Source organism: Streptomyces sp. NBC_00005 (assembly GCF_045160215.1).
In the GTDB taxonomy this organism is placed as follows: Bacteria; Actinomycetota; Actinomycetes; order Streptomycetales; family Streptomycetaceae; genus Streptomyces.
Window position 1 is genome coordinate 1,868,741 of sequence record NZ_CP108316.1, and the last position, 57,671, is coordinate 1,926,411.

Consider the following 57,671-nt stretch of genomic DNA (forward strand, 5'->3'; position numbering starts at 1 on the left):
CCGATGTGGCTGGTCGCGCCCACGCGGCGGCAGCCGCATATCGAATACAGCCCCGCGCCCCTGAAAAGCCGCGTCGGCTGCGCAGCCCGGTCCTGACAAGCTCCGGCCCCCGGGATCTGGTTCGCATCCCCCGGGGGCCGGTTTCTGTGCTCCGCTACGCCACCGTCAGCGTGAGCGCTCCCGTGTATGTGCTGCTTGCCTTGATCTCAGTTTCCGTGCCGTCGACCGTCAGGGTCACCGTCTTGCCCGAGGCGGCGGTCACGGACGCGTCCGATGACAGGGTCAGGGCGCTCAGGTACGACGTTCCGGTGACCGTCCAGGTGGAGCCGCTGCCCAAGGTGACGATGACGCCGTTGTTGACCACCGCGCTCGGGGTGTTGGTGACCTCGCTGATCTCGCGGTACTCCGCGGAGGTGATGGTGGAGACGTTGTGCTTGGCCGTGCCGGCGGAGATGACGCCCTCGACCGTGGAGCCGGTGAAGCCGAGGACCAGGTTCTGGCCCTGGAGGCTCGCGTTGCCGCCGCCCCGGACCGAGTTGTAGAAGTCGCCCTTCAGGTCGATGTCGGTGAAGGTGGCCTGCGCGTCGGTGGACTGGGCGCTGGTGGTGACCCAGGACGAGGACTTGGTCGGGGAGCCGGTGGGCTCGGTGTAGGTACCGGTGGTCTCCGTCTTCCAGGGCTTGCCCGACACCGTGACGCTGCTGGGCCGGTCGGTGTCCATGAGCTGGAAGATGATGCCGTTGCCGGGGTTGACGGAGGCGCCGTCGGAGCCGTCGACCGTGACCTTGCCGGCGACCGCCTTGCACATGAAGGCGGTCTCGCCCGTGTTGACCTCGGTGCCGCCGTCGATCGTCACCGACCCGGCCGCGTACCACATGACCATGAATCGACCGGCGTTCACGGTCGTCGACTTCTCCTTGAGCTTTTCCAACTCCGCGCTGGTGAGCCCGAGTTCGAGCGAGTCGTTGAGGTCCGCGACCGCGTCCGCCGTGCTGTCGCCGTAGTGCGCCGACGCACCCCAGTGGATGAGGGCGTAGTCGCCGACGTCGAAGGTGCAGCCCAGGAAGTGCTCGGTCACGTTGCCGATGGCGTACGAGCCGTAGCCCTCGCCGCCGGTGTTGGCGATGGTGCTGTTGATTGCCGTGAGGGTGCAGTTGCTGCCGCCGTCGACGGAGAGGGCGCCCCAGGTCTCGGAGGAGATGGAGGAGTTGATGTACGACGCCTTGGTGCTCGCGCCGAGCAGGTTGGTGGCGCGGACGTTGCCGGACAGGCCCAGCATCCAGGGGACGGTGATCATGTAGCGGGTGTCGCCCGTGCCGCTGGCCGGATACTCGTCGGGCACGGTGCCGTTGGCGCAGTGGATGGTGGAGTTCTTGACGATGACGTTCGCGGTGGCGTCGGCGATCACCGCGGTCCGTACGACGCCCTCGTTGCGGATGGTCGCGCCGTCCAGGACGAGGGTGGTGCCCTCGCCGGTGCCGACGACTGCGGCGCCGTAGCCGATGAAGTCGCAGCGGCCGTTACCGGTGTAGGCGATGCGCGGCTTGGTGAGGGTGTAGATGCCGCCGCCGGTGACGTAGACGCCGTTGAAGGCCTCGCCGTCGGACAGCAGTCTGACGGACTTCGCCGCGGTGTCGGTGACGGTGCCGCCGAGGACCGCGGACGGGACGGACTTCGACTCGTCGACGCCGTCCGCGTCCACGTAGAGGGCCTGGCGAAAAGGGAAGGTCAGGTCGTCGTAGGCGAGGTCGGTGGCCTCGGCGACGTTGAGGATGACGGTGCCCTTGTAGGTGCCGGCGGCTATGGCGGTGGCCGCTCCGCCGTAGCCGTCGGTGAGTTCGGCCAGTTCGCTGCCGGTCTCCACGCCGTTCACGGTGAGGCTGAGGCTGTATCCGTCGAGGACGGTGATGACGCCGCCCTCTTCGATGGTGAGGACGCTCGCCGTGGTGGTCTCGGTCAGTTCGAGGGTGTCACCGGAGGCCACGGTGATGGTCCTGCCGGCCTTGCGGGTTGCCGCGTGGGCGACGGCCGGTGCGGTGAGGGTGGGTGCCATGGCTGCGGCGACGGCCACGAGGAGGGCGCGGGGGCGGGCCCGATAGGTGATGTCCTGCACTGTCAACTCCCTTGTTTTCCAGTGTGTTTGGGCATGGCTGACCGCCGGGGGAGGTCGGTCAGAGGTGAAGGGGGCCGAGCTGGGACCGTCAGCCGACGCGGTCGATCAGCTCGATGAGATTGCCGTACGGGTCGGACACGAAGGCCATCCGCGCGCCCGGGCGCGGTGCGGGGCGCGGGCTCATCCGGATGCCCGCGCCCGCGGCGACCAGTCGCGCGAACTCGGCGTCGACTTCGCCCGGTGTGTCCACGGCCAGGCAGAGGTGGCCGTAGCCGAGCGTGCCCGCCGCCTCCAGCGGTCCGTCGGCGACCGGGCCGGGTGCGGCGCTGGGGCGGTGGAGCAACTCGACGCGATGGCCGCTGTGGTGACAGAGCATCACCCCTCGGAGGTCGGTGCCCGGGACGGAGAAGGCTCGCTCCTCGGTGAGGTGCAGCGCCTGGCGGTACCAGCGGACGGCGGCTTCCAGGTCGGGTACGGAGATGCCGACGTGGTCGAACCTGGAGGTCACCGGCGTGCCGCCTCCTGGTCGGCAGGCAGCCTTTCGCCGCGGATCAACGCCAGTACCCGCGTGCGCAGTTCGGCGAACCGGGGATCGGCCCGGGTCGACAGCTGGTCGCGCTCGGCGCCGAGGGGGATGGCGAGGGTGTCCAGGACGGCGGTCGGCTTTCCGCCCAGGACGATGACACGGTCACCGAGGTAGACGGCCTCGTCGATGTCGTGGGTGACCACGACCACGGTGATGCCCAGCTGCCGGCGCAGCCGCAGGGTCAGGTCCTCCAGGTCGAAGCGGGACTGGGCGTCGACCGAGCCGAACGGCTCGTCCATGAGCAGCACCGGGGCGTCGTACGCCAGCCCGCGGGCGATGGCCACCCGCTGCTGCATACCGCCGGAGAGCTGCCAGGGGTACTTGTCGCCGACGTCCGGGAGGCCGACCGCCTCCAGGCACTCCAGCGCGCGCTGCTTGCGGACGGTCTTCTTCACGCCCCGGCCCTGGAGCGGGAAGGCGACGTTGTCCCACACGCGCAGCCAGGGCAGCAGGGAGCCGCGGTAGTCCTGGGAGACCACGGCGATGTCGCCGTGCGGCTCGGTCAACGGCTGTTCGCCGTACCGGACTTGGCCGGAGGTCGGGCGGGCCAGTCCGGCCAGGCAGCGCAGCAGCGTCGTCTTGCCCGCGCCGGACGGGCCGACCACGCACACCGCCTCCCCCGGGTCCACGCACAGGGTCAGACCGTCGAGGACGCGATGCTCCTGCGGTCCCTGCCCGAAGCTCATGCCGAGGTCCTCGACGTACAGGCTCGATCCGCGTGTCATACGGCGACTCCGTTGCTCTTGATGCTCTCGGTGCTGTCGGCGCTCCGGGCCTGGACCGGGCGCGGGGAGCGCACCCGGGGCGCGCGCTGGTGGTACCAGCCCAGGAGGCGGTGCTCGACGAGCAGGAGCAGCACGCTCAGGCCGTAGCCGAGGATGCCGATCAGGATGGTGCCGGCCCAGGTCTCGGCGACGTGGAAGCTGGATCCGCTCTGCAGGATGAAGTTGCCGAGGCCGACGGGAGAGCCGTAGATCTCACTGACGACCATGAGGACCACGGCTACGGACAGGGCGATCCGGATGCCCGCGAGGATCTGTGGCAGGGCGCCGGGCAGGACGACCCGGCGCAGGCGCAGCGGCCAGGGAATGCGGTAGCCGCGGGAGGTTTCGTGGACGGCCGGGCTGATCGCCTCGACACCGCTGACCGTGTTGAGCAGGATCGGCCAGACCGAGCCCAGGAAGATCAGGAAGATCTTCGGTCCGGAGCCGATGCCCAGGGTGAGGATGATGACAGGCACGAAGCCGACCGTGGGGGTCGCGCGGGCGAAGTCGAGCAGGGGGCCGGTGGCCAGGCGCAGGGTGCGGATCTCACCGATGACGAGTCCGGCGCCCACTCCCACGACGGTGGCGAGGGCCAGGCCGCAGAGGATGTTGCGCAGGCTGAACAGCAGGTCGCCGAAGAGGCCGCCGTGCAGCAGTTCGCGCCACAGGGACGCGAGGACCTCGGTCAGCGGGGGAAAGTAGAAGCTCGTGCTGCCTGCCGTCGAAAGCAGCAGGACGACGAACACCAGGGCGGGCAGCCAGAGCCCGCGCAGGATCGGTTTCCAGGGCACGCGGCTACTCCTTTCCCGCCTGCGCGGGCGGGCGCCAGCGCAGCAGCCGGTGCTCGGCGAACTGCGCGAGCAGCGTGATCGTGTACCCGATGGCCCCGGCGGTCAGGATGTAGGCGTAGGCCCGGGCGGAGGCGCCCGCCTGCTGCGACTCCATGATCATGTGGCCGATGCCGGGGAGCGTGGTGAGCACCTCGACACCGATGGCCACCAGGACGGATGTCGTCGCCGCCAGCCGCAGCCCCGTCATGATCGACGGGGCTGCGGCCGGCAGGACCACCCGGCGCAGCCGCAGCAACCGCGGGATGCGGTAGCCGTGCACGGTCTCGTGCACGGCCTGACTCACGCTGCCGGCTCCGTACTGAGCCTGAAGCAGCACCGGGAAGACACAGGCGATGAAGACGACCGTCGCCTTCATGCCGGGGGTCGAGCCGAGGACCAGCAGGAACACCGGCAGCAGGGCGATCACCGGGAAGGAGCGGAGGATCTCCAGGAGCAGCCGGGAGGACTCCTCGGCCGCGGCATAGACGCCGGTGACCAGGCCGACCGGGATGCCGACCACGATCGCCGCGAGCAGGCCGGTGACCGCACCTCGCAGGGTCTGTCCCAGCGCCTGCCAGAAGACGTCGCTGCCGAGGAGGTCACCGAGGGCGGCCGTCACGGCACGCGGCCCCGGCAGCGCGGTCGAACTGACCACGCCCGCCGCGGCGATCACTGCCCACAGCGCCAACACGGCGACCAGCGCGCCGAGTTGCAGCAGTCGGACCTTCAGCATCGCTACTCCCCGGCCGAGATCGGGGCCTGGTCCCAGTACACGGCGTCGTCCTTCGGCTCCTTGTCGAGCAGCTTGAACTCGTGCATCTTCGTGATCACCGTGCGCATCACGGTCGTGTTGAGATCGGTGTCGTAGTAGGCGGTGTCCTGCTTGTCGATGAAGTCGGCGGACAGCTGGGTGTACTTCTTGTCGATCGCCCGTACGGCGTTGGGGTGGGCGTTGGCGTAGGTGATCGCCTTGGCGACGGCCTCGATGAACTTCTTCGCCGTGTCGCCGTTGGAGGCGAGGTACTTCTGGCCGGCGAACAGCAATCCCTGGACCATGCCCGGGAGTTCGTTCATGCCCTTGCCGATGACGCGGAGCTTGGCGTTGGTCTTGGCGGCGGCGAAGAACGCGCCGAAGGAGTAGACGGCGTCCGTCTTGCCGGAGGCCACGGCGTCGGTGAGCGAGGTGGTGGGCAGGGCGACGAACTTGACCTTGGTGGGGTCGCCGCCGTCCTTCTGCACCAGGTACTCGACGATGAACTGGATGGTGCCGCCCAGCGCGGACAGCCCGACCGTCTTGCCCTCCAGGTCGGAGAAGGAGGTGATGCCGCTGCTCTTCTTGACCAGCAGACCGTCGGTGGGGTCGGTCTTCGTCGTCGCCGACTGCAGACCGCTCACGATCCGGATCGGCAGGTCCTGGGCCGCGCCCTTGAGGAAGCCGGAGCTGTCCGTCATGGCGAACTGGGCCTCGCCGTTGAGGACGGACGGCGCGTTCTGCGAGGTGTCCTGCGCGCCGGCCTTGATGGTGACGTCCAGGCCCGCGTCCTTGAAGTAGCCCTGCTGCTGGGCGATGTAGAGCGGCTCGAATATGGCTCCGTTGGAGCGCAGCACGGTGACCTTGGTCTTGCCGTCGGAGGTCGTGGCGGTGGCGGCATCGCCGCCGCACGCGGTGACGGTGAGGGAACCGGTGACGGCCAGGGCGGTCAGGACGATGAGGGTACGACGCCGCGGGTTTCTCGAAGTCTCCATAGAAACGGCTCTCCTTGAGCTTCTCTGCGTACGAGCCGGTACGAACTCGTACGTCCTCGTACGAACTAGTGCGTCCGCGCGTGTCCCGCGGCGGCGTAGGCGGTCGTGGATTCCTGGGGGGTCATGTAGGTGCGGAAGAGGCCCTCGGGGTCGTAGACGGCCCGGATCTCTTCCAGACGTGCGGAGTTGGCCGGGCTGAGCCCGTGGTCGAAGCGGTCGGCGAGGTTGTTGTCGGAGAACTGCAGTCCCGTCGACAGGTGTTGAAGGGCGGCGAGCCGGCCGTGCGCCCAGTCCTCGTGGACCAGGTCCTCGGCGGGGTCGCTCCAGCCGGCGTTGGGTGAGAGGTAGAGCTTGGCCTGGCTGGACCAGCAGGCGTTAGCACGCTCCGGGTGGCCGCCCCACAACATCCACAGCACATGGCTGGTGGTGTCCGGGATGGAGTCGAACAGCGGCCCGGCGGCGGCCAGGACCTTGTCGACCGGTTCGTCGGTCCAGATCCCGTCGAGCGCCCAGCGCATGCCGGGCGGGGTCATGCGGTCCGCGTAGTCGTACAGCTCCTCCATGGTGGTCTCCTGCGCGACCACCGCGCGGATCGCTCGGTCGCGGAAGGGCGCGTCCTCCAGCGGGGCGAGCAGGTTCTCGTCCGTCGCGCAGAAGGCGGTGGCCGTGACGGAGACCGTCTGCCGGTCGAGCCACGGGGAGAAACCCACCTTCGCCGAGAACTCGACGGCGGGCGCGAGCAGTTCGAGGGTGTCGTACGTCCAGGCCAGCACCTCGTCGCGCAGGTCGAGCGGGTAGGTGTGCGCGGTCCGCAGGATGCGGCGCGGACGGTCGTGCAGGGCGAGGTGGAAGCGGGTGACGACGCCGAAGAAGCCGGGGCCGCTGCCGCGGGCCGCCCACAGCAGGTCGGGGTGGGTGGCGTCGGTGGCGTGCACCAGGGTGCCGTCGGCGAGGACGACGTCGACGGCCTCGATGCTCAGGCACGCGGGGCCGAGGCGGCGCGAGTCCCAGCCGTAGCCGCCGCCCAGGATGAACCCGCCGATGCCGACCGTGGGGGCGTGGCCGGTGGGGAAGAACAGGCCGTGCGGAGCGAGCCGTTCGAGCAGGGCCGGTCCCGTGACCGCGGGCTGGACCGCGGCCGTGCCCGCCAGCGGGTCGACGGCGATGTCCTGCAGCCGCGAGAGGTCAAGCAGCATGCCGCCGTCCCGCACTCCGTTGCCCACCCAGCTGTGGCCACCGGAGCGGATGCCGACGGACAGCCCCTCGCTGCGGGCGAGTTGTACGGCGGCCACCACGTCCCGCTCGCTGCGGGCGAGCACGATGACGTCGGGATACCGGTCGGGTTTGCGCTCGTTCCAGACGGCGTCGAGCCGAGCCTGCTCATAGGCTCCGTCGCCGCGCCTGAGCAGACTGCCCGGGGACAACTGGACCATGGCCTTTCTCCTCACACTGGTTCGAGTCGGGACACTACTGTCGACACTTGGCGCCATTCAAGGGATGCGACAAGGAAATACCTGCCATCTCTGCCGACACTAGTGAGTTGACGGGAAGTCGAAGAGCTCGGCCGGGTTGTCCACCATCAACCGCCGCAGATGTACGGGGTCGGGGGCGATGCGTTCGACGAGGTCGACGAGCAGGCCGTCGTCGGGTGCCTCGCCGGTGATGTTGACGTGCGGATAGTCGGTCCCCCACACGACGCGTTCCGGTGCGTGGGCCACCAGTGCGGCGGCCAGGGCGACCGCGTCGGCGTACGGCGGCCCCTGCCGGGAGACCCGGTCGACCCCGCTGACCTTCACCCACACGTCCCCGCTGTCGAGCAGCGCGCGCAGGCTGCGCAGGGCGGGGCCGCCCTGACCGTCAGCGAGGTCGACCCGTCCGATGTGATCGACGACCGCCTTGCCGGGCAAGGTTCGTACGAGATCCCCGAGGGCGCCGATCTCCTCACCGCGGACGTGGAGTTGGGCGGCCCAGCCGAGTCCGTCGACGCGTTCGAGCACCGAGTCGATCTCGGCACGGGTGGGCGGGGTGCGCAGATGGGGCAGGAAGTTGAGCCGGAAGGCCCGTACGCCCGCGCGGTGCAGCCCCTCGATCTCGGCCCTCGTCGTCGTCTCGTCGATCAGGGCCACGCCGCGCAGCCGCCCGTCACCGGATCTCAGCGCGTCCAGCAGGCCGGAGTGGTCGCGGCCGTGGCAGGAGGACTGCACGATCACGGCACGGGTGAGGCCCAAGTAGGCGTGCAGGGCGTGGAGTTGCTCCTTGGGCGCGTCGAGGGGCGTGAAGGTGCGGTCCGGGGCGTAGGGGAACAGGGCGGCGGGCCCGAGCACATGGCAGTGGGCGTCGCAGCTGTCCCGCGGGAGCACCAGGGACGGTGTGCGCGGGGCGGGGTGCGGAGGCGGGCAGCCCGGCGAGGGCGCCAACTGCCCTTCGTGAACGGCGGGTTCAGTCACAGCGCGCCGTCATTCCGCCGTCCACGACGATCTCCGTACCGGTGACGAAGCGGGCCTCGTCGGAGGCGAGGAAGAGCGCCGCGTACCCGGTGTCGCGGCCGTCGCCCATGAAGCCGAGCGGGATACGGGCCTGGCGCTCCGCCAGCAGCCGCTGCACGTCGCCGCCCGCGCGCTGGCCGGCGAGCCGGGCCTCGACCATCGGGGTGTGCAACTGGCCGGGCACGACGGTGTTCACGCGGATGCGGTCGGGGGCGTACTGGACGGCCGTGACCCGTGACAGCTGGATGACCGCGGCCTTGGCCGCCGCGTACCCCACCTGCGCGGCGCCCGTCCAGCGCAGCCCGGACGCCGAGGCCGTGTTGACGATCGCGCCACCGCCGCCGCGCCGCATGACCGGGACGGCGTGCTTGCAGGCCAGGAAGGCGCTGGTGAGGTTGGTGCGCAGCTGGCCCTCCCAGTCCTCGATGCTGAGGTCGACCGCGCCGCCGGGCCGCGAGCCGCCGACATTGTTGACCAGGACGTCGATGCGGCCCGCCAGGCGCTCGCACTCGGCGAAGTAGTCGCGCACGGCGGCGGGTTCGGTCACATCCAGCACGGCCGTGTGCGCGGTGCCGCCCTCCTCACGAACCTGTCGCGCGGTGACCTCCAGGGACTCCTTGTCCCGGTCGGCGAGGAAGACGGTGGCACCCTCCCGGGCGAAGATCACGGCGGTGGCGCGGCCGTTGCCCCAGCCGGGGCCGACGCTGCCGGCACCGCCGATCACGGCGATCCGGCCCGCCAGGCGGCCCAGCCGTTGGTCGGGCAGGTCTTGGGTCACAGGGAGCTCCCTCGGTCGGGTGGCGAAACTGTCGACAGTTCTAGCCATGTGTCGACAGAAAGTAAACCTCTAGGGCGCATCACGCCGCACTATTGCCATTACTGTCGACAGCAAGCTTGGATGGTGTGATGTGAAGGAACCTCGCCGCCGCACCGGAGGACGCCGATGGACAAGCCGCCCGTGTTCACACCCGAGGAGATCGCCCGCTTCCGCGCGGAGCTGGCGGCGCGCCGCGCACCCGGCGCGCACGAGCCCGGCCGCTGGTCGGTGAGCCCGCTCAACCGGCGTACGGATGTGGTGGGTTCACTGCCGGCGTCGGTGCGGCTGCGGGACGCGACGCTGCGCTCGGTGGAGACGCTGCCGGGAGTCGTCGCGACCGCCGAGGCGAAGGAGGAGTTCCTGCGCCGTCTCGTCGGCAGCAACGTGCCCGAGGTCGTCACGGCGGGTCTCGGCGGCCGGGACGACGCGGCGCTCAAGGCCGAAGTGGAGCTGGTCAAGGGCGAGAACCCGGACTGCCGGGTGGTCTGCCCGCTGCTGCGCTCGCCGGACGACATCGACCGCGCGGCCTCCGCCGGTTACGACGCCGTACAGGTGTGGGTACAGGGCTTCGGCGAGACCTCGCTGATCTACCAGGCGCCGGTGTACGGCCGGGCCTGGCGCGGCGAGGAGTGGCGCACCGACGACACACCGCGCGACCGGGCAGCAGTACTGGCCCGGGCGGCACGGCTGGTGTCGTACGCCCGTGAGCGCGGCCTCGACGTGATCGTGCCGCTGCTCATGGTCTCGTACGCCACCGAGGAGAGCCACGAGGAGTCGGTCACCGCGCTGGCCGGCGCCGGGGCGAGTGAGCTGACCCTCTTCGACGGGCCGGGTGCGATGAGCCCGGAGGCGTACGCCCATCTGGTACGCCTCACCCGCGCCCTGGCCCCGGACGTCGAGGTCGGTCTGCACCCGCACAACACCTTCGGCCTGGCGGTCGGTTGCGCGGTCGCCGCGGTGCGCGCCGGTGCCGCGGCCGTCGAGCTGTCGGTCAACGGCTACTGCGGCGGCCCCGGCAACGCCGACCTCGCGGCGACCGCGCTCGCCTTCGAGGCGCTGTACGGCGTGCGCACCGGCATCCGGACCGAACGCCTCACCGAACTCGCCGAAGCGGGACGGGACCTGACGGGCTATCACACGGCCTGGAACCATCCGGTCACCGGCAGCCATGCCTTCTGCTGGGGCGGCATGGACCTCATCACCCAGGAGACGGAGATCGATCCCCTCCTGCACAACTGCCTGGAGCCCGCCCTGGTGGGCAACGCGCGCACGGTTCCCTTCACCCCGGACAGCGGCCCCTACACCCTGGCCGACAAGCTGGCGGCCCTGGGCATCGAACTCGGCCATGCCCAGGTGGACGACGTACTCGTCCGGGCACGGGAGTTGATGGCACGCGAGGGCCGCCTGCTCACGGACGACGACCTGGCGGCGCTGGCTCAGGAGGTGCGGTGACCTCGCGTCGGGCTCAGGCCGCCAGTACGGCGGGCTCGGCGTCCTCCACCGGCGCGAGGTCGTGGGCGGAACCTCCGTCGTCCAGCAGATCCATCAGGGTCGCGCGGGCGCGGGCCACCCGCGAACGGACCGTTCCGACGGGGCAGTTGCTGACCTCGGCCGCCTCCGCGTAGGGAAGGCCGACCAGTTGCGTGAGGACGAACGCCTCCCGGCGCTCCTCGGGCAGTGAGGCCAGGAGGTCGAGCAGGGCGACGCCGTCGTCGAACCCGGGCAGGTCCTGCGGTTGGGCCCGCTCGACGGCCAGCTGCCAGTCCGGTATGTCGGACAGGCAGGGCCGGGCGGCGGCGTACCGGTAGCTGTCCATCACCGCGCGGCGGGCGATGGACAGCAGCCAGGACCGGGCCGAGGAGCGACCCTCGAACCGGTGCAGGCTGCCGAGTGCGCGCAGGAACGTGTCCTGCGCGAGGTCGTCGACGGCCTGGGGGTCGGCGCAGAGGTGGGCGACGTACCGCTGGACGTCGCGGTGCAGGGCACGTACGAAATGATCGACGGCGTCGGCGTCACCTCTTCGGGCTGCGAGCGCCCATGCGGTGGTCGACTCGTCGAGGGCAGAACTGATCACCTGGAGTCCTTCTCGGGTCATCCGTGTCCGGACCGGGGCACGGATGCGTGCGGACGGTCCGGTGAGTGGGGAGACGGCCCTACGGCGCTTGCGCGGGCGTACGGCCGAGGCCCGAGGCACGCCCTGGGCGGCCCCGGGAATCCAGCTGTCTTCAGACGACAGCGGTCCCCGGAGGCGGACCCCGAGAGGTGATCGCATGGACGAGAAGAAGGCGCGGCACCCGCTCCGAGCGGCGCCGGCGCACGGGGATGCGCGGGCGGTCCGGGGTGACGGGCAGGGCGAGCAGCAGGCGCAGCGGCGCGGCCAGCCACCCGGCCACGGCCCGCAGGATGCGGAACGCGGCCTGCTCGCCGTAGGCCAGCCACAGCCCGCACAGCAGCGCGGCCAGCAGGTGGGCGGCGAGCATGCCGAACGACGAGGAGCCGCCCGCGGACTGGCCGAGGTGGTCCATGTGGCCCACGTCCATGGTCCCTGCGGCCGTGGAGTCCGTGGCGGGCATGGACGCCCTGCGCATCGACCCCGTGTCCATGGATCCCATGTCCATGGAGTCGCTGCCGGTGGTCGCGGACTGGGCGAGTGAGAACGCCGAGTGCAGTGCCGTCTGGGCGGCGACCACGACGGTCACGATCAGCGGGAGCCCGCGTTCACGGCCCGCGAGACACCAGCCCGCGACGCCGGTCACGGCCGCACCCGCGGCCAGTGCCCACGCGGGCACGTCGCTCCCCGACATCATGACGTGGCCCAGGGCGGCGAGCAGCACACAGACGGCCGCGAACACCGCGGCCCGTAGCGTGCGAGAACACCACCCTGCTGTCATGGCGCCTCATCCTCGCATCCGGCCGTGGGTTGTCAGGCGGGGGTACGGAATCTGCCCCCGATCCGCGCTCAATTCACAGGATGTGATCCAGACCACGGACGCCTCAGCCCAGCCGGTCCTTGGCCTTGTAGTAGGCGCCGCCGAAGGGCAGGAACCAGGCGGTGCCGTTGTAGAAGGGAACGGGGACCTTGGGGAAGCCGAGGCCGCGCAGGGGGTTGGCCTCCGGGTGGCCGTCCATCATCTCCGCGACGGCCCGGCCCATGTAGGTGGCCATCTGGACGCCGTGGCCGCAGTAACCCATCGAGTAGTACAGGCCGTTCGCCTCGCCCGCGTGCGGAATGCGGTCCCAGGAGAAGCCGACGCTGCCGCCCCACACGTAGTCGATCCTGACGTCGGCCAGCTGCGGGAAGATCTCGGCCATCTCCCGCTTCAGGACGTCTCCGCTCTTGATGTCGGAGGCGGGGTTGGAGGGTGCGAAGCGGGCCCTGCCGCCGAAGGCGAGGCGGTGGTCCGGGGTGAGGCGGATGTAGTGGCCGATGTTCTTGGAGTCGACCACCAGGCGGGCGTTGGGGATCAGCTCACGCGCCCGCTCCTCCCCCAGCGGCTCGGTCACGACGATGAAGCTGCCGACGTTGATCAGCCGCTTGCGGAACCAGGGCAGCGCCTTGTCGGTGTAGGCGTCGGTGGCGGCCATGACCTGCTTGGCGCGGATGGTGCCGTGCAGGGTTTCCACCAGGAAGCCGCCGTCCGGGAGGCGGGTGAGGCCCGTGGCCGCGTTGCGTTCGTGGATCTCGGCTCCGGCGCGTTCGGCGGCCGCGGCGAGGCCGTGGACGTATTTGCCCACGTGGAGGCCCGCGCTGAGCGGATCGAGCAGGGCCCCGTGGTAGTAGTCCGAGCCGAGTTCGGTGCGCAGGTCGCTCGGGCTCAGCAAGGTGGTCTCGTGGTCGAAGTTCTCGGCCAGGTCGCGCTGGGTGGCCTTCATCGCCTCGAAGTGCTGTGGCTTGTACGCCACTCCCAGGCGCCCGGCGCGGTTGAAGTCGCAGTCGATCTGCTCCTTCTGCGTCAGCTCCTCGACGACGTCGACGGCCTCGCGGAAGGCGTCGTACAGCTCACGGGCGCGCTGCTGTCCGTAGCGCTTGCGGGCTTCGCCGACGCCGATGGTGATGCCCTGGGTGCACATGCTGCCGTTGCGGCCCGAGGCGCCGGAGCCGACCTTGTCCTTCTCGACGAGGACGACATGGGCGCCCTTGCGGGCGGCGTGGTAGGCGGTGGACAGGCCGGTCAGGCCGCCGCCGATCACGACCACGTCGGCCGACTCGGGAAGGTCCCGGCCCGTACGGTCGGGCAGGGGCGGGGCGGTGTCCAGCCAGTAGGGGATCTGCTTCATGGCGGGCTCCTGTTCAGCAGCCGAGGAGGGCGGGCAGGCCGGACAGGTCGGGGAGTTCGTCGTACGGCTGGTAGGCGGTGCTGCCGCGGCGGCCGTAGCGGTTGATCCAGACCCGGCGCTTCAGTCCGAGGTCCCGGGTCGGGATGAGGTCGTACTCCCAGCCCTGGGCGGTGTGGATCACCTGGGACGGGTCGACGCCGATGGTCTTGTACGCGTGCTCGAAGGTCTGGCGGTCCGGCTTGTACGCGCCCGCCTGCTGAGCCGTGATGACATGGTCGAACTCGACGCCGATGTTCGCGACGTTCTGCGCGATGAGGACGTCGTCGGTGTTGGAGATGATGGCGATCTCGTAGCGGGACTTCAACGCCCGCAGGGCGTCCGGGACTTCGGGGAAGGGCCCGAAGGTGGGGACGGCCTCGACGAGGGCGTCGCCGTCGGACTCGCGGTACTCCAGGCCGTGCAGGCGCATCGCCATCTCCAGGCTGGAGTGCAGGACCTCGTGGTACGGGCGGTAGGGCTCGAGCACCGCCTGGAAGCGGATGACGCGGAAGTCGTCGAGGAACTCGTCGACGTCCAGGCCGTCCAGGTCGAGCCGGTCGGCCAGTACCTTCAGGGTGGTCGGACCGAGCTGGAAGTCGACCAGGGTGCCGTAGGCGTCGAAGGTGACGATCTCTCGCATGAAGTTCAGCCTCGTTTCAGGGAGTTCAGACGATCTTTTCGCCGGGGGCGACCACGGCGTCGAGTGCCGCCAGGTCGGCGGCGTCGGGGGTCCAGTCGGCCGCCGCCGCGTTGGCGGTGACCTGCGCGGGAGTCATGGCCCCACAGATGACCGAGCCGACGGCGGGCAGGGCGGCGAGTGCGCCGACGGCCACCTGGAGCAGGGTCAGTCCGCGCGCGGCCCCGTACGCGGTGAGCGCCTCGACGCGGTCGAGGGCGCCGTCGGTGAGCCAGCCCTGCCGCCAGGACAGGCGGCTGCCGGGCGGGGGTTGCTCGCCGCGCCGGTACTTGCCGCTGAGCAGGCCGTTGGCGAGCGGGTAGTAGGGCAGGAGGCCCACGCCGGTGCGCAGGCAGGCGGGGACGAGGTCGGTCTCGGCGCCGCGGTCGAGGAGGTGGTAGCGGGCCTGGGTGCTGACGAAGGCGCCGGTGAGCTGCTCGGCGGGGAGGTTGGAGCAGCCCAGGTGACGGATCTTGCCTTCGGTGACGAGTTCGTGCAGGGCGGCGACGGTCTCGTCGAGGGGGGTGACGCCGTCCGGCTCGTGGTACTGGTACAGGTCGATGCGGTCGGTGCCGAGCCGGCGCAGGGAGGCTTCGACGGCGTACCGGATGTAGGGGCGGGAGCCGCGCGGCCCGTACCGGTCCGCCTCCCCTCCTTCCCCGTGGGGGGCCATCTCCATGCCGAACTTGGTGGCCAGTACGACGTCGTCGCGGTGGCCCTTGAGGGCGGCGCCGAGGAGCCGTTCCCCGTCCCCGCGTGCTCCCCCGCGGTCGCCGGACCCCCCGTACATGTCGGCCGTGTCGAACAGCGTGATCCCGGCGTCCAGCGCGGCGTGGACGACGGCCCTGGTTCCGTCCTCGTCGAGGCGGGAGCCGAAGTTGTTGCCGCCGAGGCCGACCGCCGAGACGGCCGGGCCGCGCTCGCCGAGCGTGCGGTACCTCATGGCCGGTCCCCGAATCCGATGCAGACGTTCTTGGTCTGCGTGTAGCTCGCCAGCGCCTCCAGGCCCTTCTCACGGCCCCAGCCGCTGTGTTTGTAGCCGCCGAAGGGGAGCTCGATGCCGGTGCCGACGCCGGTGGCGTTGACGTAGACCTGGCCGGCCCGGATGCCTTCGGCCATGCGCAGGGCCTTGTTGATGTCGCGGGTCCAGACGTACGAGGCCAGGCCGTACGGGCTGTCGTTGGCGATGTCGAGGGCTTCCTCGGCGTCGTCGAAGTCGATGACCGTGACGACCGGGCCGAAGATCTCCTCGCGGGCGCAACGGGCCTGGTTCGTCAGGCCGGTGAGGACGGTCGGCTCGATGTAGTAGCCGTCGGCGAGTTCGGGGTCGGCCGGGGCGCCGCCGCCCACCCGTACCTCGGCGCCCTCGTGCCGGGCCAGGTCCAAGTAGCCCTGGACGCGGTCGCGTTGGCGTGCCGCGACCAAGGGGCCGATGTCGGGGTCGTCGAGGCCGGGGCCCAGCCGCAGCGAGGCGGCGTGCGCGACCAGCTTGTCGAGGAACTCCTCGGCTCCGCGCTGGAGCAGGATCCGGGTGCCTGCCGAGCAGGTCTGGCCGGCGTTGCCGAAGGCGGAGCCCGCGACGGCGCCGAGGGCCAGGTCGAAGTCGGCGTCGGCGAAGACGACGACCGGTGACTTGCCGCCCAACTCGACGACCGAGGGCACCACGTTGGCCGCGGCCGCCTGCGCGACCTTGATGCCGGTCGGCACGGAGCCGGTGAAGGTGACCTGGTCGATGCCCGGGTGTCCGGCGAGGGCCGCGCCCGTCTCGCCGTCGCCGGGCAGGACGTTCAACACCCCTGGTGGCAGACCGCATTCGAGGGCGATGCGGCCGATCTCCAGCGGGGTGAGGGGCGCTTCGGGGGACGGCTTCAGGACGACGGTACAGCCCGCGGCCAGCGCGGGCGCCGAGCCCCTCGCGGTGTTCTGGAGCGGGTAGTTGAACGGGATGATCTGCCCGGAGACGCCGATCGGCTCGCGGACGGTGTAGTCGATCAGGCCGGGGCCGAGCGGGATGGTGGAGCCGCCGAGTTTGTCGGCGACGCCCGCGTAGAACTCGTAGTAGCGGGCGGCGGCCTCGACGTCGGCCCTGGCCTGGCTGAGCGGCTTGCCGACGTCGCGGCTCTCCAGGCGGGCGAGTCGCTCGCCGTCGGCGCGGATGGCCTGGGCGATGCGGTTCAGCAGTCGGCCGCGGTCGGCGGCGCGCATCCTCGCCCACTCGGGGGCCGTGAAGGCCGCCCGGGCGGCGGCCACCGCCTGGTCCACGTCTGCCGGGCCGGCCAGGGCGACGCGGGCGACGGGCGACGCGTTCGACGGGTCGAGGACGGTGAAGGCGCGGCCGTCGGCGGCGGGCAGCTGCTTGCCGTCGATCAGCAGCTCGGTCAGCGGGAGTTCACCGGTCACGGGCGGATCTCTCCTTCCACCGCGCCGAAGATGACGACCTCGTCGCCCGGGTGGACGGTGCGGATCCGGCGCACCCAGAGCACGATGCCGTCCTGCGGGGCGCGAACCTCCTCCAGGGTGTTGCCGTAGTGGTCGACGACGTGGGCGATCAGGTCGCCCTGCTTGCAGTTCTCCCCCGGCTCGGCGTGCCCGACGAAGAAGCCGCCGGACGCGGAGCGGGCGAAGGTTCCGGTGACTGCCGTGTAGGTGTCGCGCAGTTCCGGCTCGCCGTCGGTCATGCCGAGCTGCCGCATGATGTTGCGCACCGAGTCGATGTGCAGCTCGACGGTGGACTCGCGGTAGGTGCCGCCGCCGGCCTCGATGGTGATGGCGGGCTTGCCCGCGGCGAGGGTGGGGTGGCGGACGGTGCCGCCCCACTTGCCGCCCTTCCAGACGAGTTGGTGTCCGGCGGCGAGGCCGATACCCGTAGCGAGGTCCTCGTAGCCGCCCTGGACGATGACGAGCGGGGCGATCTCGCCGAAGGTGCCGCCGGTGTGCAGGTCCACCAGCGCGTCGATGGCGGGGACGACCTGCTCGACGAAGGTGGCGGCCAGGCGCAGCGAGTACGAGCCGTCCGGGTCGCCGGGGAAGATGCGGTTGAGGTTGAGGTGGTCGAGGCCGCTGGAGCGGGCGGCCGCCTCGAAGGCGGGCGTGTTCATGCAGGGGATGCCGACGAGCGTGCCGCGCAGCGTGGAGGGGTCGGTCTCGGCGAGGACGCGGCGGATGGCCTCCTGGCCGTCGTACTCGTCGCCGTGCACGCCCGCGTCCACGCACAGCACCGGGCCGGGCTCGGTGCCGTTGACGACGATCAGTGGTATGCCGAGTTCCACGCCGTAGGTGCTGGTGCCGACCGGGATGAGGCCCTGGGCGCGCTCGCCGGGGGCGACGGTCAACGGACCGATGGAGTACATGAGTTGCTGCCTTTCGGATGCGGGGGTCACATCGGATGCGGGGGTCACAGGCGGGCGGACGCCTCGTCGAGGGTGTCCGCGATGATGTCGGCGATACGGTCCAGGAGTGCGCGGTCGCTGATCAGCGGGGGCGCGATCTGGACCAGCGGGGCGGCGCGGTTGTAGACGCGGGCGAGGAGGCCGGCCTCGCGCAGGCGGCGCGGGATCAGGTCGGCGACGAGGGCGGCGCGGGCGGTGTCGCTGAAGCCGCCGCCCTCCAGGTCGCCGACGAGTTCGCAGGCGTAGAAGAAGCCGGCTCCGCGGATGTCGCCGACGATCGGCAGGGACGCGAGGGACGTCATGCGGGCGGCGATGTGGTGCTGGAGGGCGCGGACGTTGTCGAGGATGTGGTCGCGTTCCATGATGTCGAGGCTGCGCAGGGCGAGGGCCGCGCTGAGGGGGTGGCCGCCGAAGGTGTAGCCGTGGTTGAGGACCGCTCCGGGCCGGTTGAGGACCTCGGTGACCGCGGTGCTGACGAGGGTGGCGCCCATGGGGGCGTATCCGGCGGTGATGCCCTTGGCGACGGTGACGATGTCGGGGCGGGCGCCGTAGCGGTCGCCGCCGAACCATTCGCCGAGCCGCCCGAAGGCGGTGATCACCTCGTCGGCGACGAGCAGGAAGCCATGGCGGTCGGCCAGTGCCCGCAGCCCTTCCCAGTATCCCTCGGGCGGGGTGATGCAGCCGCCGCGGTTCTGCACCGGCTCGGCGATCAGCATGGCGATCGTCTCGGGGCCCTCGGCCAGGATCGCGGCCTCCAACTCGCCCAGCAGATGGGCCGTGAAGGCGGCGTCGTCCGCCAACTCCCCTGCCAGGCCGAGGCGGTTGGTGTTGGAGACGAACCGAGTGTCGATCGCGGGCGGTCCGTAGGGCTCCTTCAGGCCGGGGTCGTCGGTGAGTGACAGGGCGCCGATGGTCAGGCCGTGGTAGGCGCCGCGGCGGGCGATCGCCTTGGTGCGGCCCGGTTCGCCGCGCAGCGCGTGGTACTTGCGGGCGATCTTCCAGGCGGTCTCGACGGCTTCGGCGCCTCCGCCGGAGAAGAAGGTGTGCTCGATGTCGACGGGGGCGATCCGGGAGAGCCGCTCGGCGAGTTCGATGGCGGTCGGGTGGGCGGAGGCGGACCACAGCGGGCTGAAGCACAGTTCGCGCAGCTGGCGGTCGGCGGCCTCGGCGAACTCGGGGGCGTAGGAGTAGCCGAGCTGGCAGCAGTACAGGCCGGAGAGGCCGTCGATGTAGCGTCTGCCGTCCGCGTCGTCGACGTACGGGCCCTCGCCACGTTGTACGACGAAGAGGTTCTCGCCCTCGGTGCCGAGCGCGCCGTTGGGGGTCATGTTCAGCAGCAGGTGTCTGGCCGCGGAGGCGGACAGTTCGCCGGACGGGGTGCGGGTGCTCGTGGTCATGTGGTCTCGCTTCCGGCGGGCAGGCCCACGGTGGTCTCCGTCGGCAGGAGACCGTCCTGCCGGCCGGCGCCGCCGAGCCGGCGCACGACGCCGACCAGGGCGAGGGCCACGACGGCGACCGCGATGAGCAGCGCGCTGACGGCCGTCACGGACGGATCGACGTCGTACTGGAGGACGTTGAACACCTGGACCGGCAGGGTCACGGTGTCCACGGAGGACAGGAACTGGGAGATGAAGAACTCGTCGAAGCTGGTGATGAAGGAGAAGATCGCGGCGGCGACCAGTCCGGGCATGGCCAGCGGGAAGGTGATGCGCCGGGCGACGGTGAGGCGGCTCGCGCCCATGCTGGCGGCCGCGTCCTCCAGCCGTTCGTCGATGCCCTTGAGGGTGGCCATGAGGATCATCACGGCGATGGGCGAGGCCAGCACGGTGTGACCGAGGGCGATGGCGATCGGGCTGCCGAGCATCGCGGCGGGCTCGAAGAGGAGGAACAGGCCGAGGGCGATGACGACTTGGGGGATCACGAGCGGGGCGAGGACCAGGCCGTAGACCGCCGAGCGCAGCGGGAGTTCACTGCGGACGAGGGCCGTCGCGGCGGTCATGCCCAGGATGAGTGAGAACACCGTGGTCAGCGCGGCGACCAGGGCGCTCAGCGACAGGGCGGCCGGCCACTTGCTGCCGTCGGCGAACAACTGCTTGTACCAGCCGAGCGTCCAGGACTCGGGCGGGAAGGACCCGAAGGCGTCGTTGCCGAAGGAGGTGACGACGATGACGATGATCGGCAGGGCCAGGAACAGCAGGATCAGCGTGGAGAAAACGGTCAGGCTGATACGTCCGGCGAGTGTGGAGCGGAGTCCGATCATGAGGTGGCACCCCGCTTCCGGTAGGCCTCGCCGGCCGACTTGAGCAGCCGGAGGAGGATCAGGCCCGCGAAGGTGAGCAGCAGCAGGATGATGCCGAGCGCCGAGGCGCCGTTCCACTGGTTCTGCTTCATGACCTGCTCGTCGATGAGCGAGGCGACCATGGTCTGCTTCGGGCCGCCCATGAGGGCGGGGGTGAGGTAGTAGCCGAGGCAGAGGATGAAGCACAGCACCCCGGCGTTGACCAGCCCGGGAGCCACCAGCGGCAGATAGACACGGCGGAAGATGGTGATCCGTCCGGCGCCCATGCTGGCCGCGGCGGCGAGCAGCCGGCGGTCGACGCCGCGCATCACGGCGTAGAGGAGAAGGACGGTGTACGGGAGCATCACGGAGGTGGTGCCGATCACGACGCCGACCTCGTTGTAGAGCAACTGGAAGGGTGCGCCCGGGAAGTGAAGGTCCGTCAGGACGTTGTTCACGACGCCGTGTTCGCCGAGCAGGATGATCCAGCCGTAGGTGCGCACCAGCGCGCTGATGAAGTGCGGGACCACCACGACCAGCATCACCAGGCCCGCCCACAGGGGCTTCAGCCGGGACACGGCGGAGGCCAGCAGGAAGCCGATGACGAGGCTCAGCAGTGAGGTCTCGGCGGAGATCCGCAGGGTGGTGAGAAGGATCTCCAGGTTGGCGCCCTGGAACGCGTCGGCGTACCAGTGCAGTGTCCAGCCGCCCTTGTCGCCCTTGAGGCTGAGGAGCAGGGTGCTGAAGATCGGGTAGACGAAGAGGATCGCGAGATAGACGACCACCGGTGCGGCGTTGAACAGGCCGAAGCGGGTGCGACGGTCGGCGAGGGTGCGGCGCAGACGGCTCACGGGTGGCGGTACGACGGTGGGTGGCCCGGTTCGCGCCGGTTTCGTGGTGAGGACGGATCCGGCCATGCTCACCCCCCGTTTTCCGGGTCGGAGAAGACGCTGACGTCGGCGGGTTCGGCGGTCAGGCCGACGCGTTCGCCGAGGGCAGGGGCGCGTCCGGCGGGGAGTTCGAGCCGTACGGGGTCGGTGCCGCCGGGCGGGCGGACGGTGACGCGTACCAGGGTGCCGACGTAGGTGACCGTCTCCACGGTCCCCGTACAGAAGCCGTCGCCTGCGGGACACAGTCCGATCCGGCCGGGCTGGACCGCGGCCCGCACCCGTCCGGCGCCCCGGTCCGCCTGCGGGCGGGCCTTCAACAGGCCGCCCGTGTCCAGTCGTACGAGCGAGTGGTCGTCCGTCCGCTCCTCCAGGTGGCCGTCGAGGAAGTTGGCGGCGCCCAGGAAGTCGGCGACGAACGGAGTGCGTGGGCGTTCGAAGAGCTCCCTGGGGGTGTCGAACTGGTCGATCCGGCCGTCCCGCATCACCGCGATCCGGTCGGAGAGGACCAGGGCCTCTTCCTGATCGTGCGTCACATAGACGACGGTGAGGCCGAGTTCCTGCTGCAGGCGCTTGATCTCGGTCTGCAGCTGGTCGCGCAGTTTCTTGTCGAGGGCGCCCAGCGGCTCGTCCATGAGGATCACCGGCGGCCGGTAGACCAGCGCGCGGCAGAGCGCGACGCGCTGCTGCTGGCCGCCGGACAGTTCACGCGGGCGGCGCCTGGACATGGCCGACAGCCCTGCCATGTCCAGGGTCTCGCCGACCCTGCGGCGCAGTTCCGCCTTCGGTACGCCGCGCAGTTGCAGCGGGAAGGCGACGTTCTCCCAGACCGACATGTGCGGGAAGAGCAGGTACTGCTGGAAGACGAAGCCCAGGCCGCGCTTCTGCGGGGCGAGCCGGGTCACGTCACGGCCGCCGACGACGATGCTGCCGGAGTCCGGTTCGCAGAACCCGGCGATCATCATCAGGGTGGTGGTCTTGCCGGAGCCGGAGGCCCCCAGGAAGGTGACGAACTCGCCCGCCGCGATCTCCATGGAGACCTCGTCGACGGCGGTCACCGCGCCGTAGGTCTTGCGAAGTGCCGTGACGGACACGGGTTTTCCGGTGCCGGTGTCCGGCGCCGGGGTGATCACCGGGGCTTTCACGTCCAGTTCAGGCATGCGTCCACTCCTGCCAGCGCTTGGACACGGCGTCCTGGTGCTTGATCCACCACTCGACGTCCAGGTCGAAGCCCGACTCCAGGTGCGCGGGCGAGCTGGCCAGGTTGGCGGCGGTGGTCGAGGAGAGCTTCTTGTAGGCGGCCGGCACGGTCGGGGCCATCGGGTAGAGCTCGGCGTAGTGCGCCTGCACCTCGGGCCGCAGCGAGAAGTCGACGAGCTTGTACGCGGCGTCGAGGTTCGCGGCGCCCTTGGGGATGCCGAGGGCGTTGCTCTGCCGGCGGGCGCCGTTCCACTGGTAGGCGAGCGGCGCACCGCCCTTGATCAGGGCGTCCAGGCGGCCGTGCCAGACGCTGGAGGCGACGACCTCCTTGCGGCCCAGCAGGACGCCGGGCAGGGCGCCGGTGTCCCAGAACTTCTTGACGTCGCCCTTGATCGCGTCGAGGGACCTGAAGGCCCGGTCCACGTCGAGCGGGTACAGCTTGTCCGGGTCCACGCCGTCGGCGAGGAGCGCGAACTCCAGCTCGGGCAGGTCGGCGTCGAGGGCCTGCAGGGCACGGCTGCCTGGAAACGCCTTGGTGTCCCAGAAGTCGGCCCAGGAGGAGGGCTTCTTCCCGCCGAAGGCGTCGGTGCGGTACGCCATCACGCTGGCCCAGTAGTTCTTGCCGACCGCGTTGCTGGTGACGAGGGACTTGGCGATGCCCGCGTTCTTGAAGTTCTTCAGCCGGTCGAAGTCCAGCGTCTCGGTGGCGCCCGCCTGCTTGAAGAGCACGAAGTCGGCCATCGAGTCGTCGATGACGTCGAACTGGGGACGGCCCTGCTTGATCTGGGCGAGCATCTGCGCGTACTCGATGTTCACCACCTTGACCTGGATGCCGGTCTCCTTGGTGAACGGGTCGTAGACCGCCTTCTGGTTGGCGTCGCCGTAGGTGCCGCCACTGTTGCGGACGACGAGCGTCTTGGAATTCTTGCCACTGCCTCCGTCTACGGACCGGCTGGTGCCGGTGCCGCATCCGGTGAGCGCGGTGGCAGCCATGCCTGCGGCGACTGCGCCGACTCCGCGCAGGAACACTCTGCGGTCTGTCCGGACATCTCTCACCGGGAGCTCCTTGTGGTGCGGTTCGTGAAGAGGGGCGCGTGGGGGGTGCTGGGTGTCTCGTTCGTGTCGTGCGGGTGTTGTCGGGGGTGCGGCGCGGGTGACGTGGTCAGCGGGGTGCGGCGATGGCGGCCAGCTCGGTGCCGGGAGCGACGGTGAGCCCGTGCATCCCGTAGAAGACGCGTCCGCCGGCCGGGGCGTGGACCTTGTGCTCCTGGCCGTCGGCGGGGTCGATGATGTGGCCGATGGTCTGGCCCTGCGTGACGTCGTCGCCTGCGGTGAACTGCGGGTACCACAGGCCGGTGGTCTCGGCGGTGACGCCCGCGACCCAGACCCATTCGCGGACCGGCGCGTCCGCCTCGCCTTCGGAAGCGAGGACGCCGAGTCGGCGCAGCAGCCGGAGCAGGCCGTCGCCCAGGCGGCGGGCGGCCTCCGCGTCACGCTCGCCGAGCTGGCCGGTTTCGACGAGGATCGCCGGAACCCCGGCGCGGACGGCTGCCGCGTGGCTGTTACCGCCCTCGGCGTTCAGTCCGAGGATGACGTCCTCGATGCCGAGCGAATCCGCCATCTCGGCAGTCTTCGAGTCGAGTTGGGGGTCGCCGGTGAGGCGGTAGCCGACGAAGTCGCGCAGGACCTCGTCGATGCCGCCGGCATGCAGGTCGACGTAGGCGTCGGCGCCGTCGAGCAGGTGGGCGAAGAGCCAGGCGGCCAGCCGTTCGGTGGGGCCGCCCTCCGGGTCGCCGGGGAAGACGCGGTTGATGTTGACGCCGTCGAGCGGGGAGACGCCGAGCCGTCCCTGGTAGACGGCCGGGGGGTTGGCGACCGGGCAGACGATCAACTGGCCGTGCACCTGGCCGGGTTCGAGGAGCGAGGCGAGTCGGGTGGCGGCGTCGATGCCGGTGAACTCGCCGCCGTGCACGCCCGCGGTGATCAGGACGCGGGGGCCGGGGTGGGCGCCGTTGACCAGGGTCAGCGGGAGGTCGACGGTGAGGGTGCCCAGGTCGGCGGGGACGGTGCCGCGGGTCTTGGTGCCGGTCGCGGCGTGCAGGGGGCCGACGGAGAGCAGCTCGTTGGTCATTGCTGTCACGCCTTCGCTCGGTCGAGGGTGGAGAGGAAGCCGACGGATCGGGTCCAGGTGCCGTCGGGCGCCAGATCGGCCGCGGGCACGGTGCCGCGGGCCCTGGTGCCGGGCACAGCGTGCGGATGGCCGACGGCAAGCAGGTCATGGGGCACGGGCGTCACGCCTCCGCCCGGTCGAGGGTGGAGATGAAGTCGACGGGCTGCGGCGAGGTGCCGTGCAACGCCAGGTCGGCCGCGATGTCGCCCATGGCGGGCGAGAGTTTGAAGCCGTGGCCGGAGAACCCGGCGAGGAGCACCACGTTGTCGTTGCCGGGCAGCGGGCCGACGAGCGGGCGGCTGCTCTCGGTGTAGCCCTCCATGTAGACGGAGAGCCGGACCGGGTCGGGGTGCAGGTCGGGCATGTAGCGGCCGAGCAGTTCGGTGAAGATGTCCAACTCGCCGGGTTCCACGGTCCGTTCGAGCCGGTTGGGGTCCCCGGCCGGGCGGTGCAGGGCGCGGGACAGGCCGAGCTTCACGGACACGCCGTCCGGGGAGGGCAGGCCGTAGCAGTGGGTGGGTGCGGTACGGATGAACGCCGGGCGCTCCTCGCCGAACCAGGCGTCGGTGGTCGGCACGTACCAGGCGTTGATGAGCCGGCGGATGTCCACCTCCCACGGCAGGTCGGGCAGCAGGTCGTTGACCCAGGGGCCGACAGTGACCACGGCCGCGTCGAACCGCTCGCTGCCGGCGTCGGTGCGTATTTCCACGCCACTGCCGACGGGCACGATCTCGCGGACCGGGGTGTAGCGGTGGATGCGGGCGCCGAGCTGCTCCGCACGGCGAGCGGCGCTGTGAATCGTCAACTCGGGGCGGATGAAGCCCGCGTGGCGGTCGAGTACGGCCGCGTCGCCGGCCTCGATGCGGAACTGCGGGAACCGCTTGGCGAGCGCCTCGGCGTCGAGGACCTCGTGGTCGAGACCGTGCTCGGCTATGGACTCCAGGACGGTGGCCATCTGCTGGTGCGCGGTGGGGCCCATCAGCAGGCAGCCGGTCAGCCGTCGAAGTTCGCGGCCGGTCTCCCGCTGGAGCCCCTCCCACAGGGTGTCGGCGTGCTTGAGCAGCGGGACATAGCGGGAGTCCTCGAAGTGGGCGCTGCGGAAGATCCGGGTCTCGCCTCCGGCGGCGCTGCGGTCGTGGCCCGGCGCGAAGCGGTCGTACCCGACGACCTCGGCTCCACGGGCCGCCAGGCGCCAGGCGGCCTGGCTGCCCATCGTTCCGACACCGACGACGGCGACGCGCTTGCTGGCTGACACGGGGGTTCCTTTCGTACGCCGGGGCGGCAATGCTGAACGCCCGGTATGCGGACTCACGGCTTCCGGAAGAGGCGGCCGCCGCGGAGGCGGTGGCAACGGGGACGGCTGCTACGGGAACGGCGACTGCGGAATCACGTCCCGCGCCGTCCGGAGCGACGGGCTTCCGACCACTCTCCTGAAGGGCCGTGCCACAATGTGGCACGCTGTGCTAGAATCTGGCACGAGCTTGGCAGCGGCTTTCGGAGGGAGTCAAGGGGTGTGCGCGAGGGATTCGCAGAGTTAACGGGGGAAATCAGATGGAAATGAAGAGCGTTACGAGGTCACTGCGCATCCTGGAGGCGGTGGCGCAGCACCAGCCTGTGACAGTGGGGGAACTGACCAAGCTCTTCGGACTGCCGAAGTCGACCGTGCAGCGCACGCTGGTCACGCTCAACGAGGCGGGCTGGCTGCGGGCGAACCGGAAGGACACCACGCGCTGGGAGATCGGGGCGCGTGTGCTCGCGGTCCGACCGGCGGCGCTTCAGGGGTCCAGCCTGTTCGCGGCCGCGCGGGAGCCGATGATCCGGCTGCGGGACGCGCTGAACGAGACCATTCACCTGTCGGTACCGGACGCGCTGCAGTGCATGGTGGTCGTGGACCGGGTGGACTGTACGCACGCGGTGCGGACGTTCCACACGATCGGTGACACGTCGCCGCTGCACGCCACCGCTACGGGGCGGGCGATTCTTGCGCAGTTGCCGAAGGCCGACGTGGACGAGCTCATCAGCCGTGGGCTGGAGAGTTACAGCGAGTCCACGCCGGCCGACGGGGGTGCGCTGCGGGTTGAGCTGGAGCGTGTGCGGGTTGACGGTTACTCCGTCAACCGGAATCAGTTTCGGCCTGATGTTTGTGCGGTGGCTGCGGCGATCTTGGACGATGGTGGGGTGCCGCTTGCTTCGGTAGCCGTGTCTATGCCGGATTCTCGGTATGAGGCTGAGCGGCTGCCGGAGTGGGGGCAGATGGTGGCTGATACGGCTGCGGAGATTGGGGCGCGACGTATGGGGGCGTGAGGTTGTTGCGCGGCTGCGGGTCCGTTGTGGCTTGTCGCGCAGTGCCCCGCGCCCCTAAAAGAGAGGGCGATTACCGCACCGGGATTGCCAAGTACTGGTACTCCAGGAACTCCTCGATGCCTACCCTGCCGCCCTCCCTGCCCAGGCCCGACTGCTTTACGCCGCCGAAAGGTGCCGCCGGGTTGGACACCAGACCGGTGTTCAGGCCCACCATGCCCACCTCCAGGCGTTCGCTGACCCGGAGCGCTCGGTCCAGGCCCTCCGTGAAGATGTAGCCGACCAGGCCCCAAGGGGTGTCGTTGGCTCGGCTCAGGACCTCGTCCTCGTCGTCGAAGGTGAGGATGGCGGCCACCGGGCCGAAGATCTCCGTGTCCATCAGGCGGCTGTCGGAGGCCACGTCGGTGAGGACCGTCGGGGGGTAGAAGGAGCCCGGGCCTTCCGGCGTGCGGCCGCCCACGAGCAGGCGGGCGCCTCGGTCGACCGCGTCGGCGACCAGCTCCTCGACCTTCGCGCGGCCCTTGGCGTCGATCAGTGGGCCCACGTCGACGCCGTCACGCGTGCCCGGGCCCACGACGAGTGCCCCCATCCGGTGGGCGAGGCGTTGCGCGAACTCCTCCGCCACCTCCCGATGGACGAAGAAGCGGTTCGCGGCGGTGCAGGCCTCCCCCATGTTGCGCATCTTGGCGGTCATCGCGCCGTCCACGGCCACATCGAGGTCGGCGTCGTCGAAGACGATGAAGGGGGCGTTGCCGCCCAGCTCCATGGACGTCCGTACGACTGTGTCGGCGCACTGGGCGAGCAGGAGCCGGCCGACCTGGGTGGAGCCGGTGAAGGACAGTTTGCGGATGCGGCCGCCGCGGAGCAGGGGTTCGCACACCTCCCCCGCGCGGGAGGTGGTGACGACGTTCAGTACACCGTCCGGCAGGCCCGCCTCCTTCAGGATGCCGGCCAACGCCAGGCTGGACAGCGGGGTCTGCGGGGCCGGCTTCAGCACCATCGTGCAGCCCGCCGCGATCGCCGGGCCGATCTTGCGGGTGCCCATCGCCAGCGGGAAGTTCCACGGGGTGACGAGCAGACACGGGCCGACGGGGCGGCGGGTCAGCAGCATGCGGTTGCGGCCGTCGGGCAGGGTGCCGTAGCCGCCGTCGATGCGGACCGCCTCCTCCGAGAACCAGCGGAAGAACTCGGCGGCGTACGCCACTTCGCCGCGTGCCTCGGCCAGCGGCTTGCCCATCTCGGACGTCATCAGGTGGGCGAGCTCGTCGACGCGGGAGAGGATGATCTCGTGGGCGCGGCGCAGGATTTCACTGCGCGCCCGTGGCGCCGTACGGGCCCACTCCTGCTGGGCGTTGACGGCCGCGTCCTCCGCGAGCCGGGCGTCCTTGGGGCCGGCGTCGGCGACGTGGCAGAGGATCTCGCCGGTCGCGGGGTCGTCGACGGGCATGGTGGCGCCGTCCGCGGCATCCACCCAGGCACCGCCGATGAACAACTGCTTGAGTACGTCGGTCATGAGCTCTCTCCTGGTGGGTCGGCGGCGGGGTCGAGCAGTTCCGCGAGATGGAGTGCGCGGACGCCTCGGTCACCGGCGAGGTGGTCGATCTGTGTGGCGCAGCTGAAGCCGTCGGCCACGACGACCGTCCCTCCCCCGTCCGGGAGTTGGTCGAGCCGTGGTTTCAGGGCCAGGTCGGCGACGGCGATCGAGGTGTCGTAGTGCTGCTCCTCGAAGCCGAAGTTCCCCGCGAGTCCGCAACAGCCCTCGGCCTCGTCGACCGTGCGTACGCCGAGGCGGCTCAGCAGGTCGCGCGGGCGGCGCCCGGTGAAGGTGGCGTACTCGTGGCAGTGGGTCTGCAGTACGACGTTCTGCGGCAGGGCGGGTGGCGTCCAGTCCGGGGCCGCGAGGTCGGTCAGGGCGCCGGTGAACGTGTGGATGCGGGCCGCGACGCGGCGGGCGGCTTCGGTGTCGAGCAGCTCGGGCACGTCGCGCCTGAGCGCGGCCGCGCAGCTCGGTTCGGCCACGACGATCGGCCGGTCGTCGCCGTCGTCCAGCTGGGCGACCGTACGGGTCATCACCCGGCGGGCCATGGACAGTTGACCGGTGCTGACCCAGGTCAGACCGCAGCACAGGCCGTCCCGCGCGATGCTGGGGACACCGGCGTCGGCGAGCACGCGGCTTGCGGCTCCCGCCACTTCGGGGCGGAAGGCGCGGGTGAAGCTGTCGACGAAGAGGACGGCCTTCGCCGGTCCGTCTCTCCTGGTCCCGCGCAGGACGGAACGCAGGGAGCGCCGGGAGGCAAAGGCGGGGATCGTACGGCGGGTGGTGACGCCGCCGAGGCGGGCGAGCAGCCTGCCGACCGGGCCGCGCAGCAGTGTGTTGAGCGGGCGGGCGGCGTACCCGGCGAGCTTGGAGGTCAGCGGCAGCCAGCCCAGCGCGTAGTGGGACCGGGGGCGCAGGCGGCCCTTGTAGTGCTGGTGCAGGAACTCCGCCTTGTACGTGGCCATGTCGACGCCGACCGGGCAGTCGGTGGAGCACGCCTTGCAGGCCAGGCACAGATCGAGGGCATCGCGGACCTCGGTCGAGCGCCAGCCGTCCCGGACGGTCTCGCCGCGCACCATCTCCTGGAGCAGGCGGGCGCGGCCGCGGGTGGAGTCGTTCTCCTCCCCCGTGGCCCGGTGACTGGGGCACATCACGCCACCCGCGTCGCTGCGGCATCGGCCCACGCCCACGCAGCGGCGGGCCGCGCCCGCGAAACCGCCTTCGTAGGTGAACTCGGTTTCGATGACGGGGAGTTGGTGGAGCGCCAGATCGGTGTCGAGCGCGGCCGGGGCGACGATGACGCCCGGATTCAGCAGTCCGTCCGGGTCGAAGGTCCGCTTGAAGGCGGCGAACGTGTCGTTCATGCGGCGGCTGTACATGACGTCGAGCAGTTCGCTCCTCGCCCGCCCGTCGCCGTGCTCGCCGGACAGCGTCCCGCCGTGCGCGACGACCAGAGCCGCGGCCTCGTGCAGGAAGCGGCGGGCGACGGCCCGGCCCGCGTCCGTGACGAGGTCGAAGTCGATGCGTACATGGACGCAGCCCGCGCCGAAGTGCCCGTACAGCACACCGGTCAGCTCATGGGAGGCGAGCAGCTTGCGGAAGTCCCGCAGGTAGTCGGCCAGGTCCTCGGGCGCGACCGCCGCGTCCTCCCAGCCGGGCCAGGACTCCCCGCCGTCCACGAGGCGGGCGGCGAGTCCGGCGCCGTCCTCGCGGACCCGCCACAGCGAGCGCCGTTCGGCCGCGCTCCGCACGACCCGCCCGCCGGTCGTCCGGCCCCGGGCCCTGAGCGCGTCGAGGAGCTCGGCCGCACGGGCGTCGACCGTCGCCTGGTCGTCGCCGTCGAGTTCGACGTACAGCCAGGCACGTCCCTCGGGCAGTCCGGTGACCGAGTCCGCACCACGCCGGGCGCGCATCGTGGCGACGATCGCCTCGTCCATGCCCTCCACGGCGGTGGGCGACCGGCGCAGGATCTCGGGGACGTCCTCGGCGGCGTCGACGACGTCGTCGTAGCCGAGAGTCAGCAGTGCCGAGGCCGGGGCGGTGGCCACCAGCCGGACCGTCGCCGCCGTCACGACCACGCACGTGCCTTCGGTGCCGACCAGGGCACGGGCCATGTCGAAGCCGTTCTCCGGCAGCAGGTGGTGCAGCTGGTAGCCGGAGACCTGGCGGGGAATGCGGCCCAGCTCGGTGCGGATCGGCGACAGGTTGTCGCCGATCAGGCGCCGCAGGCCCGCTTCGAGGCGGGCGACGCGCTCGGCGTCGGCGGGGTCCACCGGGTGCAGCCCCGCGCTGTCGGCGACGGCCCGCACCCCGTCGGCCGTCACGATCTCCAGGGCCTCGATGTGCCCGCTGGTGCGCCCGTGCCGTACGGAGCGGTTGCCGCAGGCGTCGTTGCCGATCATGCCGCCAAGGGTGCAGCGGCTGTGCGAGGACGGGTCGGGGCCGAAGGTGAGCCCGTGCCCGGCGGCCGCGCCGCGCAGGGCGTCGAGGACGACTCCGGCCTCGACGCGAGCGGTCCCGGCGGCCGGGTCTACGTCCAGGATCCGGTTCATGTGCCGGGAGAAGTCGAGGACGACGCCGGACCCGACCGCATTGCCCGCCATGCTGGTGCCGCCGCCCCGCGCGGTGACCGGGGCGCCCGCCTCCCGGCAGGCCCGCAGCACCGCGCACACGTCGTCGGCGCTGCGGGGGAAGGCCACGGCTTGTGGCGGGACCCGGTAGTTGGACGCGTCGTAGGCGTAGGGGCCGGTGCCGGGGCCGGTCTCCACGCGCAGGCCGGGAGCGGTCTCGGCGAGCCGCGCGGTCAGACCCGCCAAGGGCTCACTCATCGCGCAGCGGCTCCAGAGGTACCGGCCTCCACCGCCGCCTGCCACGCCTGGAGCCCCGCGTCCACTCCCGCCTCGTCGATCACCAGCGCCGGGATCATCCGCACGACCTGGTTCCAGGCCCCGCACAGCAGCAGGAGCAGGCCCTCATCGACGGCGGCGCGCTGCACGCGCGCGGCGGTCTCGGGGTCGGGGCTGCCGTCCTCGGTGACGAACTCGCTGGCCAGCATGAGCCCGAGGCCGCGAACGTCCCCGATGGCGGGTGTCCGGTCGGCCACCGCCCGCAGGCCTGCGCGCAGTCGTGCGCCCATCGCGTCGGCGTTCTCCACGAGCTTCTCGTCGCGTACGACGTCGAGCGTGGCGCAAGCAGCCGCGCAGGCAACGGCGTTGGCGCCGTACGTGCCGCCCTGCGAGCCCGGCCACGCCCTGCTCATCAGCTCCTCGGAGGCGGCGATGCCCGACAGGGGGAAGCCACTGGCCAGGCCCTTGGCGGTGACGAGGATGTCCGGGGTGACACCGAAGTGGTCGTGACCCCAGAAGCGGCCGGTGCGGCCGACACCGGTCTGCACCTCGTCAAGGATCAGCAGGAAGCCGTGGCGGTCGGCCCGTTCACGCAGGCCCTCCAGGAAGGCGCGGGTTGCGGGCACGTAGCCACCCTCGCCGAGCACCGGCTCCACGATGACCGCGGCGGTGTCGGCGGGCGAGGAGATGGTCTGGAGGGTGTAGTCGAGTTCCTGGAGGGCGAAGCGGGTGGCGGTGTCCTCGTCCCAGCCGTAGCGGTACGCCGTCGGGAACGGGGTGACGACCACTCCGCTCATCAGCGGGGAGAAGCCGGACCGGAAGCGGGTGCCGGAGGTGGTCATGGCTGCGGCGGCGACGGTACGGCCGTGGAAGCCGCCGTGGCAGACCAGGACGTTCGGCCGGCCGGTGGCCTGCCGGGCCAGCCGCAGTGCGGCCTCGACGGCCTCGCTGCCGGAGTTGGTGAAGAAGAGGCTGTCCAGGCCGGCCGGGAGCACCTCGCCGAGCTTGTCGACGAGCTGCCGCAGGGGCCGGTGCATGACGGTCGTGTACTGGCCGTGGATGAGGGTGCCCACCTGCTCCTGCGCCGCCGCCACGACCCTGGGGTGGCAGTGCCCGGTGCTGGTGACGCCGATGCCGGCGGTGAAGTCGAGATAGCGGCGACCGTCCTCGCCGTAGAGATGGACGCCTTCGCCCCGGGCCGCCACCACGGGCGTGGCCTGGCGAAGGTGCGGCGACAGTGCGGTCATGTCGGTCTCCTGACCCGTGCGGTGTCGACTTCTCCGGTCCTTCGAGCGTCCCGGCCACCCGGGGCCACCACAACGCCTGAACTGTCCAGCCGGAGCACGGTGTTCGGACGTTGTGTCAACCACGCCGCGCGGCAATGGGTCGATTCGGGGCGCCGGGACCAGTGTCCGGCGACCTTGCGCAGGTCAGTGCCGCCGGGCACAGTGTCCGGACAGGCAGGGAGGCTCATGCGGGAGAACACCGACACGGCAAGCCGTCCGCTCACCGTCGCCGACGCGCTGGCCCTGCCCGTCCTCGCGGCCGGGCAGCCACAGGTCGTCACCGGAGTGGCGCACCTCGACCGGCCGGTCCGCTGGGTCCACATGACCGAACTGACGGATCCCGCGTCCTTCCTCAAGGGCGGCGAACTCGTCCTGACCACCGGCATGCCCCTGCCCGAGGAACCGGCGGGCGTACGCCGGTACGTGGACGAACTCGCCGACGTCGGGGCCGCGGCCCTGGTCATCGAACTCGTACGGCGCTACCACCGCCCGCCCCAGGCGCTCGTCGACGCCTGCCGGGCCCGCGGCCTCCCGCTCGTCACGCTCGCCGCGGACGTCAACTTCCTGGAGGTCACCCAGGTCGTCCACGCACTCCTGCTGGGCAACCAGGCGGACGCGATGCGCCGGACCCAGCGGATCCACGAGGCGTTCACCGCGCTGACGCTGCGCGGGGCGGGGCCCGAGGACGTGGTGCGTGCGGCGGCGGAGATGAGCGGCCGTACCGTCGTGCTGGAGAACCTGGTGCACCAGGCGCTGATCTGCGAACCCTCCGGCAGCACGGTGGAAGAGGCGCTCACCGGCTGGGAACAGCGCTCCAGGGCCGTACCGTCCGGCGATCGCACCGAGGTGTGCGGTCCCGAGGGCTGGCTCGTCGCGCCGGTGGAGTACCAGGGCGAGCGCTGGGGCCGCGCGACCATGCTTCCGGCCCCGGCCCGCACGGGGCCCTCGGACTTCGGGCCCGAGGACGTCACCGTCCTGGAGCGGACGGCGATGGCCCTGACCATCGCCCGCCTCATTCACGCCACGCCCTGGGAACGCACCGCGCATCGCAACGCCCTGCGCGACCTGGCCGAACAGCGCCACCGCTCCCCCGAGGACGCCCACGCCCGCTTCGCCGCGCTGGGCATGCCCACGGAGGGCGACGGCTTTCTCGCCGTACTGGTGGACACGCGCGCGGAAGACGACGGCGCGGAGCCGGAGAGCCGGCTGTCACAGGAACTGCGGACCGCGGGGATCACGGCGCTCGTCGGCGCCCTGGCTCCCGGCCGGTTCGGCATCCTCCTCGCCCTGCGCGCCTCGCAGCCCTGGCGCCCCGCGGTCGAACGGCTGAGCCGCACCGCGCTCGCCGTCGACCCCGGGGCGGTGGTGAGCGTCGGCTCCGAGGTCGCGGAACTCTCCGACGCCGCCCGCTCCTTCCGGGAGGCGGGACGCGTGGCCGAGGCGGCACTGCCCGGCCGGCCCCTGCCCGACGGCCGGTCCTTCCACGAGCTGTCCGACATCGGCCTGCGCCCGCTGCTGTACGCGCTGCGCGAGGACGTCCGGGTCCAGGAGTACGCCGAACGACAGCTCGGCCGCCTCGTCGACCACGACACCCGGCACGGTACGGACCTGCTGACGACCCTGCGCCACTACCTCGACGCGGCCGGCAACAAGACCACGGCGGCCCGCCGCGGCAACCTGTCCCGGGAAACGGTCTACCAGCGCCTGCGCACCATCGAGCGACTGCTCGACTGCGACCTGGAGTCGGGCGAACAGCGCACCGAACTGCATGTGGCACTGGCCGCACTTGACGTCCTGCGGATGCGCTGACGCGCGTTCCGCCGCGTCACCGCCCCGCAACGGACGCGGACGCGGTCACGCCCACTGCCGAGCACATCGGCGGGTATGAGACTGTGCTCTGCGACCGCACTTGCCGCATGGGGGCACAGTGTCGGGAGGCACTGATCCGGGAGAGACCGACGACATGATCATCTTTGGCACCAAGGGATACCTGTACCAGCTCGCGATACTGACGCTGGTGTGCGGCAACTGCGGCAATCCCTCCGCGCACACGCTCAGGAAGCGCGTCACCAAGTTCACGCTGTTCTTCGTGCCGCTGTTTCCGTTCTCGACGAAGCACACCCTGCAGTGCACCTTCTGCGGCATGGAACAGAAGGTGACGAAGGAGCAGGCGGACCAGATGCTGGCACAGGCCGCGAGCGGCCAGAGCGGTCAGGCATACGGGCAACCACAGCAGCAGCCCCGCCAGTTCTGAGTCGGCGCCACGGCGCGGGGACGGCCCGGAGCCGGTCCCGGGGACGGCATCCCACCGGTCAGCGGGACGGTTCGTAGGTGAGTTGTTTGATCTGGCGCAGGGTGAGGGCCGTCTCGACGAACTGGACGCCTTGGAGTGCGCCGATCTTCTCGCTCAGATACCGGTAGAACTCGCCGGTGTCGGGGCAGGCGACGGACGCGGCGATGTTGGCCTGTCCGGTGATGGCCGCGGCGAAGCGGACCTCACGGTGTTCCGCGAGAGCCCGGCCGGTGTCGGCGAGGGCCGAGGGCGCCACGGTGAGCCACAGCATCGCTCTGACGCCCTGCCCGAGGGATGCGCTGTCGTGTTGTACGTCGTAGTAGAGGACTCCCGAGGAGCGCAGCCGTTCCACGCGTCTCTTCACGGCGGACTCCGACTGGCCGGTGGCGGACTGGAGTTCGCTGAACGTGGCCCGCCCGTCCCGGCCGAGGAGCACCAGCAGGGCCTCGTCGTCCGTGTCGAGGGCGACGGGCCCGGAGCGGGGTTCGACGTGGGGTGGGCGCAGCGCTTCCTCCTGCTCGGCGTCGAGCGCCTGGATCTTGTCGAGCCAGCCGAGCGGGCCGCCGTAGAAGTTGTGGAGCAGGCAGTGGGCGCTGACGGAGATGACCCGGGGTGTGCGCTGCAGCCGGTCGAAGAGGAGTTCGTCGCGGTCCTTCTGGCTGCGGGGCTTCATCGCGCACAGCACCTCGGTACCGCCGGCGATGAGGTCGATGTACGAGGTGTCGGGGCGGCGGGCCAGAGCGGTCGCGAGCTGCTCGGCCACGTCGGGGGTGCAGCGCAGCCGGACGATCCAGCCGGTGCGGCCGAGCCTGGTCTCGTCGACCATGCCGACCACCCGCAGGCCGGCGGTGGTGCGCAGCCGCCGGAAGCGTCGTGCGACGGTCTGGTCGGACACACCGAGGACTTCGCCGATACGGCTGAACGCAGCCCGTCCGTCGAGTTGAAGGGCCTGGAGCAGCTTCAGGTCCAGTGCGTCGAGGGGCTGCGCTTCCACGGCGGCCCTCCTTGTTCTGGGCGGAATTCGGTCGGTGGGCGAAGACGTGTGGGAGCCGCCGCCCGGCCGGCGGCGGAGGGTGTTCCCGTCATGTGGCGGGGCCCGGGACCGTTGTACCCGGTCCCGGGCTCCGCCGAGGGCGCCGTGCCCGTCCCCACGGACGGCGCCCGTACCTGGTCGGCGTTCCGCTCCGCCATCACGCCCGACCGGCACGCGTGAACTCACCCCTCGGGGTGGCTGCCTGCCAGGGAAGGGGCTCCGGCGTCTCCCGGAGTCCCGGTCCCGGTCCCGGTCTGGCCCGGGACAGACGCGGCATGCCGTCCACCGGCTCCGACGGGCGGTGCCGAGTGCTGCGGGCGGCGCAGCAGGAGCGCTCCGACGACGGCCGCGAGCAGGGTCAGTACGGCGGACACGATCAGGCAGAGGTGCAGACCGTCCAGGAAGGACTGGGACAGCGCGCCCAGGACACGGGGCGTGTCCGCGCCGAGGTCGAGCCCGCCGACGGCACCGAGTCCGTCGTGGTCGGCGACCGTGGTGACCTGGTGGACGGTCCGGCCGGTCAGGCCCGCGTCGGTGAGGTGGCCGGGCAGGACGTCCAGCGCCTTGGTGGACAGCAGTGCGCCGAGGACGGCCGGGCCGAGGGCACCGCCGACCTGGCGGAAGGCGTTGTTGCCGGCGGCGGCCATGCCGGCCTGCTGGAAGGGCACCGAGCTGACGGCGGTGGCGGTCATCGGGGTGATGACGAAGGCCATGCCGAGTCCGAGCAGGGCCAGCCGCCAGGCCAGCGACCCGAACGAGGTGTCCGCGCCGATGTTCGTGAGGGACAGCAGGCCTGCCGTGACGACCAGCAGGCCACCGGGGATCAGAAGCCGCGGCGAGACACGGTGGACGAGCTTCCCGACGGGCGCGCCGAGCACGAGCGGCACCATGGACACCATCAGCAGCCGCCAGGCGGCGTCCAGGGTGGACAGTTGCTGGACCATGCCGAAGTAGAGGCTGAGGGCGAAGAAGAACCCGATCAGGCCCAGGAAGCTGATCATGGCGATCAGAGTGGTGGCGGTGAAGGCCGGGCTGCGGAACAGGGTCAGGTCCAGCATCGGCCCGGTACTCGCGCGTTCCACCAGGACGAAGGTGACGGCACCCACCACTCCGATGGACAGCGCCAGCATGACCTTGACGTCGGTGAAGGACGTGGCGCCGCCCTCGATGATCCCGTAGACGAGTGCGGTGATGGCGAGGGCCGCGGTGATCTGGCCGGGCCAGTCCAGCCGGCGGGAGCCCGGTGCCCGGGAGTCGGTCAGGCTCCTCGCCGCGAACGCCATGGCGAGCAGTGACGCAGGGATGGGCAGGAGGTAGATCCACCGCCATGCGAAGTGGTCGACTACGACACCCGCGATCACCGGTCCCAGAGCCAGGGCGGCGCTGAGGGAGGTGGCCCACAGACCGATGAACTTGCCGCGTTCGCGCGGGTCGGGCACGGCGTGGCTGATCAGGGCGAGGGTGGTGGGCAGCAGCGCGGCCGACCCGAGTCCCGCCAGGGCCTGGCCGGCCCACACGACCTCGATGGAGTGCGCGCACAGGGCGACGAGGGCGCCCAGGCCGCTGAGGGCGAGGCCCGCCTGGAAGACCTTCTTACGGCCGTGGACGTCGCCGAAGACGCCGGCGGTCAGGATCAGGGCGGCCATGGGCAGGACGAACGCGTCGGAGACCCAGGACAGCTGCGAGGTCGAAGCGTTCAGGGCCCGCTGGATCGCGGGCAGGCTCGCCGAGACCGTGGTCACCGGCAGATAGGCGACGAACACGCCGACGCAGGCCATGACGAGCGTGGCGGCCCGCCGTTCCTGCGGCGCGTTCGCCGTGGTCGTGGCATTCACGGAGACTCTCCCTTGCGGCACCCGGGGGCGCTGGGCACTGGGGTGTGGCTGACTGGCCTCACCCTCCGCGCCACCACCGCCCCCGAGCGAGCCACAGCCCGCCATAAGCCGGACATCCGACATCGGGGCCGGGTTTTCCGCGAACTTTCGACAGGCGTCCTCGGCCCGTCCGGGGGCGGCGTGCGGCTTGGGGGGCGAGACCGTCGAGCTGCGAGGCCCGCGCCGTGGAGGATCCGAGGGATCCGACGGATGATGGGCTTCGGGGCGATGTCGACACGGAGGTCGCCCGATGGCTGTCGCCCGGTACGAACGGCTCCGGCGCAGCGGCCTGGCCGCCCTGGAGATCTGTGTCATCGCCGCGCTGTACTACGGCTCGGCCAAGGTGGGACTGCTCCAGCAGCTGGTACGCGGCCAGGTCACCCCGCTGTGGCCGCCGAGCGGTATCGCGGTGGCGAGCCTGCTCCTGCGCGGCCCGCGGGTCTGGCCCGGGATCGCACTCGGCGCGTTCCTGACCAACGTGTCGCTGGGGCCGTCTCTCCCGGCCGTGCTCGCGATCGTGGCGGGGAACACCGTCGCTCCCCTCTGTTCCTACGCACTGCTGCGCCGCGCAGGGTTCCGTAACGCCCTGAACCGTCTGCGGGACGCGCTCGCGCTGATCTTTCTCGGCGCGCTCACCGGGATGCTGGTCAGCGCGACGACCGGCAGCGCGACCCTGGTTCTCGCCGATGTACTGGGCACCGATGACTTCTGGCCGACCTGGTCGGTCTGGTGGACCGGCGACGCGATGGGCGTCATGGTCGTCACGCCGGTCCTGCTCGTCCTGCGCTCGGCACACCTGTTGCGGGACACGCCATTGTCCCGGTGGGCGGAGGGGCTGCTGCTGGTGGCGGCCACCGCGAGCATCGGTGTCATCGAGACCGGGCCTGGGCCGCTGCTGTTCCTCGGTTTCCCGCTGCTGATCTGGGCGGCCTTCCGCTTCCAGCTGGCCGGGGCCGCACCCTGCGCACTGGCCGTGTCGACCTTCGCGATCATCGCCGCCGGCCAGGAGTCGGGCCCGTTCTCCGACAAGGACCTGCTCACCAACATGATCACCCTGCAGGCGTTCAACGGCTCCGCCTCGCTGACCGCCCTGCTTCTCGGGGCGGTCGTCTGCGAGCGGAACCAGACCCAGCGGGAGATCGCGCGAGCCTGCGGGCAGCTCGCCGAAATGGTGACCAAGATGGCAACCGGCGACCGCTCGCTGCTCACCTTCGAGGAGGGCGGCAAGCTCACCCTTGAGGAGAGCAAGAAGGAAGAGCGAGGCGGACCGGCTCCGAGACGGGCATGACCGGCCGGCCACCGGCACCGCCGCGCCATGTTGTCCTGGGCCCCCGCGGACATGACGGACGGGGACCGGCAGACATGACTGCCCGGGCCCCGCAGACATGGCAAAGGCCGTCTCCTCATACCTGAGAAAACGGCCTCCGACCGGCAACAAAGCTGGTCGGGACGACAGGATTTGAACCTGCGACCCCTTGACCCCAGTTGGGTGGTCGATGAGCGGCGTGCGACGGGTCGTTCTTCGAGGTCGGGATCCAGCGTACTCAGCCGAGTAAAGGAGTCGCGAGAACAGCGCGCAGCACTCCATGACACCCGACATCGCGCTCCGTAAACCGCCCGCTGCGGTTGCTCGAGTGGACTTCAGCGGAACGTCGAAGCAGGTGCCGCTCTGCGCGTAATTGCGACCACATGCGCCGTGTGAAGTCCCTGCTGGACCATCGTCGCCTTCGGTCGGCCCGCGCCGCCGATCACCGCTCGCTCCAGTTCCGGCCCGGCACCCGCCCCCAGGAAGCCGTAAGCCAACCTAAAATGGAACAAATTACCCAATGGTGATCGAGGGCAACGTGTCGGCCGACGGTGTGGCATCGAGCTCGTATCCGTTCGGCGCCGCGCGTGTCGGCGAATCGCCCGAGCGTGACGACGCACTGGTCAGCGCCGTCGTCGGTGCCGTGGAGGTGACCGGAGCGCATGCCGGAAGTGTGTTCCTGCTCTCCGGCGACCATCACTCGCTCCTCCTGGCCGCGGCGTGCGGGACACCGCCCTCCCTGCTGGGCGGTTGGCGTCGGATCCCGGTGAACAGCCGCATTCCGGTGGCGGAGGCGTACCGCTCGGGGCGCATGGTCCACCTGACCGACGCGGAAGAGACGATGCGGCGCTTCCCCCAGCTCTCGGTCGCCGTGCCCTACCCGTTCGGCTCTGCCTCGGTGCCCGTAAGAGCGGGCAGGCGGACTTTCGGAACGATGGCCGTGTTGTGGACGCCCGGGCCCGACCGGACAGGGCTGTCGAGGGCGCAGCGTCGGCAGCTGCGCTCCGCGGCCGACCGTCTGGGCACCGCACTCGCCGGTCTGAGCGCACGCCGACTGTTGGGCGAGTGGGACGAACGGACGGCTCCGATGGTGGTCCCGCTGCCGTCCGCTCCGGTGATAAGGGTGGGCCTGTTCGACTGGAACCTCGACACCGGGTCCTTCACGGCGGACGACGAACTGTGCGTGATCTTCGGGATTCCGCCCCGCGAGTTCGACGGACGGGCGGCCACCCTGGCGGCCAGAATCGAACCGGCGGACCTGCCCGGCTTCCGGTCAGCCGCGCGTGCCGCGGTCGAGGAGGGACATGTGCTCGCGCACTGCGTGAGCATCCGGGACGGCGGCGGGAGGCTTCACACCGTCGAGCTGTGGGGTCGGGTGCCCGAGAGCCCGCACGACCCGCGGACGGCGTCCCATCTGGTCGGCGCCGTGCTCGATTCCGGAAGCGGCATGGCTGCTGTGGCGGCGCTCGAGCGGCTCACGGACGGCTTCTTCGCGCTCTCCCCGGACGGCCGTGTCACCTACGCGAACCACAGCCTCGAGAGTCTGCTCCGGGTCCGCCAGGACGAACTGCTCGGCCAACGCCCCTGGGACGTGCTGCCCTGGCTGGCCGATCCCGTGTACGAGGACCGCTACCGGGCCGCCGTGGTCTCCCAGCAACCGGTCTCCTTCCTGGTCCGCCGCCCACCCGACGAGTGGCTCGCCTTCTCCCTGCACCCCGGCGGGCAGGGCATGACGGGATGGGCGGCACCCGTGAGGCAGCCGCTGCCCGACGGGGCCGGACCCGGGACGTTCGTCGCGGAGGAGGGTCCTCCCGTCTCCTTGTCACCTCCGCCCACGGCCCCCCGCCTGGGATCCCTCTACCGCGTGCTCCAGCTGGGCAGCGCCCTCACCGAGGCGGTCACCGCGCACGAGGTGTTCGACGCCGTCGCCGACCAGCTGCTGCCCGCTTTCGGCGGCCAGAAGCTGGCGATCGCCGTCGTGGAGGAGCGGCGCCTGCACCTGCTCGCGCAGCGCGGCTACTCGAAGGGCTTCCTCGCCGGCTTCGAAGGGACCCCGCTGCATGCCCGGCTGCCGGTGACGGACGCGCTGACCTCCGGGGCCCCGCTGTTCGTCGAGACCCGGGAGGAGCTCCTCGGGACCTACCCCGGGACCCTGGTCGGCCACTCGAACTCCTGGGCGTTCCTGCCGTTGATCGCCTCCAACCGCCCGGTCGGCGCCTGCATGCTCGCCTTCGACGACGTCCACCGGTTCCCCGCCGAGGAGCGCGGCCTCCTCACCGCGCTGGGCGGCCTGATCGCCCAGGCTCTCGAACGCGCCAAGCTCTACGACGCCGAATACGCCCTCGCCCGCGGTCTGCAGAACGCGCTGCTGCCCCACCGGCTGCCCACGCTGCCGGGCCTCCGCGTCACCGGACGCTATGTTCCGGGCACCAGGGGGATGGACATCGGAGGCGATTGGTACGACGTCATCCCCGTCGGTGACGAGGTCGCGTTGATCGTCGGGGACGTCGAGGGACACAACGTGGCCGCCGCGGCCGCCATGGGACAGCTACGCAGCGCGATGCGGGCCTTCGTCACCGCCGGCCATCGGCCGAGCGACGTCCTCGCCAGTACCAACCGGCTCCATATGGACCTCGACCCCGCGCTGCTCGCCAGCTGCTGCTACGCCCTCCTCCACCCCGGTTCGGGGGTCGTGCGCATTGTCCGCGCGGGCCACTGCCCGCCCCTGCTGCGTCTGCCCGACGGACACACGGAAATCCTGAACGTACCGGGCGGCCCTCTGATCGGCGTCGAGGCAATGCCCGACTATCCGGAGTCGGAGCTGCGCCTCGCGCCCGGATCGATCCTCGCCCTGTACACCGACGGGCTCATCGAGAGGCGCGGCTCGGACATCGGTTCCGGCATCCGCAGGCTCCGGGCCTCGCTGGCCCGGATGGGCGGGGACCGCCTGGAGGATCTGGCCGACCGGCTGCTGCAGGATGCCTGCCTGTCCCACGAAAGGATGGACGACATCGCACTCCTGCTCACCGAGTACGCCCCTTGACCAGTCCCCGACGCCGCTGTCAGGTGCCCCAGATCTTCCGGTACGCCTCCCGGTAGCCCGACGGGTCCCAGGTCGTGGCACCGTCGCTGTTGTCGGCGGTGGTGATGTGGACGGGGGCTACATATCCGCTGGCAGGACGGCCGGAGAAGGCTCGGTTGAACTCGTCGACGATCTGCCAGCCCTGCAGGGACAGCGGCTCGGGCACGGTGGCCGCCTGGTACTGCTCGCTGTTGATGCGCTGGAAGGCGGAGGGGTCGCCGTCTCCGGCGCCGATGTTGAAGGGCGGGCCGGCACCCTTCTTGCCGGCCGCGCGGAAGGCCGGGGCGGCATCGGCGAAGTAGAGGTCGTTGATGGCGACGGAGTGGGTCCACCTGCTCTGGAAGCGGGAGAGGAGCGAGGAGACCTCCCGCGGGGTGCGGCTGCTCGCGTCCGGGATAGGGATGTTCTCGTACGCCAGCAGCTTCACGCCCGAACAGGTGAGGAGCTCCTTCCTGATCAGTTCGGACTTGTTCTTGGCGAAGGGGATCGAGGCGTCGGTGAAGAGCACGACCCCGGCGTGGCCACCCGAGTTCGAGATGACCCATTGCGCGCTGACTCCGGCCACGTCCTCGACGTCGGTGGTGACGTTGGTGAAGAGTCTGGGCTGCCGACTGGGGCCGGGGGCAGCGACCGCGTGCCAGCCGACGAGCGGGATCCGTGCCGCGGTCGCCCGCGAGACCTGCTGTGAGGTCGAGCCCGGGTCGAAGCCACCGATGACGATGCCCGAGGGCTTGAGGGCTACGGCCTCGCTCATCGCCGCCTGGATGCCGGCGGGGGTACCGCCACCGTCGATCACCCGGACGTTCCAGCCGATGACCCGTGCAGCTGCGCTCACGCCTTTCGCAGCGCCCGCGACGCCGGGATTGGTCATGGTCTGGGCGACGTAGACGATGGTCTTGCCGGACACCGCCGACGGGCCGCTGGTCGGTCCGTTCCAGGGAACGTCCGTCTTCTCCGCCTGTCTGACGGCGGCCTGGGCCCTTGCCTGGGCCGCGGGGCAGCCGCTCGGTCCCGTGGTGGAGCCCTCCGGGGCGCTCGACGAGCCGCGTTCGCAGCCGGCAAGGACGGTTGCCGCAGCCAGCAGGGCGGCGGCGACGGACCGAGCCTTGAGCGCGCCGGGTGTGGCTTTGCGGTTGCAGTTCACGGGGAGCTCCTCGCGGGGATGAGCGGGAGGATGTGGCCGGAGGCACTCAGGTGGTGCCCATGGCGTCGTTCATGGAGGGGCGCCCGCTGCGCCACCGTCCTGCGTCGGGGCGGACGGCGGCTCCGGCGGTACGGCAGGCGAATCGCGGGCCGCGACGGTGCCGGTGCGCAGGCGGCGCGCGGAGTAGCCGGCCAGGCCGACGGCGATGAGCAGGGTGCCGCCGTAGAACAGAGGGACCGTCCAGAAGTCGGCGCCCATCTGGCCGATGCCGGTGAGGCCCACGGCGAGGACAGCGACGGCGACGAGGGTGCCCATCGCATTGGGGCGGCCGGGTTTGATCGCGGTGGAGCCGAGAAGGGCGCCGACGAATGCGGGCAACAGGTAGTCCAGTCCGACGCTCGGATTACCGATCTGCTGCTGGGCGGCGAGCAGCACACCGGCGAAGCCGACGATCAGCCCCGACGCGGCGAACGCGTAGACGCTGTACCTGCGGGTCGGGATGCCGACGAGGTCGGCCGCGCGCGGGTTCGAGCCGACGACGTACAGATACCGGCCGAGCGGCAGCCGCTCCAGCACCAACCAGAGGACGACGGCGAGGGCGAGCACGTAGAAGGCGGGGACCGGAAGGCCGAGGAACCTGGAGTCGTAGATGTCGGTGAAGGCGACCGGGAGGCCTTGCGGGCCGGGGACGATCCGGGCGCCGCCGGTGATCCAGCCGGTCACGGCGTACATCATGCTGCCGGTCCCGAGAGTGGCGATGAAGGAATCGATCCGGCCGAACTCGACGATGACGCCGTTGAGGACGCCAACGACCGCCCCTCCGCCGATCACCGCGAGGCAGGCGAGCGGCCAGGGCCACCCGACGTTGACGACGAGCTGCATCACCATCACGTGCGCCAGGCCGAGGCCGTAGCCGATGGAGAGGTCGAACGCGCCGGTCACGATGGGGACCATGGCGGCGAGCGCGAGAACGGCCGGGATCGACTGGTTGGAAAGGATCGAGTCGACGGTGTCCCGGGTGGGAAAGGTACGCGGCAGGGTGAAGGAGAAGATCAGGAAGAGCAGTGCCGTGAGTGCCAGAAGGCCGTAAGCACCGATGAGGTGCCCACCCGGGCCGGGCAGTCGGGCCGGGAGACCAGGCCTGCCTCGCCGGCCGAGTCGGTTCGGTCGGCCCTGTCGATGCGGTCGCGGCCGGGGCGAGGGGGTCACGGGTTCGACGCGGTTCCGGAGGGGGGCATGACCGAAGCCGCACGGGTGAGCCCGAAGACGGTGAGGGCCGGACCGCTCAGCTCGGCCGTCACGGACCCGCGGGCGAAAACCAGCGCGCGCCGGCACACGTCCACGACCTCCTGGAAGTCGGTGGAGATGAGCAGGACCGCAAGGCCGCCGGCCAGTGCCTCGTCGAGCAGGCGGTGGACCGCGGCCTTGGCGCCGACATCCACGCTCGCGGTCGGCTCCTCGAGGATGAGCAGACGCAGGCCCACCCGGAGCCACCGGCCGATCATGACCTTCTGCTGGTTTCCGCCGGACAGCGAGGCGATGGGGGCCTCGCTGTCGCTGGGGCGCACCGTGAACCGTTCGATCAGGGTGGCGGCCTCGGCACGTTCGCGGCGGGGGCTGATCCAGCGCAGCGCAGGCAGGCCTCCCGCCCGGGGGTTGGCCAGGAAGTTCTCCCGTACGGTCAGCTCGGCGAGGCAGCCCTCCCGCTGTCTGTCACCGGGCACGAAGGCGACACCGAGTCCGACGGCCTGGACGACCGTACGGGGACTGTACGGGCGGCCGCCGAGAAGGGCACGTCCGTCGAGGAGGGGCCGGGAACCCGCGAGGGCTCGGCCCAGGTCCCTGTGTCCGGCGCCCGAGAGGCCGACCAGGCCCAGGGCTTCCCCGGCCCTGAGCTCCAGGCTGACCGGTCCCGCGCCGGCGGTCCGTACGCCGTCGAGGGTCAGGACGGCCGGGCCGGGGACCGGGGCCGTGGCGGGGTGGTGGTCGGTCAGCTCCTCGCCGACGATGTCGTGCACCAGACGGGCAGGGCTCCGGCCCGCCAGTGCGCCGTGGCTGACGAGACGGCCGTCGCGCAGGACGGCGAAGGTGTCGGCGACCTCGTACACCTCGTCCAGACGGTGGCTCACATAGAGGATGCCGTGCCCCCGGTCGCGCAGTGCGTGCAGGACACGAAACAGCCGGGCGCAGTCCGCGGCGGGGAGGCGGGCGGTCGGCTCGTCGAGGACGATGAGCTTCGCCCGAGTCGCCAGGGCTCGTGCGATGGCGACCAGTGAACGCTCGGCCGGGCCGAGCCGGGCGATCGGTGCGTCGGGATCGAGGTGTCCGGCGACGATGCGCAGGGCCTCGGCGCACTGCTCTCGGTTCCGCCGCCAGGAGATCAGACCGGCGCGCCGCGGATACCCGGTGCTCAGGGCGATGTTCTCGGCGACCGTCATCCACTCCACCAGACCGAGATCCTGGTGGATGAAGGACATGCTGCGGGAAGCGGCATGACTCCCGAGCGGGTGCCCGTCCACCGTGATCCGCCCTGCGTCGGCGTGGTGGACGCCGGCGAGCACCTTGATGAGTGTCGACTTTCCGGCTCCGTTGGGACCGAGAAGGGCGAGGACGCTGCCGGCGTGGACGTCCAGGTCGACCCCGGCCAGCGCGAGGGTCCCACCGAACCGCTTGGCAAGGCCGCGGACGCGGACCAGAGGTTCCACGGACATCTCCGGTGATCGGCCTGGCGAGTTGTCCCCGACTGTCATGAGCGATGCTAGCCGGACACATAGCTAGATATCAGACATTTGCCGTCTCTCGTGCCCCCAACGGCTCAGCGCCGCGCTCGGGTCTCACACGCCGTCGAGCCCGCATTCGGCCCAGATGACCTTGCCCTCCGGGGTGTAGCGGGTACCCCAGCTCTGTGACAGCTGCGCGACGAGGAAGAGGCCGCGGCCGCCCTCGTCGGTGGTGGCCGCCCGGCGCAGGTGCGGGGCGGTGTTGCTGGTGTCGGAGACCTCGCAGATCAAGGTGCGGCCATGGAGCAGCCGTACCCTGATGGGCCCGGCACCGTGGCGGATGGCGTTGGTGACCAGCTCGCTGAGCATCAGTTCCGCGGCGAACGCGGCCTCTTCGAGCCCCCAGTCCGCCATCTGTCGGGTGGCGGAGGCGCGGACCTCGCTGACGAGTGCCGGGTCGGCGGGCAGGTCCCAGGTGGCGATCCGATCCAGGTCGAGGGCGTGGGTGCGGGCCACGAGCAGGGCGATGTCGTCGCAGGGATGGGCGGGGGCCACGGTGTCCAGGATCGCCTGACAGGTGTTCTCGGGCGAGCGCTCCGGATGGTGGGCCAGGGCCCCGCGCAGCTGGTCGAGGACGACGTCGACGTCGCGATGCCGGTCCTCGATGAGTCCGTCGGTGTAGAGGACCAGTTGGCTGTCTTCCGGGAGGTGGATCTCGGCGGTTTCGAAGGGCAGGCCCCCGAGGCCGAGAGGGGGTCCGGCGGGCAGGTCAGGGAACGACACGTTGCCGTCGGGGTGCACCAGCGCGGGCGGGGGGTGGCCGGCGCGGGCCATGGTGCACTGCTGCGAGGTCGGGTCGTAGATGGCGTACAGACACGTCGCACCGATGGTGCCGGCGCCGTCGGAAGCGGGGTCCTCCCGGTCCAGGCGTCCCACCAGGTTGTCGAGGTGGGTGAGCACTTCGTCCGGGGGAAAGTCGAGTTCGGCGAAGCTGCGTGCGGCGGTACGCAGCTGGCCCATCGTGGCGGCGGAGAGCATGCCGTGGCCGACGACGTCGCCGACGAAGAGGCCGATGCGGGTGCCGGACAGCGGGATGACGTCGTACCAGTCTCCGCCGACGTCGGATTCGGCGGGCAGGTAGCGATGGGCGACCTCGACGGCGTCCTCGTCGGGCAGACCGTGCGGGAGCAGGCTGCGCTGCAGGGCCAGGACCATGGTGCGTTCGCGCGTGTAGCGCCGGGCGTTGTCGATGGACAGCGCGGCGCGGGTCGCGAGTTCCTGGGCCAGCGAGCGGTCGTCGTCTCCGAAGGGGGCGGGGTTCTGCGAGCGGTAGAAAGCGGCGACGCCCAGGACGACACCGCGGGCGACCAGGGGCACCGCGATGAGGGAGTGGACGCGGCTCGGCAGCTGTTCGGTGTGCTCGGGATCCTGCGCGAGCCAGCCCGCGGCGGCCCTCATGTCCGGCTCCAGCACTGCCTCCCCGCTGGTCAGACACCGCAGCTGAGGCGTGGTCGGGCCGTAGTCGACCTGCTTGCCGACGGGGTGGAAGGGACAGTCGTCGCGGATGCCGTGGACCACCGTACGGCGCAGGTCACTGCGGGGATCGGCGGACTCCTCGCCGCGCAGTACGGGCTCGGGCAGGTCGATGGTGACGAAGTCGGCCAACCGCGGCACCGCAGTCTCGGCGAGTTCCTCGGCGGTGCGGCGCACGTCCAGGGTGGTGCCTATGCAGGTGCTGGCCTCGGACAGCAGCTCCAGGCGGCGTCGCGCGGCCAAGGCATACATCCCCACGTGCGGCTCCCCCACCATCACGAGCCCTCTCGCGGGAAGCGGGGAGTCGAGGTGACCGTCCCTCGCGCCGTCGGCGTCGGCGGTCGTGACGCCCTCGCCGCCCGCGGCGACCTGGCCGGGTACCGTGACGGAGAGATGCCCGGGCGCCGCGACGCCGGGAACGGCCCCGGACGTCAGGGGGGCGAGGGCGACGGCAAGCTCGGCGGGGAGGCCCGGCGGCACGTCGACCTTGTGCGGCACGGTGAAAGGCGCGCGCTGCGAGGAGGCGGGGAGGACGGCCTCGATGGCGATGCCCTCCACTCCGGAGGCGCTGGTCATCGGCCGGCTCACGAGCGTGACTCGCCGGCCGTCGGGCAGGGACACCTCGACCGCGGCCCGCTGCGCGCGGGAGATCAGTTCGGCGGCCTGCTCCATGATGATCGCCCGGTCACGGTGGTGCAGTTCGAGGGCCAGTTCGTCCGCGCCGATCCTGCGGTAAAGGCCAACGGCAGCTTCGGCTGCGGTGTCCTGGTACGCCCGCAGCAGAGCGTGCTCATGCGCGGAGCTCTGCCCCAGCAGCCGCCGCTCGATGGCCTCGGCCGCCCTGCGTATCACGATGTCCAGCTCCGGATCCTCGGAGCTGCGCGGATAGCCGAAGCACAGGACGCCCTCGATGCGGCCGCTGAGCGGGTCGCGGACGGGAAGCGCGCGGCAGGCGCTGCCCTGGGAGCGCTCGGCGAAGTGCTCGGCACCGTAGACCCGGATGGGTTGCCGCTCCGCCAGGGCGAGACCGATGCCGTTGGTACCGGCGACCTGCTCGGAGAACACGAACCCTGGGACGCTCTGAATCGCCGGGAGGCTTCGGGCCAGCGACGTCTCTCCGAAACGCCGCAGGAGAACCGTCCCGCTCGCATCGGCAACGGAGATGTTCATCGCGCTGCCGGCAAACCGGAGCTGCAGCCGGTCGAGCACCGGCACGGCCGCGTGGACGAGCCGGGCGTCCGGATCGAAATCCTCCCGGAAGGGAAGGTCGGACTGGTCCGGCGACAGCCCCATGGACCGGCACCGCTGCCAGGAATTCAGGATCGACGTGCGCACACCCGCCTCGACCGGCTCGCCCTGCAGGAACCGCTCACGAAAACGGGCGGGTCCCGTGCCGCCTGTCGCACGCCCCGTCGGTATCGGTTCGCCGCCGGACCGAACCACGCTCCGCCTCACTCACACCTTAGATAATCCACATTTCGACATTATCTGGCATTGACGATGATACGGGCATCAGGGATGTGAGTCACGATTCGTAAGATCTCTCACGCACGGTAACGGGACTGGTCGGTTGTCACAGGATGGCGACGGGGTTTACGGGCGAGCCCGTCCCACCCGGGACGTTCAGCGGTGCCACGACGAGCAGGAACTCATACCGCCCCGCCTCGGCGGTCGCTGCGGAGAGCTCTTCAAGGTCGAGGTTGTCCAGCAGCGGCACACCCATCGCGGCCACCGCCAGCGCGTGGACCGGCGAATGCACGCCGTCCACGGGCGAGGGCCGTACATCGCTGTCGCCGTCCCCGCCGAGCAGCGCGATGCCACGCTCGGCCAGCAGCCGTACGGCGTCCACGTGGAAGCCGGCGCTCGCCGTGTCGGGGTCCCAGGAACCGAGTTCCCCGCGGCGACGGACATGCCCGGAGCGCATCAGCACCGCGTCGCCCTCGCCGATCGTCACATCGAGCGCCTTCTCCGCAGCGATGATGTCGTTTGCGTGCACCGCTTGTCCCGGCTCCAGCCAGCGGATCCCGAAGACGGCGGGGAGGTCCTTGAGGGTGGAGGGCACCGAGATCGGTCATGTGGTGCAGGGCGGGCTTGCGGTTGTCCGGGCCGGCCCGGGTGTTCCGGGGCACCGCCATCTGGACGACCCTCCCGGACCGCTCTGTCCGTGGCCCGCCGCACGCGGTCCGGTCACCCGGTTCCAGGCACCGCGGTCGGCCGGGGCCCAGCGACCCCACGTGCGAACCGCCTCGAAGAGTGCGTCGAACTCCCGACGGGAGACGGCAGGGCCATTGTGGGTACGGGTCGGCCTGGGATTCGGGGCGCCGCCGGAACTCGAGCTCATCCGTACTCACCGTTCCCAAGCCGAAGAGCGTCATCCTCGCGACGAGAAATCCAGCTTTGCACATTCACGAGGCCGTCTGTCCGACTGGTGATCACTGTCCCGTGTCATCGATGTTTGATCGTGTGCGGCCAGAGGTTGGCGGCGTAGCGAGGAGTTGCTGCTGCTGGGTACCGGCATGCGCCGCGGTGAGGCCCTCGGCCTGCACTGGACCGACGTCCACCTACCCGAGAAGACCCTGCTGGTGCGCTGGAACCTCACGGCCGTCAACAACAGCCGGCTCTACCTCGGCCACCCCAAAACCAAAGCCGGCCGCAACTGGGTGAGCCTGTCCCCACGTGTCGCTGCCGCCCTGGAACGCCAGGCCGCCCTCGCCCTCACCGACCAGCTCCCGGACACCCCGTTGGAAGGACTGGTGTTCTGCCAGCCGGACGGCTCCCCGCTACGCCCGCAGAGCGTCCTGACCGAACTGCGCCGGCGCTCCGAGGAGATCGGCCTGCCCCGGATCGGGGTCCACGATCTGCGCCACACCGCCGCCACCATCATGATCAGCTCACGGGTTCCGCTGGCCGTGGTCTCCAAGACGCTGCGCCACTCAACGCTGTCCCCCACCGTCAACCTCTACGGCCACCTGCTGCCCTACGCCGCCCGCGACGCCGTCACCGCCATCGACAAGGCCCTGGACGGCGCCGACCGCAAACACCCCACGAGACCGCCGCAGCATCACAAGATCGGGCGGCTTGAGACCGAGTGCCATGCGGTCACGGGTTGCCATCACGCCGCCATCACGTGTCCCACGAACGCATCCAGCGGGCCCGCCGTTTCCGGCAGACCCGCTGATGAACACCGTCGGGACGACAGGATTTGAACCTGCGACCCCTTGACCCCCAGTCAAGTGCGCTACCAAGCTGCGCCACGTCCCGGTGCGCTTCCCCCGGTGAACCGCGGGAACGCGCACGTCGACTTTACCGTACGTACAACGGTGTTCTCGCCGGGCCCGGTGGGCGCACGTCCGCTGCGGGGGCCGGCCCGGCGGTCCGGGTCGGCCCCTTGTCTCAGCCGCGGGTGCCGGAGGCGACCGTTTCCGGCTCCGTGGCCACCGCGCCGTCGGCGGCGCGTGCGGAGCCGGTGAGGCGTCCGGGCCGCGCCACCGGCACCAGCAGCGCCGCGAGCGCCGCCGCCAGGCACAGCACCGCCAGCAACGCGAAACCGTGCGTGTAGCCGGAGGCGTACGGCAGGCCCGAGGGCTGGAGGTGGCCGGTGACCAGGACGCTGGTCACGGCGGCGCCGATGGAGCCGCCGATGGTGCGGATGTTGGCGTTCATGCCGGTCGCGGCGCCGGTCTGGGAGGCCGGGACGCTGCCCACGATCAGGTTGGCCATCGAGGCGAAGGCCAGTCCGATACCTAGGCCGAACACGCCCGCGACGAGGGCGACTTGCCACTGCTCGTCGTGCCAGAGGGCGAGCATGCCCAGTGCGAGGGCGCCGAGTGCGGCACCGGTGGTGAGGAGGGACTTCGCGCCCACCACGGGCTCCAGACGGCCGCTGAGGATGCCGGAGAAGAACATCGCCACCAGCATCGGCAGCATCAGCAGTCCGGACGCCGTGACGCTCGCGCCGAAGCCGTATCCGGCCGAACTGGGCGTCTGCACGAAGCCGGGCAGGAAGGACCACAGGGCGTACATGCCCGCCCCGAAGAGCAGCGCGGCCGTGTTGGTGGTCCACACCGCGGGCAGTCGCATGACGCGCAGGTCGATCAGCGGGGTGCGGGAGCGGGCCTCGGTCAGCAGCCACAGGGCGAACAGGACCACGGCCGCCGCGAACAGGCCGATCACGCGTGCCGAGCCCCAGCCCCACACGCTTGCCTGGCTCAGCGGCAGCAACAGGGCCACCAGCCACGCCGACAGCAGGCCGGCGCCGAGCCAACTGACCTTGCCCTCCGCCCGGTTGGGCGACTCGGGCACGTAGCGCAGGGCTATCAGCGTGGTCACCGCCACGACGGCGACCGGGATCCAGAACAGCCAGCGGTAGTCGAGCGCCGACACGATGGGGCCCGCCGCCACGATGCCGACGCCGCCGCCCGCGGCGATCACGGCGGACAGGTTGCTGATGCTGCCGGGGACCTCCGACGGGGCGAACTCGTCCCGGATGATGCCGAAGGAGAGGGGGAACAGGGCGCCGCCGATGCCCTGGACGACCCGGGCGACGATCAGTACGCCGATGGTCGGGGCGAGTGCGGCCAGCAGGCAGCCGACCGCGACGACGGACAGGACGGCGACGAAGGTGCGCTTCTTGCCGATCAGGTCGCCGACGCGGCCGAGGATCGGGGTGAACACGGAGGCGGACAGCAGATAGGCCGTCATCACCCAGGTCGCGGTGGACTGCGAGGTGTGCATGGCGTGCTGGACGGTCGGCAGGGCCGGCGCGATCAGCGACTGCAGCATGGCGAACACACCTGCGCCGGTCGCGAGGACCGCGAACGTGAGACGGGTGGACTTGCGGGGCATGAAGAGCCTCTCCGAACGAACGGGGTGCGGCCGAGGTTCTCTGGCCACGGTCGTACGGACCCGGAGCGCCGCTGGGGCGCCACGGGCACGCCGACGGCCGCGGTGAGCGGTCGCGGAAAGGTGGTGGGTGGACGGGCCGCGCTCTCGACGCAGGGCCCGTGAGCAACAAGGGAGTGGTGCGGGGGTGTCGTCGCGTAGGTGATGCGTGCGGCCGCACGCGTCCTCCGCGGACACACCCCGCACTGCTAAAGTGGAGGTACCCCTCCACTGTACCGGAGGCTCACCTCCGGTTCAACCTCGTCCCGCCCCGGGAGGCAGCAAGTGTCGGCCCAGCCGTTCCCCGTCCGCGAACTCGTGGCATCCCGGCGCCCGCACCGGAAGGACGCCGCCCGCAACTACGACGCCCTGCTGGCCGCCGCGCGCGAGGCGTTCGCCGAGCATGGCGCGGAGGCGTCGCTGGAGGACATCGCCCGCCGCGCGGGGGTCGGCATCGGCACCCTGTACCGGAACTTCCCGTCCCGCCGCGAACTGTTCGAGAGCGTCTACGCGGACGAGGTCAACGAGCTCGTCCGGGTCGCCGAGGAGGTCGCAGGACTGGAGCCCTGGGAGGCGCTCACCTCCTGGCTGCACCGGTTCACGGGCTACATGGTGACCAAGCGGGCCGTGCGGGAGGCACTCGACGACGAGTCCGAGATCTTCGACGCCTGCCGCGAGTCGATGTTCGCCGCCGGTGGTCCGCTGTTCGAGCGGGCCCAGGAGGCCGGCATCGCGCGCAAGGACATGGACTTCGGCGATCTGCTGCGCATGGTCTCGGGCATCACCGGCACGGTCTTCGTCGACGACGCCCAGCGCGACCGGGTACTGGCCGTCGCCCTCGACGGGGTGCGCGCCGGGCGCTGACGCGGCACGGCGGCGGTGGGCGCCGGGGATCCACCGGCACGGGCAGGGCCCCTCCCGAGATCACGACCGGCACACGGGTCCTCCCCGCGGCGTCCACACCGACCCCCTGCTGACCTGCCTTTCTCCCCGAGGCCCGGGGGTCGGTTCTCAGGAAAATGCAGTATCTTCGACTCCACCGATCGCCAGGAATCCTGATGATTGGGCCCCTCTCGTGTGTCCTCCACCGAACGGAGCCGCATGTCCCTCCTGGCCCGGCCGGCAGTGGCCGCCTTCGTCGCCAAGGCGATGCAGCGCATGACGCAGATGGCCGACCGGCGCAGCAGCGGTCGCGGCTCGGCGGCCGCTTCGCACGCCCGGTTCCCCGAATACCCCCGTCACACACGCGAGTTGACGATCCCCACGTCGATCGCTCCTGCCAGGGCCGTGCTGTACCTGCCCGCTGCCGAGGGGCCGACGCCGCCACCCGTGCACGTCAACTTCCACGGCGGCGGCTATGTCATGTCGGTGACGGAGATCGACGACCCCCTGTGCCGCTTCCTCGCCGCCGAGGCGGGCGTGGTCGTGATCAACGTCGACTACGTCGTCGCCCCTCAGCACCCGTTCCCGGCCCCGCCCCAGCAGGCGTACGAGGTCGTCCGCTGGGTGGCCGAGCACGGCGGGGAGCACGGCTGGGACGGCAGCCGTCTCACCGTGGGCGGGCAGAGCGCCGGCGGTGGACTCGCGGCGGCGGTGGCGCGGCTGGCGCTGGAGGAGGGCGGGCCCTCGATCGCTCTTCAGGTGCTGCACTATCCACCGCTCGACCTGGCGACGAACGCCCGGACCAAGCGCGCGGCCGTCGCCAAGCCGTTGCTGCGGCCGTGGATGGCGGACGTCTTCGACACGTCGTACGTCCCGGATGTGAAGCAGCGCGCCGACCGGCTCGTCTCGCCCGCCCATCCGTCGGACACCGTGGACCTGAAGGGCATCGCCCCGGCGCTGGTCGTCACGGCGGAGTTCGACCTCCTCAAGGCGGAGGCCGTGGGCTACGCCGACCGGTTGCGGACGGCGGGCGCGCTCGTGGCGCACCGCGATGTGCAGGGAGCGGATCACGGGTACGACGGAACGGACGACCAACGGGCCCGCGAGATCTATGCCCTGATCGCCCGTCATGTACGAACTGCAGTCAACGCCGAAGCGCCCGAAGCCGGTTGACCGTCGGGCGCTGAGCCTGTGGAGGTCGGTCCCCTGTCCGGTCAGGGCTCTCCCGGGGAGGAGGCGGCGTCGGTGCTCGCGGGAACCGGCCGCTGCGGAGCCGTGACCACGGGCGCCGGGCGTGGCATGAGCAGCAGCGCGGCCATGGCGACGACCGAGCAGCCGACGATGTACCAGCTGATCCCGGTGCTGGAACCGGTGTGCTCGAGGATCGCCGCGGCGATGAGCGGCGCCGGTCCGCCCGCGATGACCGAGGCGAGCTGATACCCGAGCCCGGCACCGCTGTAGCGGACGTTCGTCCCGAATCCCTCGGCGATCAGCGCGGCCTGGGGACCGTACTGGATGTCGTGGAAGACCAGCGAGAGCACGATCGCGAGCAGGACGAGCCCGGAGCTGCCGGTGTTGAGCAGGCCGAAGTACGGGAACGCGAACAGCCCGGTGCAGCAGATGCCGATGCCGTAGACCAGCCGTCGGCCGAACCGGTCGGAGAGGTGGCCGAAGAGCGGGACGCTGATCAGCCCGACGGCTGCCGCGACGAGCGTGTAGTTGAGCAGGTCGCCCCTGGGGAGGTCGAGCTCCTCCGTGCCGTAGGTGAGCACGAAGGTGATGAAGAGGTAGAAGGGCGCCTGCTCCGACATCCGGACGAAGGCAGAGGTCAGCACCGCGCGCGGCTGGTGGCGCAGCACGCTCAAGACCGGCCGGCGCTCCAGCACGCGCTCCTGCTTGACCTCGGTGAAGGCCGGGCTCTCCAGCACCCGCAGCCGCACATAGAGCCCGATGCCGATCAGCACCACACTGGCGAGGAAGGGAATCCGCCAGCCCCAGCTGTCGAAGCCGTCGCCGGACACCCCGTTCATCAGCTTGACCATGCCGGTCGAGGCGAGGAGACCCAGCGGCACACCGAGCTGCGGCCAGCTGGCCATCAGCCCTCGGCGGCGCTCGGAACCCCATTCCATGGACAGCAGGACGGAGCCGCCCCACTCTCCTCCGACGCCGATCCCCTGGACGACCCGCAGCACAACCAGCAGTACGGGTGCGGCAATGCCGATGGAGGCGTGGCCCGGCAGTACGCCGATGAGGAAGGTGCTGACCCCCATCAGGACGAGGGTCGTCACGAGGGTGGACTTGCGGCCGACCCGGTCTCCGACGTGCCCGAAGATCGCGGCCCCCAGCGGACGGGCCGCGAAGCCGACGAACTGGGTGCCGAACGAGGCGATCGCTCCGGTGTACGGGTCCGCGCCGGGGAAGAACACATGGGGAAAGACCAGCGCGGCGGCGGTGCCGTAGAGGAAGAAGTCGTACCACTCGATCGCGGTGCCCACCGTGCTGGCGACCACGGCGCGGCGGCGCTGCCGGTGCATAGCCTCGGCGCTGACAACGTGCTCGTGTGCGGCCATGTCGGCTCCCGGCCGGCTGGTTGAACCTCTGAACCAATCAACGGATCTCGGTGAGAGTGCTAGCCCGCCGCGGACATGTCAAGAGGGCTCGCGACTGCCGGGGGTGTGCATGGTGCGCGCCGCGTCCCTATTCCTCTGCGACGCGTACGACCGCCAACGTGATGTTGTCGGGACCGCCTGCCTCGATCGCGGCCTTCCACAGCTCGAAGGCCGCCCGGCCGTCGTCGTACTCGCGCAGCAGCTCCTCGATCACCTCCGTCGTCAGCGGGTCGGTCAGACCGTCCGTGCAGACGAGGTAGCGGTCGCCGGGCGACAGGGGCGCCGCCGCCACATGGGGTCGGACGGCGCGGTAGGTGGGGGTGCCGCCCAGGCACTGGGTGACCAGGGACGTGGTGCGCTGCCCGGGTTCGAGCGGGGGACTGTCGTCGACGCTCACCTGGCGCAGCCCGTCGCGGGAGGCGGCGTAGACCCGGCTGTCACCCACGTTGAGCACCAGCAGCGAGCCGGGCTGTACGACGACGCCGGCCACCGTTGTCCCCATGGCGGCGAACTCGCTTCCGTCCGCTGCGCCGGCGGCCTGGTACACGGCACGGTTGCAGTTGTTCAGGACGGCACGGACGGTGGCCTCGCTGTCCAGGGCGAGGCCGATCGACGCGATCCGACGGGCGACCAGGGCGCTGGCCACATCGCCGCCGGGTTGCCCGCCGAGCCCGTCGGCGACGGCGACCACCAGGGGCGTCCCGAGCGGGAAGACCAGCGTCTGAGGACTCTCGGTCACGCTGGCGCACAGCGTCCACGGTCCGACGACGAGGCTGTCCTCGTTCCGTTCGCGAAGCAGCCCAGGATGGCTCAGCGCACTCACCGCTACGTACTGCATGGAACGCCACCGCCTTCCGCACTCCCCCTTCAAGTCTAGGAGCAGCTCACCGTTTCCACTGGTCAGAAGCCCTCTGCTCCCGCCCCGAGGTAGCGCAGCACCGCCAGCACCCGACGGTTGGCGTCCTCCGACGCCGGAAGGCCCAACTTGCCGAAGATCGCCGCCACATGCTTCTCCACCGTGCCGGCCGACACCACCAGCGTCTGCGCGATCGCGGCGTTCGTCCTGCCCTCCGCCATCAGCGCGAGCACCTCGCGCTCGCGTGCCGTCAGCGATTCGAGGTCCTCGACACGGCGGCCGGCACCGGCGAGCTGGGTGACGACCTCGGGGTCGAGGGCCGTTCCGCCGGCCGCCACCCGGGCCAGGGCGTCGGTGAACTCGGCCACGTTCGCGACCCGGTCCTTGAGCAGATAGCCGACGCCGGCCGAGCCCTCGGCCAGGAGTCTCGTCGCGTACTTCGTCTCGATGTACTGGGAGAACAGCAGCACGCCGGTCCCGGGATGCTCCCGCCGGATGTCGATGGCGGCGTGCAGGCCCTCGTCGGTGTGGGTGGGAGGCATACGGATGTCGACGACGCCGACGTCCGGCCGGTGCTCGGCCACGGCCGCGCGCAGCGCGTCGGCGTCACCTACGGCCGCGCACACCTCGTGGCCGCGCTCGGTGAGCATCTGTGCCAGCAACTCCCGCAGCACGGCGGCATCCTCGGCGATCACGACACGCATACGGCGCATGCTCCCACGTCCTCGCTCCCGGGCCGCCGCTCACGCGTGCAGCGGCAGCGCCACCGTGACCGCGGTCGGCCCGCCCTGCGGGCTGGTGATGTCCAGGGTGCCGTCGACCGTGCGTACCCGCTGCGTCAGGCCCGTGAGACCACTGCCCGCACCGAGCGTCGCGCCGCCCCGGCCGTCGTCCGTCACCCGCAGACACAGCAGGTCCTCCTCCTGGGTGACGCGCAGGATCGCCCGGCGGGCGCCGCTGTGTTTGATGACGTTGGTGATCAGCTCCGCCGCGCAGAAGTAGGCGATGGTCTCGATCGCCGGCGTGGGCCGCTCCGGGATGTCCACGGCAAGCTCCACGGGTACGGTGCTGCGCGCCGCCAGTGTCGCGAGCGCGTCGGGCAGGCCGTCGTCCAGTACGGGCGGGTGGATGCCGCGGGCCAGGTCGCGCAGTTCGGTGAGGGCTTCGGTGGCGCTGCTGTGGGCGGTCTCGAGCAGCCGGCGCAACCGCGCGGGGTCGGCGATCGGCTC

The 57,671-nt window shown here is 71.0% G+C and carries 48 protein-coding genes, 1 tRNA gene and 1 pseudogene (1 of these 50 cut by a window edge); 10 read left to right on the top strand and 40 right to left on the bottom strand.

Going from position 1 to position 57,671, the window contains the following annotated elements; genetic code table 11:
• Positions 1–154: 154 nt before the first annotated feature.
• The 9 genes from OG303_RS08975 to OG303_RS09015 form a co-directional block, all read right to left on the bottom strand.
• Positions 155–2,113 (bottom strand): hypothetical protein, encoded by a 1,959-nt coding sequence (locus OG303_RS08975; protein ID WP_405866588.1) that lies wholly within the window; start codon positions 2,111–2,113, stop codon positions 155–157.
• Positions 2,114–2,201: 88 nt separating this feature from the next.
• On the bottom strand, positions 2,202–2,621 hold the full coding sequence (locus OG303_RS08980; RefSeq protein WP_405866590.1) for a VOC family protein: 420 nt from the start codon (positions 2,619–2,621) through the stop codon (positions 2,202–2,204).
• Positions 2,618–3,424 (bottom strand): ABC transporter ATP-binding protein, encoded by an 807-nt coding sequence (locus OG303_RS08985; protein WP_405866592.1) that lies wholly within the window; start codon positions 3,422–3,424, stop codon positions 2,618–2,620. The genes OG303_RS08980 and OG303_RS08985 overlap by 4 nt, the downstream gene beginning before the upstream one ends.
• Positions 3,421–4,254, bottom strand: a complete 834-nt coding sequence (locus OG303_RS08990; protein ID WP_405866594.1) for an ABC transporter permease — start codon at positions 4,252–4,254, stop codon at positions 3,421–3,423. Before OG303_RS08990 ends, OG303_RS08985 begins: the two co-directional genes overlap by 4 nt.
• 4 nt (positions 4,255–4,258) lie before the next feature.
• A complete protein-coding gene (locus OG303_RS08995; protein ID WP_405866596.1) occupies positions 4,259–5,026 on the bottom strand; it encodes an ABC transporter permease in 768 nt (255 codons plus the stop codon).
• A gap of 2 nt (positions 5,027–5,028) precedes the next feature.
• Positions 5,029–6,039 (bottom strand): ABC transporter substrate-binding protein, encoded by a 1,011-nt coding sequence (locus OG303_RS09000; RefSeq protein ID WP_405866598.1) that lies wholly within the window; start codon positions 6,037–6,039, stop codon positions 5,029–5,031.
• 65 nt (positions 6,040–6,104) lie between these two features.
• The gene (locus OG303_RS09005) at positions 6,105–7,472 is read right to left on the bottom strand and encodes an FAD-binding oxidoreductase (RefSeq protein ID WP_405866600.1); all 1,368 of its coding nucleotides are present in this window, start codon (positions 7,470–7,472) and stop codon (positions 6,105–6,107) included.
• 99 nt (positions 7,473–7,571) lie between these two features.
• Positions 7,572–8,486 (bottom strand): amidohydrolase family protein, encoded by a 915-nt coding sequence (locus tag OG303_RS09010; protein WP_405866602.1) that lies wholly within the window; start codon positions 8,484–8,486, stop codon positions 7,572–7,574.
• A complete protein-coding gene (locus OG303_RS09015; RefSeq protein WP_405866604.1) occupies positions 8,479–9,303 on the bottom strand; it encodes an SDR family NAD(P)-dependent oxidoreductase in 825 nt (274 codons plus the stop codon). Before OG303_RS09015 ends, OG303_RS09010 begins: the two co-directional genes overlap by 8 nt.
• A 165-nt stretch (positions 9,304–9,468) precedes the next feature.
• Between OG303_RS09015 and OG303_RS09020 the strand changes: the two genes are divergently transcribed.
• Positions 9,469–10,794 carry a hypothetical protein gene (locus OG303_RS09020; RefSeq protein ID WP_405866606.1) on the top strand — a complete coding sequence of 442 codons (1,326 nt, stop codon included), beginning with the start codon at positions 9,469–9,471 and terminating at the stop codon, positions 10,792–10,794.
• 13 nt (positions 10,795–10,807) lie between these two features.
• On the opposite strand, the gene OG303_RS09025 is transcribed toward OG303_RS09020, so the two are convergent.
• From OG303_RS09025 to solA, 15 genes are all read right to left on the bottom strand, one after another.
• Entirely contained in the window at positions 10,808–11,437 is a 630-nt protein-coding gene (locus OG303_RS09025; RefSeq protein WP_405866608.1) for a sigma-70 family RNA polymerase sigma factor, read from the bottom strand.
• A 130-nt stretch (positions 11,438–11,567) separates the two neighbouring features.
• Positions 11,568–12,233 (bottom strand): hypothetical protein, encoded by a 666-nt coding sequence (locus OG303_RS09030; protein WP_405866610.1) that lies wholly within the window; start codon positions 12,231–12,233, stop codon positions 11,568–11,570.
• Between the two features lie 103 nt (positions 12,234–12,336).
• On the bottom strand, positions 12,337–13,620 hold the full coding sequence (locus OG303_RS09035; RefSeq protein WP_405866612.1) for an NAD(P)/FAD-dependent oxidoreductase: 1,284 nt from the start codon (positions 13,618–13,620) through the stop codon (positions 12,337–12,339).
• 13 nt (positions 13,621–13,633) lie between these two features.
• Positions 13,634–14,299 carry a haloacid dehalogenase type II gene (locus OG303_RS09040; RefSeq protein ID WP_405866614.1) on the bottom strand — a complete coding sequence of 222 codons (666 nt, stop codon included), beginning with the start codon at positions 14,297–14,299 and terminating at the stop codon, positions 13,634–13,636.
• 25 nt (positions 14,300–14,324) lie between these two features.
• On the bottom strand, positions 14,325–15,278 hold the full coding sequence (locus OG303_RS09045) for an aldo/keto reductase (protein WP_405866616.1): 954 nt from the start codon (positions 15,276–15,278) through the stop codon (positions 14,325–14,327).
• Positions 15,275–16,735, bottom strand: a complete 1,461-nt coding sequence (locus tag OG303_RS09050) for an aldehyde dehydrogenase family protein (RefSeq protein WP_405866618.1) — start codon at positions 16,733–16,735, stop codon at positions 15,275–15,277. Before OG303_RS09050 ends, OG303_RS09045 begins: the two co-directional genes overlap by 4 nt.
• A complete protein-coding gene (locus OG303_RS09055; protein ID WP_405866620.1) occupies positions 16,732–17,685 on the bottom strand; it encodes a succinylglutamate desuccinylase/aspartoacylase family protein in 954 nt (317 codons plus the stop codon). The genes OG303_RS09050 and OG303_RS09055 overlap by 4 nt, the downstream gene beginning before the upstream one ends.
• A 44-nt stretch (positions 17,686–17,729) precedes the next feature.
• Entirely contained in the window at positions 17,730–19,121 is a 1,392-nt protein-coding gene (locus OG303_RS09060; protein ID WP_405866622.1) for an aminotransferase class III-fold pyridoxal phosphate-dependent enzyme, read from the bottom strand.
• Positions 19,118–19,984, bottom strand: coding sequence for an ABC transporter permease (locus OG303_RS09065; protein ID WP_405866624.1), 867 nt, complete (start codon positions 19,982–19,984; stop codon positions 19,118–19,120). Before OG303_RS09065 ends, OG303_RS09060 begins: the two co-directional genes overlap by 4 nt.
• A complete protein-coding gene (locus OG303_RS09070) occupies positions 19,981–20,919 on the bottom strand; it encodes an ABC transporter permease (RefSeq protein ID WP_405866626.1) in 939 nt (312 codons plus the stop codon). Before OG303_RS09070 ends, OG303_RS09065 begins: the two co-directional genes overlap by 4 nt.
• 2 nt (positions 20,920–20,921) lie before the next feature.
• Entirely contained in the window at positions 20,922–22,049 is a 1,128-nt protein-coding gene (locus OG303_RS09075) for an ABC transporter ATP-binding protein (protein WP_405866628.1), read from the bottom strand.
• On the bottom strand, positions 22,042–23,145 hold the full coding sequence (locus OG303_RS09080; RefSeq protein WP_405866630.1) for an ABC transporter substrate-binding protein: 1,104 nt from the start codon (positions 23,143–23,145) through the stop codon (positions 22,042–22,044). The genes OG303_RS09075 and OG303_RS09080 overlap by 8 nt, the downstream gene beginning before the upstream one ends.
• Before the next feature lie 106 nt (positions 23,146–23,251).
• Positions 23,252–24,220 carry a succinylglutamate desuccinylase/aspartoacylase family protein gene (locus tag OG303_RS09085; protein ID WP_405866631.1) on the bottom strand — a complete coding sequence of 323 codons (969 nt, stop codon included), beginning with the start codon at positions 24,218–24,220 and terminating at the stop codon, positions 23,252–23,254.
• Positions 24,221–24,225: 5 nt separating this feature from the next.
• Positions 24,226–24,375: a hypothetical protein gene (locus OG303_RS09090; RefSeq protein WP_405866633.1), complete on the bottom strand. Its 150-nt coding sequence runs from the start codon at positions 24,373–24,375 to the stop codon at positions 24,226–24,228.
• A 5-nt stretch (positions 24,376–24,380) separates the two neighbouring features.
• On the bottom strand, positions 24,381–25,514 hold the full coding sequence (gene solA / locus OG303_RS09095) for an N-methyl-L-tryptophan oxidase (RefSeq protein WP_405866635.1): 1,134 nt from the start codon (positions 25,512–25,514) through the stop codon (positions 24,381–24,383).
• 302 nt (positions 25,515–25,816) lie between these two features.
• Between solA and OG303_RS09100 the strand changes: the two genes are divergently transcribed.
• Complete coding sequence (locus OG303_RS09100; RefSeq protein WP_405877145.1) at positions 25,817–26,563, top strand: IclR family transcriptional regulator; 747 nt, start codon at positions 25,817–25,819, stop codon at positions 26,561–26,563.
• Between the two features lie 70 nt (positions 26,564–26,633).
• Here the strand turns inward: OG303_RS09100 and OG303_RS09105 are convergent, their stop codons facing one another.
• From OG303_RS09105 to OG303_RS09115, 3 genes are read right to left on the bottom strand one after another with little or no spacing between them, the layout of a single operon-like run.
• Positions 26,634–28,073, bottom strand: coding sequence for an NAD-dependent succinate-semialdehyde dehydrogenase (locus OG303_RS09105; protein ID WP_405866637.1), 1,440 nt, complete (start codon positions 28,071–28,073; stop codon positions 26,634–26,636).
• Positions 28,070–30,925 (bottom strand): FAD-binding and (Fe-S)-binding domain-containing protein, encoded by a 2,856-nt coding sequence (locus OG303_RS09110; protein ID WP_405866639.1) that lies wholly within the window; start codon positions 30,923–30,925, stop codon positions 28,070–28,072. Before OG303_RS09110 ends, OG303_RS09105 begins: the two co-directional genes overlap by 4 nt.
• Entirely contained in the window at positions 30,922–32,190 is a 1,269-nt protein-coding gene (locus OG303_RS09115) for an aspartate aminotransferase family protein (RefSeq protein ID WP_405866641.1), read from the bottom strand. Before OG303_RS09115 ends, OG303_RS09110 begins: the two co-directional genes overlap by 4 nt.
• 225 nt (positions 32,191–32,415) lie before the next feature.
• Here OG303_RS09115 and OG303_RS09120 point away from each other — a divergent pair, with 225 nt between their 5' ends.
• Complete coding sequence (locus OG303_RS09120) at positions 32,416–34,038, top strand: PucR family transcriptional regulator (RefSeq protein WP_405866643.1); 1,623 nt, start codon at positions 32,416–32,418, stop codon at positions 34,036–34,038.
• A gap of 154 nt (positions 34,039–34,192) precedes the next feature.
• Positions 34,193–34,483: a zinc-ribbon domain-containing protein gene (locus tag OG303_RS09125; RefSeq protein WP_405866645.1), complete on the top strand. Its 291-nt coding sequence runs from the start codon at positions 34,193–34,195 to the stop codon at positions 34,481–34,483.
• 58 nt (positions 34,484–34,541) lie between these two features.
• Here the strand turns inward: OG303_RS09125 and OG303_RS09130 are convergent, their stop codons facing one another.
• On the bottom strand, positions 34,542–35,516 hold the full coding sequence (locus OG303_RS09130; protein WP_405866647.1) for an Lrp/AsnC family transcriptional regulator: 975 nt from the start codon (positions 35,514–35,516) through the stop codon (positions 34,542–34,544).
• Positions 35,517–35,606: 90 nt separating this feature from the next.
• On the opposite strand from OG303_RS09130, the gene OG303_RS09135 reads away from it, so the two are divergent.
• Entirely contained in the window at positions 35,607–35,735 is a 129-nt protein-coding gene (locus OG303_RS09135; RefSeq protein WP_405866649.1) for a hypothetical protein, read from the top strand.
• 2 nt (positions 35,736–35,737) lie between these two features.
• On the opposite strand, the gene OG303_RS09140 is transcribed toward OG303_RS09135, so the two are convergent.
• A complete protein-coding gene (locus tag OG303_RS09140; RefSeq protein ID WP_405877147.1) occupies positions 35,738–37,333 on the bottom strand; it encodes an MFS transporter in 1,596 nt (531 codons plus the stop codon).
• Positions 37,334–37,679: 346 nt separating this feature from the next.
• Here OG303_RS09140 and OG303_RS09145 point away from each other — a divergent pair, with 346 nt between their 5' ends.
• Together OG303_RS09145 and OG303_RS09150 are read left to right on the top strand one after the other, a co-directional pair.
• Positions 37,680–38,717, top strand: coding sequence for an MASE1 domain-containing protein (locus OG303_RS09145; protein ID WP_405866651.1), 1,038 nt, complete (start codon positions 37,680–37,682; stop codon positions 38,715–38,717).
• A 538-nt stretch (positions 38,718–39,255) separates the two neighbouring features.
• Complete coding sequence (locus tag OG303_RS09150) at positions 39,256–41,778, top strand: SpoIIE family protein phosphatase (RefSeq protein ID WP_405866653.1); 2,523 nt, start codon at positions 39,256–39,258, stop codon at positions 41,776–41,778.
• A 19-nt stretch (positions 41,779–41,797) separates the two neighbouring features.
• On the opposite strand, the gene OG303_RS09155 is transcribed toward OG303_RS09150, so the two are convergent.
• From OG303_RS09155 to OG303_RS09175, 5 genes and pseudogenes are all read right to left on the bottom strand, one after another.
• Positions 41,798–42,961, bottom strand: a complete 1,164-nt coding sequence (locus tag OG303_RS09155) for a substrate-binding domain-containing protein (RefSeq protein WP_405866655.1) — start codon at positions 42,959–42,961, stop codon at positions 41,798–41,800.
• A 69-nt stretch (positions 42,962–43,030) separates the two neighbouring features.
• On the bottom strand, positions 43,031–44,170 hold the full coding sequence (locus OG303_RS09160) for an ABC transporter permease (protein WP_405866657.1): 1,140 nt from the start codon (positions 44,168–44,170) through the stop codon (positions 43,031–43,033).
• Positions 44,167–45,672: a sugar ABC transporter ATP-binding protein gene (locus OG303_RS09165; protein WP_405866659.1), complete on the bottom strand. Its 1,506-nt coding sequence runs from the start codon at positions 45,670–45,672 to the stop codon at positions 44,167–44,169. The genes OG303_RS09160 and OG303_RS09165 overlap by 4 nt, the downstream gene beginning before the upstream one ends.
• Positions 45,673–45,795: 123 nt before the next feature.
• Positions 45,796–48,657, bottom strand: coding sequence for a SpoIIE family protein phosphatase (locus tag OG303_RS09170; RefSeq protein WP_405866661.1), 2,862 nt, complete (start codon positions 48,655–48,657; stop codon positions 45,796–45,798).
• Between the two features lie 130 nt (positions 48,658–48,787).
• A pseudogene (locus tag OG303_RS09175) lies at positions 48,788–49,555 on the bottom strand (cyclase family protein).
• A 154-nt stretch (positions 49,556–49,709) separates the two neighbouring features.
• Between OG303_RS09175 and OG303_RS09180 the strand changes: the two are divergent.
• Complete coding sequence (locus OG303_RS09180) at positions 49,710–50,420, top strand: site-specific integrase (RefSeq protein WP_405866663.1); 711 nt, start codon at positions 49,710–49,712, stop codon at positions 50,418–50,420.
• Here the strand turns inward: OG303_RS09180 and OG303_RS09185 are convergent.
• Positions 50,402–50,475 (bottom strand) — tRNA-Pro (locus OG303_RS09185). The genes OG303_RS09180 and OG303_RS09185 overlap by 19 nt on opposite strands.
• A gap of 132 nt (positions 50,476–50,607) precedes the next feature.
• Positions 50,608–52,059, bottom strand: coding sequence for an MFS transporter (locus OG303_RS09190; protein ID WP_405866665.1), 1,452 nt, complete (start codon positions 52,057–52,059; stop codon positions 50,608–50,610).
• 321 nt (positions 52,060–52,380) lie between these two features.
• On the opposite strand from OG303_RS09190, the gene OG303_RS09195 reads away from it, so the two are divergent.
• Both OG303_RS09195 and OG303_RS09200 read left to right on the top strand, forming a co-directional pair.
• Positions 52,381–52,959, top strand: coding sequence for a TetR/AcrR family transcriptional regulator (locus OG303_RS09195; RefSeq protein WP_405866667.1), 579 nt, complete (start codon positions 52,381–52,383; stop codon positions 52,957–52,959).
• A gap of 237 nt (positions 52,960–53,196) precedes the next feature.
• Positions 53,197–54,150 carry an alpha/beta hydrolase fold domain-containing protein gene (locus OG303_RS09200; RefSeq protein WP_405866669.1) on the top strand — a complete coding sequence of 318 codons (954 nt, stop codon included), beginning with the start codon at positions 53,197–53,199 and terminating at the stop codon, positions 54,148–54,150.
• A gap of 41 nt (positions 54,151–54,191) precedes the next feature.
• On the opposite strand, the gene OG303_RS09205 is transcribed toward OG303_RS09200, so the two are convergent.
• The 4 genes from OG303_RS09205 to OG303_RS09220 form a co-directional block, all read right to left on the bottom strand.
• Entirely contained in the window at positions 54,192–55,547 is a 1,356-nt protein-coding gene (locus tag OG303_RS09205; RefSeq protein ID WP_405866671.1) for an MFS transporter, read from the bottom strand.
• A gap of 127 nt (positions 55,548–55,674) precedes the next feature.
• The gene (locus OG303_RS09210) at positions 55,675–56,424 is read right to left on the bottom strand and encodes a PP2C family protein-serine/threonine phosphatase (RefSeq protein ID WP_405866673.1); all 750 of its coding nucleotides are present in this window, start codon (positions 56,422–56,424) and stop codon (positions 55,675–55,677) included.
• Positions 56,425–56,486: 62 nt separating this feature from the next.
• The gene (locus OG303_RS09215) at positions 56,487–57,146 is read right to left on the bottom strand and encodes a LuxR C-terminal-related transcriptional regulator (protein WP_405877149.1); all 660 of its coding nucleotides are present in this window, start codon (positions 57,144–57,146) and stop codon (positions 56,487–56,489) included.
• A gap of 39 nt (positions 57,147–57,185) precedes the next feature.
• Positions 57,186–57,671, bottom strand: partial view of a sensor histidine kinase gene (locus OG303_RS09220; protein WP_405866675.1) — the 3' end only. Its footprint extends 879 nt past the window's final position; 486 of the gene's 1,365 nt are visible here — the last part of the coding sequence; the start codon falls outside the window, past its right edge; its stop codon occupies positions 57,186–57,188.

Excerpts from the sequence above, each read along its gene's own strand:
- OG303_RS09120 (WP_405866643.1), top strand. The coding sequence starts at position 32,416 with ATGCGGGAGAACACCGACACGGCAAGCCGTCCGCTCACCGTCGCCGAC.
- OG303_RS09200 (WP_405866669.1), top strand. The coding sequence starts at position 53,197 with ATGTCCCTCCTGGCCCGGCCGGCAGTGGCCGCCTTCGTCGCCAAGGCG.
- OG303_RS09165 (WP_405866659.1), bottom strand. The coding sequence starts at position 45,672 with ATGTCCGTGGAACCTCTGGTCCGCGTCCGCGGCCTTGCCAAGCGGTTC.
- OG303_RS09025 (WP_405866608.1), bottom strand. The coding sequence starts at position 11,437 with ATGACCCGAGAAGGACTCCAGGTGATCAGTTCTGCCCTCGACGAGTCG.
- OG303_RS09205 (WP_405866671.1), bottom strand. The coding sequence starts at position 55,547 with ATGGCCGCACACGAGCACGTTGTCAGCGCCGAGGCTATGCACCGGCAG.
- OG303_RS09005 (WP_405866600.1), bottom strand. The coding sequence starts at position 7,472 with ATGGTCCAGTTGTCCCCGGGCAGTCTGCTCAGGCGCGGCGACGGAGCC.
- OG303_RS09075 (WP_405866628.1), bottom strand. The coding sequence starts at position 22,049 with ATGCCTGAACTGGACGTGAAAGCCCCGGTGATCACCCCGGCGCCGGAC.
- OG303_RS09135 (WP_405866649.1), top strand. The coding sequence starts at position 35,607 with ATGTGGCGGGGCCCGGGACCGTTGTACCCGGTCCCGGGCTCCGCCGAG.
- OG303_RS09105 (WP_405866637.1), bottom strand. The coding sequence starts at position 28,073 with ATGACCGACGTACTCAAGCAGTTGTTCATCGGCGGTGCCTGGGTGGAT.
- OG303_RS09215 (WP_405877149.1), bottom strand. The coding sequence starts at position 57,146 with ATGCGTGTCGTGATCGCCGAGGATGCCGCCGTGCTGCGGGAGTTGCTG.
- OG303_RS09190 (WP_405866665.1), bottom strand. The coding sequence starts at position 52,059 with ATGCCCCGCAAGTCCACCCGTCTCACGTTCGCGGTCCTCGCGACCGGC.
- OG303_RS09145 (WP_405866651.1), top strand. The coding sequence starts at position 37,680 with ATGGCTGTCGCCCGGTACGAACGGCTCCGGCGCAGCGGCCTGGCCGCC.
- OG303_RS09035 (WP_405866612.1), bottom strand. The coding sequence starts at position 13,620 with ATGAAGCAGATCCCCTACTGGCTGGACACCGCCCCGCCCCTGCCCGAC.
- OG303_RS09000 (WP_405866598.1), bottom strand. The coding sequence starts at position 6,039 with ATGGAGACTTCGAGAAACCCGCGGCGTCGTACCCTCATCGTCCTGACC.
- OG303_RS09070 (WP_405866626.1), bottom strand. The coding sequence starts at position 20,919 with ATGGCCGGATCCGTCCTCACCACGAAACCGGCGCGAACCGGGCCACCC.
- OG303_RS09020 (WP_405866606.1), top strand. The coding sequence starts at position 9,469 with ATGGACAAGCCGCCCGTGTTCACACCCGAGGAGATCGCCCGCTTCCGC.
- OG303_RS08985 (WP_405866592.1), bottom strand. The coding sequence starts at position 3,424 with ATGACACGCGGATCGAGCCTGTACGTCGAGGACCTCGGCATGAGCTTC.
- OG303_RS09210 (WP_405866673.1), bottom strand. The coding sequence starts at position 56,424 with ATGCAGTACGTAGCGGTGAGTGCGCTGAGCCATCCTGGGCTGCTTCGC.
- OG303_RS09060 (WP_405866622.1), bottom strand. The coding sequence starts at position 19,121 with ATGACCACGAGCACCCGCACCCCGTCCGGCGAACTGTCCGCCTCCGCG.
- OG303_RS09125 (WP_405866645.1), top strand. The coding sequence starts at position 34,193 with ATGATCATCTTTGGCACCAAGGGATACCTGTACCAGCTCGCGATACTG.
- OG303_RS09150 (WP_405866653.1), top strand. The coding sequence starts at position 39,256 with ATGGTGATCGAGGGCAACGTGTCGGCCGACGGTGTGGCATCGAGCTCG.
- OG303_RS09115 (WP_405866641.1), bottom strand. The coding sequence starts at position 32,190 with ATGACCGCACTGTCGCCGCACCTTCGCCAGGCCACGCCCGTGGTGGCG.
- OG303_RS09045 (WP_405866616.1), bottom strand. The coding sequence starts at position 15,278 with ATGAGGTACCGCACGCTCGGCGAGCGCGGCCCGGCCGTCTCGGCGGTC.
- OG303_RS09100 (WP_405877145.1), top strand. The coding sequence starts at position 25,817 with ATGAAGAGCGTTACGAGGTCACTGCGCATCCTGGAGGCGGTGGCGCAG.
- OG303_RS09110 (WP_405866639.1), bottom strand. The coding sequence starts at position 30,925 with ATGAGTGAGCCCTTGGCGGGTCTGACCGCGCGGCTCGCCGAGACCGCT.
- OG303_RS09085 (WP_405866631.1), bottom strand. The coding sequence starts at position 24,220 with ATGACCAACGAGCTGCTCTCCGTCGGCCCCCTGCACGCCGCGACCGGC.
- OG303_RS09140 (WP_405877147.1), bottom strand. The coding sequence starts at position 37,333 with ATGGCCTGCGTCGGCGTGTTCGTCGCCTATCTGCCGGTGACCACGGTC.
- OG303_RS08995 (WP_405866596.1), bottom strand. The coding sequence starts at position 5,026 with ATGCTGAAGGTCCGACTGCTGCAACTCGGCGCGCTGGTCGCCGTGTTG.
- OG303_RS09030 (WP_405866610.1), bottom strand. The coding sequence starts at position 12,233 with ATGACAGCAGGGTGGTGTTCTCGCACGCTACGGGCCGCGGTGTTCGCG.
- OG303_RS09040 (WP_405866614.1), bottom strand. The coding sequence starts at position 14,299 with ATGCGAGAGATCGTCACCTTCGACGCCTACGGCACCCTGGTCGACTTC.
- OG303_RS09065 (WP_405866624.1), bottom strand. The coding sequence starts at position 19,984 with ATGATCGGACTCCGCTCCACACTCGCCGGACGTATCAGCCTGACCGTT.
- OG303_RS09055 (WP_405866620.1), bottom strand. The coding sequence starts at position 17,685 with ATGTACTCCATCGGTCCGTTGACCGTCGCCCCCGGCGAGCGCGCCCAG.